This is a genomic window from Pseudomonas sp. MYb541 (assembly GCF_037479595.1).
GTDB lineage: Bacteria > Pseudomonadota > Gammaproteobacteria > Pseudomonadales > Pseudomonadaceae > Aquipseudomonas > Aquipseudomonas canadensis.
Window position 1 is genome coordinate 1 of the sequence record NZ_JBBGYS010000011.1, and the last position, 57,671, is coordinate 57,671.

Here is a 57,671-nt window from a genome sequence, read left to right on the forward strand (position 1 = left end):
GCCCCCCCGCTGCCCGTCATAGCCTACGGATAAACCTGCCGGCCCGCTTCCACCACTCACGGGGGCCCGATTTTGCTCACTTCACATACTCAATGCCGGTGATCCACCAGCACACTTCTCCACCCGGGGTCTGCACGATGGCCTCATCGTCTACTTCCTTGCGCAACAACGCACGGGCCATGGGTGAGTCGATGGAGATGTAGTCCATGCGATCATAAATTTCGTCATATCCGACGATGCGAAATCGTTTGGTCTCACCCTGCTCGTTCTCGATGTCCACCCAGGCGCCGAAGAACACCTTGCCCTCTTGCTCGGGCATGTACTCCACCACCCGCATGTCTTCCAGGCGCTTGCGCAGGTAACGCACGCGACGGTCGATCTCACGCAGCAGTTTCTTGTTGTACTGGTAATCGGCGTTTTCGCTGCGATCTCCCAGCGAGGCCGCCCAGGTCACTTTGCGCGTGGTGTCCGGGCGCTTTTCGCGCCACAGGTAATCCAGCTCCTTCTTCAGCGCTTCATGACCCTCTTTGGTAATCAGCTTGGTACTCAAACGCTTACATCCCCAGGCAGTGTCCACAGGTGCCGATACGCCCGGATTTCAAACCCGGCCTTCGGCTGGCTGGCGTTGATGATAAATGAACCCGTGAAAGTAGCCAGACCAGTCTAGTTATCCAACACCTGGTCCAGCTCAAGCAGCATGCCCCGCAGGTTCTGTCGCAAGCCCGACACGTGCGACGTCATCACCTTCAAAGACTCTGTTCTCTGGCTGACCGCGAGCGACTGTTCTTGCAGTTGAGTGATGCGCTGCTCCAGTGCTCGAACCTTCTCTTCCAACTGGCCTTGCTCCTGCTGCAATCGCGCCTGCCATTGCTCAAGTGCCGCCTCCCGTTCGATTGCCGCGAGTTTTTGCTGGGTCAACTCTTGGGCTACACGGGCAAGGTTGGTCAACGTGCTGTCCACTTCGAACAACGTGCTGTGGTCCGCGGCTGGCGAGTGCTTCGGTGGCGCAGGTACATCGAGTTCAGGCTGGATAGCAGGTGAGGCGTGCGCCCTGACGATGGGCGCTTCGACAGGCCTCTGTCGAATCTCCTCAACGGGATGTTCATCCACAGGCGTATGGGGATTCTCGGATCCTCTGCCCCCTCTAGCAGGAGGGGAGGTCATTTGCGACGAGAAACGAATGGACGGCACGATCACTGAAGCGTTTTCAATCGCCGGCAGTGTCGGCGCAGACATGCCCAGGGTGATCACCTTCATCACCAGCGCCTTCTTGATGATTACCGAATGATGGTCCTCGGGCCTGGCAGGCGGCAGCTTGCAGCCTTTCAAGTCGACAAAATGATAGGGCACCTGGGTTTCCGTCACTCCGCCCGCCTTCATCCCCGAAGCGGCCAACGTCAGAATTTGCTTAAACACATGCAACGCCAACTGCAAATCTTCTCGTGACTCAACTCCACCCAGGAAGTATCGGTCAACTTTCTTACGTAACGAAGCGATATAAACCCTGGAACTTTCCGGTTCTACTTCCTCATCCAGACTATAGACAAGAAAGTTGGAGGCCGTCTGACCTACGGCAAAGCCACAGAGCAATGCACCGTTAACCGGAGCATCTTGGCCATCGCGTTCAAGAACAAGGGTACGTAGCAGCATCATGCTATTAGGCCTCACTGAGCAGGGCAGAAAATTTATCTAAATAACAAATAAACATTCAAAAATTGGACATTCCGCAACCTATCACATTGTTTCAGCGGCCTGCCCAACCGGCGCGTAGGACTTCTCTTATTAAGAGTTATCGGCGTTCCCAAAAACGGCCATTACCCGTACCCTTTTTTAACGCCCCCTACGTCATGCCAAACTTTTTCGGTAAAAAAATGATCGAAATAAGCAATCTGACAAAACACACGGGTAACACAACTATACTCAGCGACCTTTCATTCAGCGCCAATCAACAAGAATGCCTGGGATTGTTCGGGAAGGATCATAGGGCCAAAACAACTCTGCTCGACCTAATGGCAGGTTCAACGCAGCCGTCCAGCGGTTATATAAACATCCAGGGTTTGGATATCCAAACCCGTGCACTTAAAGCAAAGCAACTCGTTGGCTATCAACTGTCCATGGACCTTGGCCACACAACGATGTCCGTCAAAGTGTTCCTTGGATTCATGGCCGCCGTTCGCGGCTTCCACGGCGCCGAAAAACGCGCGCGGCTGGAACAGACTGTGGCGCGACTGGATCTGTTTCCGGTGCTCGATGCCCCCCTCGATGCCCTCTCCATCGGCTGGAAACGCAAAGTCGCCATCGCCCAGGCCGTCCTGCATAGCCCTGCCTTGTTACTGCTGGATGAGCCAACCGAAGGACTCGCACCTGAACAGAAGCATTCCTTCAGGGCACTTATCCAGTCATTGACGCAAGAAATGACAGTGATCATCGCCTCTCGTCACTGCGATGAACTGTCCGAGTTGTGCACACGCGCACTCGTCATCGCGGGCGGTCGCCTGGTCGCCGACACCCCACTGCCCGATCTACAACGCGACTCACGTCATTTCCAGGCAGTGACCCTGGCCGCGGACACTCCACTGGATCTGCTGGCCTTGGCCGTACTGCCCGGCGTGGCAGGCATCGAAGAGCATCGACATGCACCCGGTACAGTGACGGTACTCGCCATGCCGGGGCACACCATCTATCCCCATATCAACACGCTGATTGCCAGTCGCCGCTGGAAAATCAACTCATTGAGCCTGGAACCAGGTCGCCTGAATGATGTGGTCCACCACCTGAGCCAGGAGGCGCCCCTTTGAAACTACTGCCCATCATTTTAAAGCGCCAGCTCGCCAGCTATGCCAGCACACCCAGTACTTACCTGCACATTGCCGTCTTTCTCATCCTGTCAGTGACACTGGCAAGATACATGAGCCAGTGGCCGGAACAGAACAGCAGTGACTTGCAGGTATTCTTCCAATTTCACCCCTGGTTGTACTTATTGCTGATTCCCGCCTTGGCCACGCGACTCTGGGCGGATGAGTGCAGTGCAGGGTTTCTCGGGCTGATGAAAACCATGCCCATCACCAGCTATGAATGGGTGATTGGAAAATTCCTCGCTGCCTGGCTGGTGGTAGGCACAGCCCTATTGCTGATGCTTCCTCTCGTCATCATTGCCAATTACTTGGGCAGGATCGATAACAGCGTTATTGCTTCGCAATTTTTCGCAAGTTGGTTGCTGGCGGGAAGTTATCTGTCGGTCGGTTGTTTTATCTGTACGCTTGTACGCCAGCGCACGGTTATCTTCGCACTGACCCTGGGCTTGCTTCTGACAGCCAGTGGTCTTTCTTCCATCTTGGACTCACTTGAACATCAAGCGCCTATCGGATTAATCGACAGCTTGGCAGCCCTCAGCCCTACTTTGCGATTCAGCAGCATCGATGATGGGAAACTCACACTTCGTGACACGCTTTACTTCATCAGTATGATCCTCGCCTTTCTCACTGCGACGATAGTCAAACTCAACTATAAACACAGCTGAGAAGGGAAATCCTCAATGCGGTCCTCGCTGCGCACCAGCATGACACTCGCCGTCACCTTCCTGCTTTTCCTAGCGTTCAACCTGGTTTGGATAGGCAAACTTCCTGATATACGGTGGGATCTTTCTGAACACAAAATTCATACCTTCGCGCCTGCGGTAAAACAGCTGCTCACTACGCTGGAAGACCCAGTGGACTTGTATTACTTCAACTCCAGCAACGACCCGAAAAGAAGCTACGCGGTGCAACGCTACAGCAAGCGTATTGAAGACCTGCTCAAGGAGTACGAGAAAACGGCCAACGGCATGATTAACCTGCACCTTATTGAGCCGGCCCCTTTTTCGGAGGATGCCTATAAAGCCCGACTGTCCGGGTTAGACGACAATGCTGGGTTTCTCGGCCTTATCGGCACCCGTGTTGGTCACGGTGTACGACGTATTGGCTCCTTCAGCCTCGACCAGGAGCCCTTGCTTGAGTATGAAATCGGTCATCTGCTGTATAAATTGCAGCACCCCGAGCGCCCGGTCATTGCGCTATTGTCGGGAGTGGCGATGGACAAATCCGCAAGCCGGCTGTTGCAGGAACTGCAGCAGGAATTCGACCTGGTCAATCTGGAACCGGCTGCCGCATCCGTCCCCCAGCAGATCAAAACACTGATGGTCGTGCACCCTCAGGCGTTGCCTGAGCGAACTGTGTATGCCATTGAACAATTTGTATTGAAGGGCGGCAGGTTGATGATGTTTATCGACCCTTTGACTGAGCAACGCCCAAACCTCCCTCCAAGCAACACTCGGCTGAGCGAGTTGCTGGCCGCCTGGGGTATCCAGATGCCGGCGGACCAGTTGGTGGTGGACGACGTCTACACGCCAAGGGAGACACAGGGCGCGCCCAATCAGGTCCGATTGAACCTGCCTCGACAGGCAATGAACACCCATGACATCAGCACATGGAACCTCAGCAGGGTGACGGTATTGAGCAGTGGCGCCCTCTCCCCCCTGAGCAAGAGCCGCACGACCTTCACCCCGCTCCTGCAAAGTTCCGAACAGTCTGTCTTGTTGGACGTTAATGGCCTCACAAGCGCGGCTGCGATCGACGCATTGATTGAAGAGGCATCGAAGCAAGAACGACAGCATGTGATTGCTGCGCGTATCGAGGGGCCGAGCTATTCGGTGTTTCCCGATGGCATCAAGGGGCAGCCGCCCGGTTTGCAGAAAGCGGCACACATTCATGTTGTAGTGGTTGCCGATACGGACATGCTCATGGATAAGGTCAACGATTCGGCGCCCGACGGCAACGCGTTGTTTGTCTTGAATACCCTCGACAACCTGTCCGTCCCCGACACACTCGCCGCCATTCGTCCGCGCGCGCCTCGGGAAACGTCGCCAAACAGGTTGGAGAGCATGCGCAACGTCGCGAAACAGGCCTATCGTCTGAAAGCCGGAGAACTGGAGCGGCGCCTGCAACGCACTGAGCAGGAATGGCAGCGGCTTAGTCCGTGGACAACCGCCCTTGGCACCCAGCCAGTGGACACCACCACTCAGCTGCAGGCACTCAACAAGGAGCGTCTGCGCTTGCCCATGGAACTGCATACCCTGGAGCACGAAGCATATGCCCAGGTGCGTCGATTGGAGTGGGTTATAAAACTGACGGTGACCTTTGCGATACCCGTGACCTTATGCCTGATCGCCTGGCTGGTCTTTCTGGGCCAACGCCGTCGCCGGCTTAAAGCCGGCAACCTCATTCACTGAACGCTCAACGACGGGCGATCAGCCCTTGCCGGGCAATGCGGGTCAACTGACGGATGACCTCATCGGCGTCGCCAGCACTGGGCGCCTGGATTACCGCAAGGTCAAAACTGTTGCTGGCAAACCGCGCAAGAGAATCGCCATCTTCGACAAACTGGATCAGGAACGCGGATGGTCGGCCCGTACGACGCGGCCAGCCGTCCAGGTAGCGCAACAGCGTCGGCTGGTGCTTGCCGCCCAAGAGAATTTTAGGATTGCGTTGAGTGAGGTCCGCGGTGATCGGGGCCAGGCGTATCAGTGGGCGTAGTGCATTCATCGTGTCGTGTCTCTGCCTCAAAAGTCTGCGGGCAGGTGAGAGGCAACACCGAACCAGCGCTTTAGCGGAATTTCGAAGCATGGAACATGCTTCTGTCGGGACCGATAACGATCACCCATGGCGCCCCGCAATTAGCTGTTTAAATCGGCGCATGAGCGGCATCCTAGAGAAGCCGGTGGGGCGGTGTCAAGAATCCCGATCAGCAAAAAGCCCGCACAGGGCGGGCCTCTTGAAGGTTCTACGGGGGTCAGTTGGCGATGGCGCGGTCCGCAGACAGCTTGCCAGCACCTTCCAGCAGTACCGCCAGCGAGCCACCGAGCAAGGCCAGGGCGAACTCATAACCGTTGTTGGCCATGAACAGGCCGTTATGGATGTGTACCGAGAAGATCGCCACCAGCGACAGAATGGTCAGGCCCAATGCCGCAGGACGAGCCAGCAGGCCGATGATCAAAGCCAAACCAGCAAAGAATTCGGTGCCACCCGACAGCAATGCCATCAGGGTACCTGGCGCCAGGCCAATGCTTTCCATCCACTGGGCAGTACCCGCCAGGCCGTAGCCGCCAAACCAGCCAAAAAGTTTTTGCGAACCGTGGGCGGCAAAGATTATGCCGACAACGATACGCAGAATGGTCAGGCCGTAACCGGCGCGGGTGGACAGGATGCTTTTGATCAGTGGGCTCATCGTGATAATCCTTTTCTAAGTAGGGGTTGATTGGCCGCTATATTAATCAGTTTAGGTAATGATAAAAGCCGAAAAAATGCCTGATTAACATCGATAAAATCGATTACTTCCGTGAGGCGATTTTCGGCGCTGGCGGCTCCAGAGACTCCCGCTCCCGATCGAACGCCAAATAGTACTTGTTGACGCTATTAACATAGCTGACGCCGCCCATCCCTACCTGCTCCATGGCAATACGCTCAACCTGGAAGAACCACTGATTGGGGTTCAACCCCCGGCGCTTGGCTTCGGTGCGCATGCCCTGCACCCGCTCCGGCCCCATGTTGTAGGCCGCCAGCACAAACGCCATGCGCTCGCGCTCGTTGAGCTTGGGGCTGGCGAAGAACTTGCGGCGGATCATCGCCAAGTAGCGCGCGCCGGCCTGCACGTTACTGTCGAGGCTCTCGATATTGTTGACTCCCACTCGCTGCGCTGCCGAGGGCGTGATCTGCATCAGGCCGGTGGGACCGCCGCTGTTGCGGGCGCCAGGATCAAGCGCCGACTCTTTGAAAGCGAGTGCCGCCAGGTTCAGCCAATCCATGCCCTGCTCGCGTGCGTGCTTTTGCAACACCGGGCGCAGTTTTTCCAGGCGCTGACGGTCGACGCGGGCCAGTGGATTGCGTACTTGATAGAGGCGACGGTAGATACGTTGGAACGCCACATCCTGGTCGGAAGGCGTCCGGTAGGTCTTGAGGAATCGATCAATACTGGCCCGCAGCATTGAGGCATCCTGGCGCACGAACCAGTACTCGTCGCCCGGCTCGCTGATCGCCACCTGCTTATCGAAGCGCAACTTGGGCAAGATTTTCGACCAGCGTTCAGCAATCGGCTTTTCAACAATCGTCAGATGAAAAATGCCGGCCTGGACCATTTCCAGTACATCTTCCACCGCCAGTGTCGGGTCCACCCACTCCACTTTCACCGGCGGTTGCTTGTGCAGGGCCAGTTTCTGGTTGACCTGGCTGATGGCGTCCGACGCTGCGCTGCCGGTGGTCAATGCCAGGGTGCGACCAGACAGTTGTTCCAATTTGGTGAAACGCCGCTCGCCCTTCACACCCACCAGCCAGAGCGGTACATCGCTGACAATCGGGTCGCTGGTGCTGATCTTGTGCGCGGCCTTCACATCGAGCAATTCACCCGGCGCCACCAGGTCGCCTTCGCCACGGGCCAGCGCGCCGAGCAACTGGTCCTTGGCCTTGGGAATGATCTTGAGGTTGATTTCCTGGCCATCGCGGGCATGACCATTGAGGTATTGCTCGAAAGCGCGCAGGCGATGGTATTCGACACCAATAGCCTGGCCCTGGACCTCGCCGGAACTGTTACGGCTCTGGTTGACCAATACGCGCAGGGTGCGGCTGGAGCGAATCTCCGCCAGGTCACGGACCTTGCTGGGCTTGGTGACTTCCAGCGGCCCGTCCAGACGCGCGACCGCCGCCATGGGCAGCAGCAACGTCAGGCACAACATAAGCAACGCCGAGGGTCGGATCATCCGCTCTCCGGAAAAGAATACTGGCCAACGCCTCGCGAAAAACGAGGCGGTGGGAGTCAGAAACAGAGCGCTTTATGCGCTGGCAAGGCGCGCAACGGTGGCAGGGTGAAAGGCGGCTGGCCGACCACAATGTCACTTGCGACGTTCAAAGACAGCTATAACTCTTTGTAGTTCTTCGTTTTTCTTATAAATCTACAGCTCTGATATGCTTTCCGGCCGCAGGCGGAGATAGCACCATGCAACTCATTGATATCGGCGTCAACCTGAACAACCCCAGTTTCGACGAGAAGCACCAGGCGGTACTCGACCGCGCCTATGCCGCCGGCGTACAGCAATTAGTGCTCACCGGCACCAGCATCGAGGGCAGCGAACAGGCCCTGGCGTTGTGCGAAAAACTCGATGACAGCGGCCAACGCCTGTTCAGCACCGCCGGCATCCACCCCCACTCCGCCAGCGATTGGAACGGCGACAGCGCCCAGCGTCTGCGCGCTTTGCTCAGCGAAAGCCGCGTGCGTGCGGTGGGTGAATGCGGGCTGGACTTCAACCGGGACTTTTCCCCGCGCCCGCAGCAAGAAAAAGTCCTGGAAGAACACCTGGCCCTGGCCGTCGAGCTGAAATTGCCGGTGTTTCTCCACGAACGTGACGCCAACCAGCGCCTGCTGGAAATTCTCAAGGACTACCGCGACCACCTCACCGCCGCCGTGGTGCATTGCTTCACCGGTGAACAGGCGGCGTTGTTCAGCTACCTCGACCTCGACTTGCACATCGGCATCACCGGCTGGATTTGCGACGAACGCCGTGGGACACACCTGCATCCACTGGTCAGGGAAATCCCCCGTGACCGTCTGATGCTGGAGAGCGACGCCCCCTATCTGCTGCCACGCACCCTGCGCCCCAAACCGAAAAATGGCCGGAATGAGCCGGCATATCTGCCGGAAGTCCTGCGCGAAGTCGCCCTGCACCGCAACGAAAGCATGGAAGACCTCGCCCGTAACAGCACGGCATGCGCCCGCCGCTTCTTTGGGCTGCCTGAAGTGGATTGATGCGGCGCATTGACCCACGTCAAAACCGTCTCCCTGAATAGCGGCACAATAATGGCACCTTGCCAATGCTGTTTCCGCTATCAGAGAAAACCTTCCATGGGTGCCTGGCTTAGCAATATCTCGCTGAAATACAAATTCTGGGCCGTCAACGCGGTCGCCTTCATTACTACCCTGCTGCTGGTGCTGTATGCCGTGCAGCTTGAACAACAGGCGCGCAGCACAGCCTCCCACGCCTCTGCGCAGGCACAAGCGCGGCTGCTTGACGCCTGGCCGGCTGGGGAAGCACTGCCTAAAGGCGAGCACTGGCTGTCGTTCAAACGCGGCCAAGTCCCACAACTGGCCGACCAGGATCTGTCAGCCCTGGGCAGCGCCACGGGCTGGATCGAGCTCAATCACATGCCTGTGTTCGGCGAGAACCCGCTGATGGGCGCCGAAGTCGTCGCCCGCCCTGATGGTCAATATGCTGCCGTCCTTGCCTACGCGCCCAGCCTGAGCCAGGTGTTCGAAGAGCGCTTCGCCAACTATGCGGTAGCGGTCATGATCCTGATGCTGGCGATGCTCGGTGCCTCGCAACTGCTGATCCGCTTCCTGCTCAGCCAACTCAACACTCTCAAGGACGTGATGCTGCACGTAGAGAAAACCGGCGACCTGTCGGCCCGCGTGCCCTTGGCGTGCAAGGACGAAGTCGGCCAGATGGCCAGCGCGTTCAACGCGATGCAGGCCGGCTACCAGAGAGTGGTCAGCACCGTAGCGCGTACTGCCCAACAGCTGGACGACGGCGCCGCGCGCCTCGCCAGCAGCATGAACGAGGTGCAACACGGCATGCTCGGCCAACAAAGCGAAACCGACCAGGCCGCCACCGCCATCAACGAAATGACTGCAACGGTTTATCACATTGCCCAGCACGCAGGCGCCACAAGGGATCTGTCCCAGACCGCCGACACCCTTGCCGGTAGCGGCCAGGAAGTGGTCACCCGCGTGCAACGTTCGATTGCCGGCCTGTCCACCGGTGTGCAACAAACCGCCGAAATGATTCAGAAGCTCGCCGAGGACAGCCAGAAAATCAACGGCGTGGTCAGCGTGATCCACAGCATCGCCGAGCAAACCAACCTGCTCGCCCTCAACGCCGCCATCGAAGCCGCCCGCGCCGGGGAAATGGGTCGTGGCTTTGCCGTGGTCGCCGACGAAGTGCGCAACCTGGCCAAGCGCGTGCAAAGTTCCACCGACGAAATCACCCGCATGGTCTCGGCCCTGCAAGCCGGCACCCGCGACGCGGTGGACTTCATGCAGGAAAGCTCGTTCAAGGCCGACGACTGCGTGCAGCAGGCCCAGGAAGCGGGCGCCGCCCTCGCCGAAATCACCGGTGCCGTGGCGCAGATGCGCGAAAGCAACACCCAGATCGCTGTCGCCGCCGAACAGCAAAGCCACGTGGCCGAAGAAATGAACCGCGCGGTCGTCAGCATTCGCGACGTAACCGAGAACACCGTGCAGCAGACCGTGAACTCGGCGACCACCAGCAATGAACTGGCCACCCTGGCCGGGGAGTTGAGCAAAGCGATTGGGCAGTTGAAGCTGTAGGACTGTTCACCCTGCAATCCACCGCCTACAACACAGCCTCGGTTTGCCCGAAGTTTTGGCGAAACTTCCTAGCCCTCTCGGCGAATAACGCCGACTTCTTTTCTCAGCCAACCTCTCCAAAGTCTCTCGCCTGACCAATCAGCGCGAGGGACCGCCGATGCACCTTTCTATCAGTGCCCCGCTCAATGGGGCCGTTTCATGATTCCGGTTATTGCGCAGTTCGTCCTGTCGCCCATGAATGCCGAAAAGCCGGACGTGGAAAGCGTCTTTCGTGACTTCAGCGCGTGCCTGAGCTCATTTGACGAATGGGCCGAGAGCTTCTGGAGCGGCTCGGCGCTGGACGTGGAGCAGGTGTTCAAGGTCGGCCAGGAAGTTTCCCTCGTCGCTCCCGCGTCTTCCAAAAAACCCAATCGCACGGTGGCCGTTTGCAAGGCCCAGGGCTCGTTGACCCTGGTGCATATGTTTGAAAGCACGCGGTTTGTGCCCATCGGCAATACGCCGGTGATGCTGCAAGCCATCGGGTCGGATGGCACGCCATTCGGTGACCCTATCCGTCGAACCATCGACGCCAGCGGCATTCTTGAAGTCAACGATTGCGTCCGCGACCAGCGTTACCAGATCACTTTTTATCCCAACGTTTCCAAGGCACACGTCAAAGCGCTGTATGCGTCTTATCAGTCGGTGATCGACGGGCTGGAACAGCGCTTGCGTGATGAATGGACGAAGACCTTCAAACCGCGATGGAAGGACTTCGCCAACGCCACGCCGTTCGAGCGCAGTGCGATGCAAGGCGTGGCGTTGGCGGGTGGGATTGGCAAGGCGCTCTACAACCTCTGGGATAACGTCACACAGCTGTACGACCTGTTGGCGGACCTCAAGGCCAATAGCGAGAAGTTGCTGAAGTACATCACCCAGGTCGAGCTGGACGAGCTACTGAAACTGGGCAAGGACGCCATCGCCCATGGCCTGCTGGTGCTCAGCGATGAGCCGCTGCTGTTCATCTATCTGTCGGCAATGGTCGCCTGGATACGCATGCTACCGCCGCCGGATATGTATGAACTGGTGGGCGAGATTACCGGCGAGATTCTGATCAATCTGTTTTTGATCTGGGCGACGCGGGGCATGGGCGTGCAGGTTCGGCTGGGTATGCAGGTGTTGGGGCATATCAAGTCGGGTCGGGTGCGCAAGTGGCTGGCGATGTTGGCCGATCAGTTGGTTGGGCCTCGGTTGGACGCGCATGTCGAAACGGCCAAGCCGCTGTTGCTGGGTAGCCCGGCGACACCGATTCGGACGGTTCCGGATGTGCCGTTGAAGGCTGGGGATCAGGTGGTTTCCAACGCGGTGCCGGTGGTGCGGGACAAGTCCCAGCGAACGGTGTTGGTGCGCCAGGAACATGTGGATGATGCGCCAGCTTCTGCTCGAAACCCGGCTGGGGATGCGGCTGATTCTTCGGACAAAACGGCCACCAACGGCTGCCCGGTGTCGATGGTCACGGGTGAGGAACTGCTCACCCTCACCGATGGTGCGCTGGACGGGATTTTGCCGTTTGAGTGGACCCGGTTGTATCGCACCAGCGCGGTGGAAGTGGATTGTGGGTTGGGGTTTGGTTGGAGTCACTCGCTGGCGCATCGGCTGAGTGTTTCCGGGGATTCGGTGGTGTGGACCGATCATGAGAATCGGTCGACTACCCTGCCCCTGCCCACGGTTTCTCGGCCCGCGATCACCAATAGCCTGGCTGAAGCGGCGATCTACCTGGGGTCGCTGCCCGATGAGTTGGTGTTGGCTCAGTCGTCACGTTTCTACCACTTCCGCGACGGTGTGCTGACGGCAATCAGCGATGCGTATGACAACCGGTTGCGCATCTCTCGCAATTACCTGGGGCAGATTGAGCGGCTGGATAACGGCGTCGGGCGCTCGTTGTTCTTGCGCTATGCGTTGGGTCGCATTGTGGCGGTGGACTACCAGATTGAGCGGGCCGTCGATGACGGTCCGTTTGTCTGGGTGACGGAGCAGAACGTTGTTTCCTACGCCTATGACGCGGCGGGTCGGTTGGTTTCTGCGACCAATGCGGTAGGCGAAAGCGAGGTTTATCGGTACGACGAGCAACACGTCATTCTTGAGCGTGGACTGGCTGGTGGGGCGAGTTTCTTCTGGGAGTGGGAAAGGTCTGGCAAGGCCGCACGATGTGTCCGGCATTGGGCCAGTTTTTCGCAGATGGACACGCGGTATGCCTGGGATGACAACGGGCAGGTCACGGTGTTCAACGCCGATGGCAGCCAGGAAGTCTACGTGCATGACCAACGGGCGCGGCTGGTGCAGCGGGTGGATCCGGATGGGGCTGAGCACTCCAAATCCTACGATGACAAAGGCCGGCTGACGGTTGAGCAGGGTCCGCTGGGGGCGATCACGGCCTACCAGTACGACGAAGCCGGACGTTTGGTGGCGGTGTTTCCGGGGGATGATGAGCCGACGACCTACGAGCATGACAATGGATTCGTACGGGTTGTAAGGCGGGGTCAGGCGATTTGGAAATATGAGCGTAATGACCAGGGCGACGTTACGCGTAGGACCGATCCTGACGGCCATTCGACTGAGTACAGCTACAACAAACGCGGGCAACTGACGCAGGTTTGGTTGCCGGATCACAGCTGTCATCGGCTGGTTTGGAATGAGCGTGGGCAGTTGCTTGAAGAGCAGTTGCCGAATGGCGGAGTCAAGCGTTATCGCTATGACGATCTGGGGCGACAGGTTGTCCGCGAGGATGAACATGGCGCGCTGACCCAGTATCAATGGGACGCCGCAGGCCGCTTGCTAAAACTGACTCAGCCCGGCGGTGCCAAACGGGAATACAGCTACAACGCATACGGAAAAATCACCTCCGAGCGCGATGAACTCGGCCACGTCACGCGCTACGAATACGCCGACGGCCTGCACCTGATCAGCCGGCGCATCAACGCTGATGGCACTCAGGTCAAATACCGTTACGACAATGTGCGGTTATTGCTCACCGAGATCGAAAACGAGGTGGGCGAAACCTACCGACTCCAGTATCACGCCAATGGCCTGATCCAACAGGAAACCGGCTTTGACGGCCAGCGCACAGCTTACCTCTACGACCTCAACGGCAACCTGCAAGAAAAGACCGAACACGGTGATGACGGTAGTCAGTTGCTTACCCGCTACGAGCGCGACCACGCCGGCCGACTCGTAAGAAAAACTCTGCCCGACGGCAACCTGGTCGATTACGCCTACGACCGTCAGGGCAATCTCTTAAGCGTCGAAGATGGCCACTGGGCGTTGGCTTACGAGTACGACAGCCAAAACCGCCTCACCGCCGAACACCAAGGCTGGGGCACGCTGCGCTATGGCTACGACGCCTGCGGACAACTGAACAACCTACGCCTGCCGGACAACAACCGGGTGGCGTTCAACCACGCCAAAGGCGGCCAACTCGAAAAAGTCGAGGTCAATGGGCAAACGCTCACCACTCATCTATTCGATACAGGTCGAGAACACCAAAGAGGCCAAGGAAAGCTGCTCAGCAGTTATCAGTACGACGACCAGGGACGCCTGTTCAACCACGGCCTGTGCGACATCGAAGGTGCTATTTACCGACGCCAGTACCACTACGACACATCCGGCAACCTCACCCGCCTGCTCGACACCCGTAAAGGTGAACACCACTACCACTACGACCCGCTAAACCGCCTCACCCGCGCCGACCACTCCCAACACGTGCAGGAACGCTTTGGCCACGACCCGGCTGGTAACGTTCTCATGCAAGACCGCCCGGGCCCGGACATCGTGGCCGGCAATCGCCTGATGATCCAAGGCGACCATCATTACGACTATGACGCCTTCGGCAACCTTATCCGCGAACGACGCGGCAAAGGCCATCAACTCGTCACCGAATACCGCTACGACTGCCAACACCGCCTGATCGGCATCAAAAAACCCAACGGCCAGACCGCCAGCTATCGCTACGACCCGTTTGGCCGCCGTATCAGCAAAACTGTTGATGGCATTACCACCGAGTTCTTCTGGCAAGGCGACAAACTCATCGCCGAACACCACGCGGAGCGCCACCGCAGCTACCTTTACGAACCGGACAGCTTCCGTCCGCTAGCCTTGCTGGAAGGTCTTGGTCCAAAGGAAACCAGGCACTACCACTACCAACTTGACCACCTGGGCACCCCACAGGAACTCACCGCTCAGGATGGCGAAATCGTCTGGTCCGCCCATTACCGCGCCTATGGCGAAATCAGCCGTCTAGACATCAACAAAATCGACAACCCACTGCGTTTCCAAGGTCAATACTTCGACTTGGAAAGCGGACTGCACTACAACCGTCATCGCTACTACAATCCGGATATTGGCCGCTACCTGACGCCGGACCCGGTAAAGCTGGCGGGTGGGATCAATGCGTACCAGTACGTGCCCAACCCGATTGGTTGGGTTGACCCTTTGGGCTTAAGTAATTGCCCAGAAGGAGGCATATGCAAATCGCAAGCTCGGATAGAAGAGCCAGCAGACAACATCACCGCAACGAGAGGTGAGCCCAGTAGCCCTGCTGTATCAACACGTCCGACAGAGTTTGCCAACGAGAAAAAACTCAACGAGCATTACGACAAGCACGGAACTGAATTTCGAGTAGAAAATAGTCACGAATATCTACTCGCTGCACGTCATGTCGTAAGCAATGGCACGCCCGTGCAATATTTGTATAGGGACACTCCAACGACCGGATATGTTTTACTTATGGGAACAAATAGGACAGGGCAGGCCAAATTTGCTTTTGCAGGATCGAATACAAATGGCCATATAACTACTCTGCATACCAAAAGCGGAAAAGACTTCTGGAGAATGATAAATGGCAACCCCTCTGACAAAACAATCAGACCTTACAACAAATAACTATAAGAGAGTACGCGTTTTAGCACTCAATGATCAGATACAAGAAGATATTACGCTGCTCATAGAGGGGACGATCATAAATTGCTTTATTAGTTACTGCCCCTATCAAATAGAAGTTGGGAAATTCTATGACGTGGAGCTGACCATAAACATTCCTGACGATTATGTGCTTGAGCGTGCTGAGCCGAGCGGCGTGTTGGCCGAAAAGATAGGGCCTGGCTATTCCTATATCCTTTACGGCGAGCTCTATGACGATAAACTTCTCACCTTCACATCGCTGAGCGACGAAGGCATACATTATGACCATCCAGAACTTAACGAGCATTATGTAAAATTAACGGTCGAAAGAATCGACGCCAGCTTTCACTGAAAAGCTTAAAACCGAGCAGTCGTTTACATGGCAGGAGCTTGCAGTCTATGACCCCCATAGCCAGCCCCAATTCGCCCCCTCCTCCAACCCCACCTAAACTCTCTCCATGCTATTTCAACGGACAGAGGATTCACCATCATGGGCAAACGTCACCCCAATCTCCCCGCCTGGCAATGGCGTAATTACCCGCAGAACCACCAACACCCGACCAACCTGGCGTTGCACCTGATTGCCGTGCCGCTGTTCATCATCGGGTTTCTGTTGATCGTGTCCGGGGTTTTCAGCCTGAGCCTGGCCAGTTTTGCCGTGGGTGTGGTCGGGATTCTGGCCGGCTTGGCGTTGCAGCGTCATGGCCATAGCCTGGAAGCCCAGGCCAGTGAGCCGTTCAGTGACCGTAAAGATGCGGTGCAGCGCCTGGTGGTCGAGCAGTTCGTGACTTTTCCGCGCTTTGTACTAAGCGGCGGCTGGTGGCGCGCCTGGCGGCAGCGCCACCGACATTGAGGTCAGGCGAAGACCACCACGGTCTGGCGGCTGATGGCGATCAACTCGCCGGTCGGGCTCCAGAGGGCGGCAGCGGCATGGCCATAGCCATCGCGGGCGTGTTCGATGTTGACGTAATACTGGCACCAGTCGAGGGTCGTCAGATCCTGCAAGGGTTGGATGAATTCGATAGTCCAAGTCAGGGTGCTGCCAGGAGCCGGCTTTTTCAGGTGCGGCAGCAAGGCTGGGGGCCAGGCGTCGACTAAAGCAAGGATATGCGCCTCAGTCAGGGGCTCTTCTTTGACATCGCCGCGTAAACGAACCCAACCGCCCATGTCCCGGGATTTATTGCCGGTAAAGGGTAAGCCACCGACACTCCAGCGCATCGCCAAATGACGCATGAACTCGGGGGTAACGCCCTTGATATAGGGCAGTTCCTGGCATTCATCCCAATGTTTGAACACCGGCGGCGCTTCGCTTTCAACCGCGATTTCCGACTCACGGGACGCACCGAAACTGGCCTGTACCAGTGTCGCCACTTCACCGTTCTGCACCACACGGCCAAGCAATTGGCTGACGGCCTTGCCTTCGCGCAAGACTTCGACTTGATAACTGGCAGGAACGTCCGGCGCTACAGGGCCGACGAAGGTGATGGCCAGCGACCGTAGCGGACGATCGGCTGGCACCTGGGCGCGCAGGGCTTCGTATTGCAAGGCAGCCACCAGGCCACCAAAGGTCGCGCGGCCCTGGGCCCATTCGGCGGGGACGGTGACATCCAGCGGGTTGCTGCGGGCGGCGTCGAGCAAATCACTAAAGCGCATGGCGGTCTCACATCAAAAGAAACAGGTGAGGGATCTTAACCATCGGGCCAGCCAGGTACAGCGCCTATTCCGGCCAAAAGCCGGACCGGTTTAGAGACAATCGGCGCTGAGTTTATCCAGCACGCGGTCCGCCTGCCCTTCTGCCTTGGCCATGGTGCGATGCCACACCGCAACACAAGGTTGCAGATCCGCCTGAAGCTCAGCTTGGGCCAGCCATTGCCAGCAATCGTGCCAATCGCCTAAAGCACCCTGGGCTTTTTTCAGGCGCGACATCGCGTTGGCCGGCAACTTATCCAATTCGGGATAGGCTTCGGCGGCATAACGCACCCGCTTGATCAACAACCGCAGGCGGTGTCGGTCATGATCTGGGTCTTTCAAGGCCTCACCGAGTTTCTGCCATTGTTTGGCCAGACGTTTTTCAATGCGTGGGCGCAGGCCTTTGAGCAATTTCTGATGCTCAGAAGCACGGATGAAACGCGGAAAGGCATCCAGAATCAGCAGCAAATGCGCAAGCTCCGGGCTTTGCGCTACCTGACGATAGGCCTCAGGTTGCAGACGCAGGCGACGGTTGGCGGCCTCGTGATGACCATGCTGGTGCAAATACGCCGCCAGCACCTCACGGTCACGTAGCGGCGTCGTCAATTGGCCGACGGTGCTGGCGGCCAACTCAAGCTGTTCCACCCCTGGCAATCCCCGCAAGGGGCGCAACAAGCTGCGCAGACGGCGCACGGTGGTGCGCAGGTCATGCAAGGCTTCATCGTCGGTGACGGCGGCGAGGCGAGCCTGGCAGCTCAGTAACCCTACTTCCAGGCCAATGACCTGAGCGACTAACTGATCGACCAAAGCTGACATCCTGCCCTCACTGCCTGATGAAAAATCCTACTCGCTGCTGCAGGTCAACGCCCGGCGCGAGACTCACGAATATAGAACCGCGCTTTCTCGGCTTTGTTGGAGCAGCCTTCAAACGCTTCAAACTGTTGCTGGGTCTTGGCGCCCGTCAGCAGCGACAAGGCTTTAGAGTAGCTCACCGTGCCAGCAAAGCCTTCAGCCTTGGCAAGATCGAGCTCCTTCCAGGCAGCGTCCAATTGGCTGCCGCAGCTGTCGCGGTATGCGGTCTTCCCGGCACAACCGGCCAGGGCCAGCATGATCACAGGTACACACATCCAGGCTTTCATCGATGACACCTCAAAAAGAAAAAACAGTCGTACGTTGTAGACGTTGCCTACATGGAAAAGTGCCTGTCCTTAGCCTGAAATCGATTGTACCTACAGACCAGAGCATACCCGAGCACCGTGGCTATTCTGGAAAAATTTCGCAGGTCGCCCGCGAAGATTGAAGCCGCCCCCTCAATGGGTGCATTGTGAGACCCTGCCTTGGGGAGGACATGGACCATGAAGAAGCGTGTTGCCTTGGTGCTGGGTTCCGGCGGGGCCCGGGGCTACGCCCACATCGGCGTGATCGAAGAAATCGAGCGGCGCGGCTACGACATCGCTTGTATCGCCGGCTGTTCCATGGGGGCCGTCGTCGGCGGGATCTACGCCGCCGGTAAGCTGGATGATTATCGGAACTGGATTGAAAGCCTCGATTACCTCGACGTGCTGCGTCTGGTGGACGTGAGTTTTCGCCTGGGGGCGATTCGCGGTGAGAAAGTCTTCGGGCAGATCCGCAAGATTGTCGGCGAGATCAACATCGAAGAGCTGCGCATTCCCTACACCGCCGTCGCCACAGACCTGACCAACCAGCAGGAAATCTGGTTCCAGGAAGGTTGCCTGCATCAGGCCATGCGCGCCTCCGCGGCGATTCCCAGCCTGTTCACCCCGGTGATGCAAGGCAACCGCATGCTGGTCGACGGCGGCCTGCTCAACCCGCTGCCCATCGTGCCGGTGGTGTCGAGCCATTGCGACTTGATCATCGCGGTCAACCTCAACGCCACCAACCAGAAGCACTACCATCTGCCGGTGATCCAGCGCCCGCCCGCCTTCAAGAGCCGCTTTAACAACCTGGCCAAGTCACTCGGCTCGCACCTGCCATTTCGCCGCAAACAGGCCGAACAATTAATGAAGTTGGAGCAGGAAGCCTTAGAAGCCCAAGCGGCGGAGATCAACCCGTGGTTGGAGTCGGCCGAGCCGGAATCCCAACAACCCGCCGCCGCACCGGAAAAGCCGGGAGCACCAAAATCAGCGACCGGCTCGTTCATCATCGATAACGTCGGCCCGGCGTCACTGCTGGATTTGATCAACCAGAGCTTCGAGGTGATGCAGACGTCGCTGGCGCAGTACAAGATTGCCGGCTACCCACCCGACGTGCTGATCAACGTACCGAAGCGGGTCTGTCGGTTTTTCGAGTTCTACAAAGCGCCGGAGCTGATCGCGCTCGGGCGGGAAATCGCCAGTGATACGTTGGACCGGTACGAAAGTGAGCAGAGCTGAAAGAGTTGGTGTTGCTGATGACCTCTTCGCGGGCAAGCCCGCTCCCACAGTTGACCGCGTACAGCCTGAAGAAACTCGGTCGAATGTGGGAGCGGGCTTGCCCGCGAAGAGGCCCGGCCAGACGCCTACGCTCTAAGCACTCAACAACCGATACCCCACTCCCGCCTCGGTCACGATAAACCGCGGCTGGGTCGGATCATCTGCCAGTTTCTGCCGCAGGTGGCCCACGACAATGCGCAGGTAGTGGCTGTCTTCAGTATGAGTCGGCCCCCAGATGTCCTTGAGCAATTGTTGCTGGGTAATCACCCGCCCCGGATGCCGCGCCAATTGCGCCAGCACCGCATACTCCTTGCGGGTCAGCGCCACTTCGGCACCGTCCAGCAGCACGCGACGATAAGCCAGGTCCACCGTCAGCGGGCCAAAACGCAAGGCCGCTTCCTGGGCTTCGCCCGCTGGCGCCTGGCGTAGCAAGGCGCGCACGCGGGCGAGAAACTCCTGAATGCCGAAGGGTTTGGTGACGTAGTCATTGGCGCCACCGTCGAGGGCTTCCACTTTCTGCACTTCGCTCGCGCGTACTGACAGCACCAGCACCGGCACCGTCGACCACTCTCGAAATTCACGCAGCACTTGCTGGCCATCCATGTCCGGCAGGCCGAGGTCGAGCACCAGCAGGTCCGGTTTGCTCAACGCGGCCTGGGCCAAGCCTTCGTTGCCAGTGCCGGCCTCGATCACTTTGTAACCCTGGGAGGCCAGGCTGATGCGCAGGAATTTGCGGATCTGCGGTTCGTCATCAATGACTAAAATCGTCGCGGTCTGGCTCATGGTGCCCCATCAAAATCCGTGAAGAAAACAGGGTAGCTCATGCCTCGCGCTCCAGGCCAGGCTGTGTCGGCAACGGCAGGAACAAGGTGATGCAGGTGCCACGCCCGTCGATACCGTCGGCCACACTGATATGTCCGCCGTGGGCCCCGACCATGCCCTGGCAGATCGCCAGGCCCAGGCCCGTGCCCTGCCCACCACGATCGCCTCGGGCGGCGGTGTAGAACATGTCGAAGATCTTTGCCCGTTCTTCCTCGGGAATGCCTGGCCCCTCATCGGCCACGGCGAAAAACAGCTGATTTTCCGTAACGCCGGCGCTCAGTTGCAAGCGGCCTTGCGGGGGTGAGAAACGTGCGGCGTTTTCCAGCACATTGACCAACGCTTGCTCGATCAACGCGGCATGCACATACAACAAGGGCAACTCAGGTGGCACATCGGTGTTCACCTGCAACGGCGCCAGCACCGCACGCAGACGGCCGAGGGCGCTGCCGACGATATCCCCCGGTGACACCCAGTCCCGTGCCAGTTTCAACGCGCCATGACCGAGGCGTGTCATGTCGAGCAAGTTCTGGATATAGCGATCCAGGCGCTCAGCTTCATCACGGGTGCCTTCAAGCAACTCGCGGCGATCCTCCAGCGGGATGGCTTCACCGAGCGCCAGCAGGCTGTCGATGCTACCGCGCATGGACGTCAGCGGCGTGCGCAAATCGTGGGACACCGAGGCCAGCAAGGCACTGCGCAGTTGCTCGGTTTCGCCGTGCAATCGAGCGGATTCCAACTCTTGGGCCAGTTGCGCACGCGCCAAAGCCTGGGCCAGCGGTTGGCTCAAGGCCGTGAGCAATCGACGGCGTTGTCCGCTCAACTCCAGGCCGGGTTTTGGACTGACACCCAGCAACCCCAGCGGGCCCTCTTCGCCCGACAACGGCCACCACCACCAACGCCCGAACGGCAAGGTGCCGGTGCCCATACCCGCCGGCTGATCATGCTGCCAAGCCCAATCAGCCGCGGCGCGCTCGGCCTCGGTGAGGGTCAGCGGGCCACCAGTTTCGATCGTCCAACCACCCTGCCCATCACGATTGACCAGGCACAGGTCCAGGTCGCTCCAGCCTTCCAAATGATGCGCAGCCGCGCTGACCACCGCCTGGCGATCGGTGGCAGCGGTGAGTTTGCGCGACAGGTCGAGCAGCTCGCTGGTTTCTTCCTGAGTGTCGCGCAACGCCTGCAATTGGCGGCGTTGGCGCGCGGCCAGGTTGCCGGTCAGCGCCGCCATCAGCAGGAAGAACAACAGCGTCAATACGTCTTCTTCACGCTGGATGGCGAAGGAAAAATTCGGCGGGATAAACAGAAAGTCATAGGTCAGGAACGACAACGCCGCGCACACCAGCGATGGCCCCAAACTACTGCGCACCGCCACCAGCAACACGGCGGCGAGAAACACCAGCGAGATATTCGGCAGTGGCAGGACACTGGACACCGCCCACGCCACCGCAGCCGCCACCACCGTCGCCACCACCGCGAGCGCATAATCGAACCACACCAACCCACGTACATCCGGCAAGCGTGGTGGCGCCGGGATGTCGTCGCTGTCGAGGACGTTGATTTCCAGGCCGCGTGCATTTCGCAACAACCGTGCAGCCAGGCCACCGCCAAACAAGCGACGCCGCCAACGCATCCGCGACTGTCCCACCAGCAACAGGCTGGCGCGACGTTCAGCGGCGTGCTGGATCAGCGTCTTGGCCACCTCCCCCGCCCGCAGCAGCACTACCTCGCCCCCCAGACGCTCGGCCAGTTGCTGAGCATTCTGCAAACGCAAACGGGACTGCTCATCGCGCGCACGGCCGTTATCGATATGCACCAGGCTCCACGGCAAATGCCGACGCTGAGCAACCCGGCTGGCATGCCGCACCAGGCGCTCGGCCTGTGCATCGCCATCCACCCCCACCAACAAGCGACCACGCACCGCCGGAGCGGCCTGGCCGAGTTGGCGATAGCCCTGGGCCAAATCGTCATCGACATGGGCAGCGGCGGTTTGCATCGCCAACTCGCGCAAGGCCATGAGGTTGGTCTGGGTGAAAAACGCATCGATGGCCGCGCGGGCCTGTTCGGGCACATAGACCTTGCCGTCACGCAGGCGCTCCAGCAGCTCGCGGGAAGGCAGGTCGATCAGCAGCAGTTCGTCAGCCTCTTGCAACACCCAGTCCGGCAGGGTTTCACGCACTTGCACGCCGGTAATGCCGCGCACTTGGTCGTTGAGGCTTTCCAGGTGCTGGACGTTGACCGTGGTGAATACGTTGATGCCGGCGGCGAGCAATTCCTGGATATCTTGCCAGCGCTTTTCATGGCGACTGCCGGGCGCGTTACTGTGGGCCAGCTCGTCCACCAGCACCAGCTTGGGCTTGGCGGCGAGCAGGCCGTCGAGGTCCATTTCTTCAAGCATCACGCCACGGTATTCGCTGCGCAGCAAAGGCTGTTGCGGCAGGCCGCTGAGCAAGGCCTCGGTCTCGGCGCGGCCATGGGTCTCGACCACACCGGCAATCAGCCGCACGCCTTGGCGCAACTGAGTGTGCGCTGCCTGGAGCATGGCATAGGTCTTGCCCACCCCCGGCGCGGCGCCGAGGAAGACTTTGAGCCGGCCACGGCCGTCCCGGGGCAGATCGGCTAATAAGGCATCGGCGCGGCCGGAGTCGCTCATGCGGGCAGTGTCCTTCAGGTATTGATCGGGTTACAGCTTTTCCAGGGCCATGTTCAGCGCCAGCACATTCACCACCGGCGGCCCCACCAACGGGCTTTCGATATGCTCATCGAGCAAGCGCTGCAAGGTCGAGACCGGCACATTCCGCGCCGCCGCCACCCGCGCCAGTTGATAGGCAATCGCTGGTGGTGGCAAGTGTGGATCAAGACCGCTGCCAGAGGTAGTCAGCGACGCCAAAGGTACGGGCCCCTGGCCGGGTACCAGTTGTTTGTTTGCGTCATCGAAGATGCGCGTCGCCAGCGCCGGGTTACTGGGACCAAGGTTGCTGGCACTGCTGGAAACCGTCGCGTAAGCGCCCGCCGATGGGCGTGGGTGGAACCAGCTGTCACCGGTAAAATCCTGGGCGATCAGGCTGGAGCCGCGCACCTTGCCACTGTCATCGCGTACCAGGCTGCCATTGGCCTGGTACGGGAAGGCGACTTGGGCGACGCCAGTCACGACCAGTGGGTAAGCGACGCCGGTGATCAGGGTCATGAGTACCAGCAGGCTCAGGGCCGGGCGGATCATGTTGGACATTTCGGATTCCTCAATTCGGTCATTGCAACCTGTGGGCACCCAGCTGGCACCCACAGGATTCGGGTCAAACCAGGTGCAACGCAGTCAGCAGCATGTCGATCGCCTTGATGCCCACGAATGGCACCAGGATCCCGCCCAACCCGTAGATCAGCAGGTTGCGGCGCAGCAACGCCGCCGCACTCGCCGCTTGCACACGCACACCGCGCAGCGCCAACGGAATCAGCACCACGATGATCAATGCGTTGAACACAATGGCCGAGAGAATCGCGCTCTGTGGGCTCTGCAGGTGCATCACGTTGAGCACGCCCAATTGTGGGTAGATCGAGGCGAACAGCGCCGGCAGGATCGCGAAGTATTTGGCCACGTCGTTGGCAATGGAGAAGGTGGTCAGCGCGCCACGGGTCACCAGCAATTCCTTGCCGATCTGCACCACGTCCAGCAGCTTGGTCGGGTCGCTGTCGAGGTCGACCATGTTGGCGGCCTCGCGGGCGGCCTGGGTGCCGTCATTCATTGCCATGCCGACGTCGGCCTGGGCCAGCGCCGGGGCGTCGTTGGCGCCGTCGCCACACATTGCCACCAAGCGGCCGTCGTTCTGTTCATGACGAATGCGCGCGAGTTTTTTCTCCGGGGTGGCTTCGGCCAGCACGTCGTCGACGCCCGCTTCGGCAGCAATCGCTGCGGCGGTCAGCGGGTTGTCGCCAGTGACCATCACGGTGCGAATGCCCAGCTTGCGCAGCTCGGCGAAACGCTCACGGATGCCGGGCTTGACCACGTCTTTCAGGTGAATCGCACCGAGCAACTTGCCATCAGCACACACCAGCAACGGCGTACCGCCGCTTTGGGCGATCTTGTCGATTTCCCGCGACAGTGCTGGCAGCAAGTCGCGCCGTTGCTGACCGATGAACGCCAGCAGCGAATCCACCGCGCCTTTGCGGAACACACGGCCCTGGTAGTCGACACCGGACAAACGGGTTTCCGCACTGAACGGCACAGCGGTCAGCTCATCCGCAGAGGGCTCGGCCTGCGGATGCAAGGCGCGCAGGTATTCGACGATGGATTTACCTTCCGCCGTGTCATCCGCCAGGGAGGCAAACAACGCGCCTTCTGCCACTTCCTTGCCGCTGACGCCAGGCGCTGCGACCACCGCCGCACACCGACGGTTACCGAAGGTGATGGTGCCAGTCTTGTCCAGCAGCAACACATGCACGTCGCCCGCCGCTTCCACGGCGCGGCCGGACTTGGCGATCACATTGAGGCGCACCAGGCGGTCCATGCCGGCGATGCCGATGGCCGACAGCAAACCACCAATGGTTGTAGGAATCAGCGTAACCAGCAGTGCGACCAGGAACACCAGGGGCAAGCTGCCATTGGCGAAGTGGGCGAAGGGTTGCAGGGTCACCACCACCAACAGGAAGATCAGGGTCAGGCCGATCAGCAGGATATCCAGCGCGACTTCGTTGGGGGTTTTCTGGCGTTTGGCCCCTTCCACCAAGGCGATCATGCGGTCCAGGGTCGACTCACCCGGGTTGGCGGTGATGCGGATCAGCAGCCAGTCCGACACCAGGCGGGTGTTGCCGGTGACGGCCGAACGGTCACCACCGGACTCGCGGATCACCGGTGCGGATTCGCCGGTGATCGCCGCTTCGTTGACCGCCGCGATCCCTTCGATGACTTCGCCGTCACCGGGGATCATTTCCCCGGCGGCAACGCGTACCACATCGCCTTTGCGCAGGCTGGTGGCCGGCACGACCTTGAAGCTGCCGTCGGCCTCTTTGCGACGAGCGCTCAGGCCTTCACTGCCAGCCTTGAGGCTGTCGGCACGGGCCTTGCCACGCCCTTCGGCCAAGGCTTCGGCGAAGTTGGCGAACAGCACGGTGAACCACAGCCAGACCGCGATTTGCACCGCGACATAGGTGGGCACGGCGGTGTCAGGCACGAAGCACAGCACGGTGGTGAGGATGGCCGTCAACTCGACCACCAGCATCACCGGCGAGCGTTGCAGTTGACGCGGATCCAGCTTGACGAACGCCTGGACCAACGCCGGGCGCCACAGGGCGGAGATGGCAGTTTTGGCGGGCTCCTGGGTTTGCACCGGAGCCGCTTTTTTTGCAGGCATATTCATTTTCATATCCCTTTACTAGAAGCCCATGCTCAAGTGTTCAGCAATGGGGCCTAACGCCAGCGTTGGCAGGAAAGTCAGGCCGCCCACCAGCAAAATGGTCACGGTCAACAGGGTCACGAACAGCGGGCCGTGGGTTGGGAAGCTGTTCTGGCCAATCGGTGCGGTCTTCTTCATCGCCAGGCTGCCGGCCAGGGCCAGTACCGGGAGGATGTAGCCAAAGCGACCGATCAACATGCCCAGGCCCAGCATCAGGTTATGAAACGGCGTGTTGGCACTGAAGCCGCCGAACGCCGAGCCGTTGTTGGCACTGGCCGAGGTGTAGGCATAAAGCAACTGGCTGAAACCATGAGGGCCAGGGTTACTGATGGCACCGGCCGGACCTGGCAGGCTCGCGGCAATGGCGCCGAGCACCAGCACGCCAACCGGCATGACCAGCAAGGTCACCACCAGCAATTGCACTTCCTTGGCCTGCAGTTTCTTGCCCAGGTATTCCGGCGTGCGACCAATCATCAGGCCGGCGAGGAACACCGCGATCAGCACGTTGAGCAACATGCCGTACATACCTGCGCCGACGCCGCCAAAGATCACTTCGCCGACCATCATGTTGACCAGCGCAACCATTCCGCTAAGGGGGTTGAGGCTGTCCTGCATGCCGTTGACCGAACCGTTGGACGCCGCCGTCGTGGTCACCGACCACAGCACCGTACCGGTGGTGCCAAAGCGTGCTTCCTTGCCTTCCAGCGGCGCGGTTTGCTCCACAGCGGGATTGTTCAGGGTCGGGTTGGGCTGGTATTCGGCCCACAGCGAGGTCGCGCCACCAATCAGGAACAGAGCCAGCATGCAGCCAAGGATCGCGCGGCTTTGGCGCAGGTCCTTCACGTAGTGGCCGAAGGTGAACACCAGCGCCACCGGGATCAGGATGATTGCCGCCAGCTCGAACAGGTTGGCCCAGGCAGTCGGGTCTTCAAACGGATGCGCCGAGTTGACGCCGAAGAAGCCACCGCCGTTGGTGCCCAATTGCTTGATCGCAATCTGGCTGGCCGCCGGGCCCAGGGGAATCACTTGATCCACACCCTGCATCGTCACCGCATCTACATAGTGAGCGAAGGTTTGCGGTACGCCCTGCCACACCAGGAACAACGCCAGCACCAGGCACAACGGCAGCAGGCCATAGAGGGTGGCGCGGGTCATATCAACCCAGAAGTTACCCAAGGTCTTGGTGGATTTACGACCGATCCCACGGCACAAAGCGACCAGCACTGCCAGACCGGTGGCCGGACTGACGAAGTTCTGCACGGTCAGGCCCGCCATCTGGCTGAGATAACTCAGGGACGCCTCACCGCTGTAGGACTGCCAGTTGGTGTTGGTCATGAAACTGACCGCCGTGTTGAAGGCCAAGGTCCATTCCTGACCTGGCAATTTCTGCGGATTCAGTGGGAGATAGTCCTGGAACAACAGGATCGCGAACAACAGCACAAAGCCTGCGAGGTTGAACGCAAGCAAGGCCAGCATGTATTTCTGCCAGCTTTGTTCTTGATGCTCATCCACGCCGGACAAGCGATAACAGGCACGCTCCACCGGGCCAAATACCGGCGTGAGCCAGGTGCGCTGCCCTTCCATCACCTTGTAATAGAACCGCCCCAGGAATGGGGCCGGCACCAGCACCACCGCAAAGAAGGCAATGATCAGCCAATAGTCATAACTGTGCATGGCCCGCTCCTAGTTCCGATCCGCGCGTAACAGCGCAACCAGCAGATAAATGAACAGCGCCACGGCCAATAGCAGTGACACCCCGTCCAGAACGCTCATGGAAGTCTCTCCGTTTAGCGGCGAGTGCCGCGTGTGGGGCAATTGTCGGCAGGAGTGGTGTAAAGGAACGAGAGCGAGGGTACGGGTGGGGCGTAAAGACGGCGTAAAGAGTAGGTTTATGCGGGGTTTACAGGGAAGATTTGTAGTGGATGGGAAGGCCTCACCGCGGCCAAGCCCGGCTCCCACAGGGGAATGCGGTCAAATGTGGGAGCCGGGCTTGCCCGCGATGACGGCAGTTGCAACACCACCGCACTCAACTGGTGCAAGGCTGCAAAGATTCAAACGCGAAACCATCCCCCACACGACAGTTGCTCCGCTTTACGACAATGATTCTCAGGCTGGCATGCACGCTGCAACACCTTGAATCATTCCAAACCGTTCAGGGAGCAGCACAATGAATACACAACTCAAACCCACCTTGGGCACCCTGCATTTATGGGGCATCGCCGTCGGGCTGGTGATTTCCGGTGAATACTTCGGCTGGAGCTATGGCTGGGGCGTCGCAGGGACCCTGGGCTTTCTGGTCACGTCCTTGATGGTCGCTGCGATGTATACCTGCTTTATCTTCAGTTTCACCGAACTGACGACGGCGATTCCTCACGCAGGAGGGCCTTTTGCCTATAGCCGTCGCGCCTTTGGTGAAAAAGGCGGACTGATCGCGGGACTCGCAACCTTGATCGAATTTGTCTTCGCACCACCTGCGATCGCCTTGGCCATCGGCGCCTATCTTAATGTGCAATTTCCGGCGCTGGACCCGAAACATGCGGCCGTCGGTGCTTATATTGTGTTCATGGGCCTGAACATCCTCGGCGTCAAACTCGCCGCCACCTTTGAACTGGTGGTGTGTGTGCTCGCCGTCGCCGAGTTGCTGGTGTTCATGGGCGTCGTCGCACCTGCGTTCAGCTTCAGCAACTTCGCCCTGAACGGCTGGGCCGGCTCAGACACCTTTGGCGCACCCGCGATTGCCGGAATGTTTGCCGCGATTCCGTTCGCTATCTGGTTCTTCCTCGCCATTGAAGGCGCGGCCATGGCGGCTGAAGAAGCGAAAGATCCGAAGCGCACCATTCCAAAAGCCTACATCAGCGGCATCCTGACCCTGGTGATCCTGGCCATGGGCGTGATGTTCTTCGCGGGCGGCGTGGGCGACTGGCGCACCCTGTCCAACATCAACGATCCCTTGCCACAAGCCATGAAAACCGTGGTGGGTGACAGCTCCGGCTGGCTGCACATGCTGGTGTGGATCGGCCTGTTTGGCCTGGTAGCCAGTTTCCACGGCATCATTCTCGGCTACTCGCGGCAGTTCTTCGCTCTCGCCCGCGCTGGCTACCTGCCGTCTTTCCTCGCCAAACTGTCGCGTTTTCAGACACCGCACCGGGCAATTATCGCCGGGGGCGTGGTCGGCATCGCAGCGATCTATAGCGACGGCCTGATCAACCTGGGCGGCATGACGTTGACCGCAGCGATGATCACCATGGCGGTGTTCGGCGCCATCGTGATGTACATCATGAGCATGCTCAGCCTGTTCAAACTGCGTAAGAGCGAACCGCTGCTGGAGCGTACCTTCCGCGCACCGGGTTACCCCATCGTGCCGGGCATTGCATTGGTACTGGCGGTGGTGTGCCTGGTAGCCATGGCCTGGTTCAACGCGCTGATCGGGCTGATCTTCCTGGGCTTTATGGTGGTGGGGTTTGCCTACTTCCAGATGACTGCGCAAGACCGTGCCGATGCACCGGCAGATGCGATGTTGACCGGGCTCTGATCTACTGAGAGGCAGAACGGGCCTACACTGAACTAGTAAGAAAGCCCGTCACTCAAAGCAGTTATTCCCGTGGGAAAGTTCTCCCACGGCAATCTGCCTCAAGGAGAGCCTTATGCCGTGGTATGCGTGGTTGATTATGGTAGTTGCGATCGGATCGATCGTCGGTGGGTTGATGATGCTGCGAGACAGCGCCAACAAAGTCGAACTCACCGACGAACAGCGCAAGCGCGTGGCCGAGCGCAACGCCCAGGCGGATGCCAAGGACGCGCAGGACCGCTGAACCTTGGGTTACTCCCAAGCCGCCCTGGCAATATGCAACCCGTGCTGCCCCTTATAGGCAGCACGTTCCGGCTGGCTCCAGTCGTTTAGCAACTCATCCTCCAGCTTGTAGATCTCAACCCCCAGCGGACGGCACACCGTCAGCGGATCCTGTGCCTGCGGCCCCCACATCGGCAGCGACAGGTCCCCGCCGGGGCACGTCGACAACGCACACAGCAAATCAATCTCGGCAAAGAATTCCAGGTAATCGCCCTTCTGTGCCGGGCAAGCCTTCATGAAATACATGTCGTCATGATTGAGGCCGGTGCACTGGAAAATATTCAATACGTCATGCACGTCGAACTCGGTCAGACCGTGGGGCAAAACCGCGCGGGTCAGGTTCGAATGGCAGTGGTGGTGGAAGTCTTCGCCGGTCAGCATGCGGTTCACATAGGGATCGCAACGCGTACCTAGCAAGTCGTGCAAGCGCCCGCCATGTTCGTCTATACCGTAGCTGGCCAGGCTATCGTCGGTGATTGTCACCAAAGGCCGCAGAAATGGCAGGTTCGACCATAGCCGGTCATGGGTGCTGACATGGGCGCCCTGCAATTGGCGTGTACGTGCAGCCCACAATCGCTCGCGAGGGTCGTTGGCGTTCCACACATTGAAATCACCTACCTGCGGGCCGACCGGCGTGGTCACACGGAACACGTGCCCGGCCGGCACTTTCCACGCCCTGCCTGTACGGATCGGCACTTCGAACTGCTCGATCAATGTGCGTTGCTGTTTTCGATCACGAATACGCTCGTAAAACGCCGTGTCGACCTGCAGCGCCGAACCTTTACTGACTTGGTACGCGGCCGGATAGTCTTTGTACATGGTGCAGATCCTCAATCAGGGGCGGTTAAACAAGGCCAATGACAGGCGTTCCGAATCATCCAGGTACAGGCTCATCGCCTCCCCTGCCGCCGGTTTATCCTGCTGGACCAATAAGGTGAAAATCTCACGATCGCGCTCTAACCACGGTGATTGAAAACGCTGTTCATCAGGCGCGGCGCAAAACACCAGACGCAGTTGAGCGATGACTTGGGCAAAAAACTCATCGAACAAAGGGCTGCGCATCAACCCGACAATCTGCTGGTGAAACACCAGGCTGTGAGTGGCGACCGCACGCCAGTCCTCGCGCTCACGGGCCAGGGCGGTTGCGTCGATGGCGTTTTGCATGTGTTCGGATTGGGCCGCTGTCAAAGGACCGCTTTGGGCGATGGACTGCAGTTCCAAGGTGCGACGGACTACGAACAAATCACGCACTTCCTCTCGCTCCAGTCGTCGGACCATGACCCCTTTGTTGCGCACATAGCGGGTCAACCCTTCTTGCCCCAAACGGTGCAACGCCTCACGAATGGTGTTGCGTGAAGCGTTATAGGCCTTCACCAGTTCCACTTCGACCAACGGCATGCCGGGCAGTAACCGCCCACCGATGATGTCAGCACGCAACTCCAGGGCGATCTGGTCCGCTAAAGACAAGCTGAGTGTCATGACCACCTCACGATTGTTGAACAATCTTCTGCGTTAGAGGCAATCACGTTTCATGCCAATGTGCATGGATGAAAAAAGGTCCAAGTTGGTTAAGATGCCAGCCTGTAGCCGAGGCCACCCCATGCGTTATTCATCCGACCACAAAGCCCAGACTCACCAACGCATCATCAAAGAAGCCTCCGTCCGCTTTCGTCGCGACGGCATCGGGGCTACTGGTTTACAGCCGCTGATGAAAGCACTGAACCTGACCCATGGTGGGTTCTACGCGCACTTCAAATCCAAGGGTGAGTTGGTGGAGAAGGCGCTGCAATCGGCTGCGGCAGAGCTGGATGCCCATTGCGAAATGCTGTTCAGCCAGGAAAGGCCGCTGGAAGCATTTATTGACAGTTACCTCTCGGAATGGCACCTGACGTCTCCGGACCAAGGCTGCCCGCTGCCGACCATGTCGTCCGAAATGGGCCTGAGGGGCCAGCACAGTCCGACGACGGATGCGGTGCTTAAGGCTCGACTGAATCAGATTGAAGCCGCGCTGGAAAACCCGAATGCCGATCGGCAGAGCCTGGTAATGATGTCGACGCTGGTGGGTGCATTGGTACTGGCTAGAAGTGTCAAAAGCACAGAGTTGGCGACGCGCATCATGGACGTGGTGCGGGAAAACTTGAAGACGCAAGTGCACAATGATGAAAAGGCCGATCAATGACCGGCCTCCTTCCTTGCCTTAATTGATCACGATCCTTTCGCGGTTCTTCTCCAGCAAAGCCTTGCCGATACCTTTTACTTCCAGTAATTCGTCCACCGCGGTGAACGGACCGTTGCTTTCGCGATAAGCGATGATCGCCTTGGCCTTGGCAGCCCCGATGCCGAAGAGATCACGGCGCAGGGTTTCCGCATCGGCGGCGTTCAGGTTGACCTTGGCGGATTGTTCGACCTGACGCGTTTGCGCGGAGAGGGGGGCTGGCGCTTCAGGCTTGATGGACGGCGCTGCGGTAGTGGCTACGGAGATGCTGGTGAGAAAAGCAAAGATAAGGGAGGAAATATAGATGTTTTGCATTGGTGACGCTCCATGACATCGTTAAGAGAAAAGCAGCTTTTCCGAAGCTGCCTTTCTACGTTAGGTCATGTTTGGGGCGAGTCAAAAATGGGAAGATTACTGGGTATTACTCTGCCGACCCTGCAGTCAGTAGAGCCTGCATTTCCAGTTAAGGCCCCAAGCAGGTAGAATCGCGATTACTTACGGAAAAATCAGCTCGAACGCACATGAAGATTGCCCCCTTGTGCGATCGTGGTGATCTTGAAACCTATTACTTCTTGCAGCCGGGCGTGTGAATATCCGGCGCTAGGCACATTAAAAACACCGTCCGTCGGACAGTACACTGACGGCCAAATGCCGCCATGGAACAACCGTTCCCGGGCAGCCTGGTTATCTGCCTTAATCTATATCAAAAATGCCCCAGGCCTGGGTATGTAGTCTGCGCGCTGAATGCCTTATGCCTTCGCACTTTCAGCGCAACGACGAGAGGAGATGTAAACGTACATGGGTATCAAAAGTATGTCGCAGGTGTGTGCAAGAGCCTACGTCCAATGGGATGGACGGATCTTTTATGACGCCCTCCCCGAGCGTGGTGTCTGACACATGTCGATTGTCACGCTCTCGAACCACAAGACATTTACGGCGGAATCCGGAAAAAGCCTTCTGGATTGTGCGAAGTCCCAAGGGACTGTACTCGAGTATAGCTGCCGTAACGGTCGATGCGGCGTATGCAAGGCTAACGTTATCCAGGGCGAAACTGAGCTGGTGCAGCCCGAACTGGCACTGACGGAAGAAGAGCGTTCTTCGGGAACCATCCTGACATGCTGCCGAGCCGCGATCACCGACGTTGAACTGGATATCGAAGACCTTGGGTTATTGGCTGATATTCAGATCAAAACCATGCCTTGTCGCCTCGACACCTTGGAACGCCTTGCAGACGATGTCATACGGGTAGTGCTTAGAACACCGCCCAGAAGTGCGTTGTTCTACCTTCCCGGGCAATACATCGATGTCATTGGAAAGGACGGCGTGCGTCGTAGTTACTCCATCGCCAACGCCATCCGTGAGGATGCCAAGCTCGAACTGCATATTCGCCAGGTCGCCAATGGGGTCATGAGTCAATATTGGTTTGACGAAGCCCAAGCCAACGATCTACTGCGGCTGGAAGGCCCTCTGGGAACGTTCTGCCTGCGCGATGCCCGGACTACGAACCTGGTGTTCATGGCTACCGGAACGGGGATTGCACCTGTCAAGGCCATGCTCGAAGCATTGGCGGCCGCGCCTGAATCAATTAGCAACAAGCGTATCTATGTCTATTGGGGCGGTCGCACGGAGGCAGACCTGTATTGGCACCTCGACTTCCCGACACTGGACCTGATCTACCGGCCCACTCTTTCTCGTGCGAATGCACAGTGGTCAGGTGCAACGGGTTACATCCAACAAGCAGTACTTGCAGAAAACCTTGACCTCGCGGATACCTCGGTCTACGCGTGTGGCTCTGAAGCCATGATTCATACGGCGCGCGCAGTGCTGACACAGGCTGGCCTGCCCCTCAAACATTTCCATTCTGATGCCTTTGTAAGCTCGAATTGAACCGGAGACAGCATGAAAGCAGTTATTTTGGCCGGTGGCCTGGGAACACGGCTCAGCGAAGAAACCAGTTTGCGCCCAAAACCAATGGTGGAAATCGGCGGCAAGCCTATCCTCTGGCACATCATGAAGATGTACTCAGCACACGGCATCAATGACTTCATTATCTGCTGTGGCTACAAGGGATATGTGATCAAGGAGTACTTTGCCAACTACTTCCTCCACATGTCCGACGTCACTTTCAACATGCGCGACAACACCATGAAGGTGCACGACCAACGTGCTGAAGACTGGAACATCACTCTGGTCGATACCGGCGACGAGTCCATGACCGGTGGTCGCCTGCGTCGTGTCGCCGACTACGTCAAGGACGAAGAAGCTTTTTGCTTCACGTATGGTGACGGAGTCAGCGACATCGATATCAGCGCCACCCTGGACTTCCACAAGTCACATGGCAAGGCCGCGACACTTACCGCAACTTATCCGCCTGGTCGTTTCGGTGCCTTGGATATCCAGCAGGGCCAAGTGATGAATTTCAAGGAAAAACCCAAAGGTGATGGCGCACTGATCAACGGCGGTTTTTTCGTGTTGAAGCCTGAAGTACTCCGGTACCTGAAGGACGACAGTACGACTTGGGAACAGGAACCACTGATGAACCTGGCAGCAGAGGGCCAACTGATGGCCTTTGAACACCCGGGGTTCTGGCAACCGATGGACACGCTGCGCGACAAACACTACTTGGAAGAGCTTTGGCAGTCCGGCAAAGCCCCTTGGAAAACCTGGGCTTGAACATGACGTCGACCGTTTCCCCAGCCTTTTGGCGAGGCAAAAAAGTCTTCCTGACCGGCCACACTGGATTCAAGGGCAGTTGGCTGTCTTTATGGCTGACCAGCATGGGCGCACAGGTGAAAGGTTTTTCCCTGGCACCACCGACCCACCCTGCCCTGTTCGTCGAGGCCAAGGTCGCCCAAGGCATGGAGTCGGAGCAAGGCGATATTCGTGATCGCGCGGTAATCGCCCAAAGCATGGTGAGCTTCAACCCCGACGTGCTGATCCATATGGCGGCGCAACCGTTGGTCCGTTTGTCCTACCGCGAACCGGTCGAGACCTACGCTACCAACGTGATGGGCACCCTGCATGTGCTGGAAGCCGCACGCCAATGCCCGAACCTGCGGGCTATCGTCAACGTCACCACCGACAAATGCTACGAAAACCGTGAATGGGAATGGGGCTATCGTGAAGACGAACCCATGGGCGGCCATGACCCGTACAGCAACAGCAAGGGGTGCGTGGAACTGATCACCAGCGCCTACCGCAAATCGTTTTTCAACAACCCGCAAGGTGCCGCGCTGGCGTCCGGCAGGGCCGGCAACGTGATTGGCGGCGGCGATTGGGCAGAGGACCGGCTGATACCTGATATCCTCAGTGCCTTCGAGAAGGGTCAACCCGTCACAATACGCAATCCAAAGTCGACCCGGCCGTGGCAACACGTGCTGGAACCGCTGAGTGGGTACCTTGTGTTGGCTGAACATCTCTGGACCCATGGGCATCGTTTTGCCCAGGGCTGGAACTTCGGCCCCAAGGATGAAGACGCACGCCCAGTGGAGTGGATCCTTGACCACATGGTGCAGGCTTGGGGTACAGACGCCCATTGGCAACTGGATCAGGACGCGCAACCGCATGAGGCCAACTACCTCAAGCTGGATATTTCCAAAGCGCGCGCCCACTTGCACTGGGCACCCAGCTGGAACCTCGAGACCACGCTCGCCCGAATTGTTAACTGGCATCGTGCCTGGTTGAGCGGCAACGACATGCAGGCCCATTGCCTGGAAGAAATCAATGCCTACATGCTCGCCATGCAGGCCGGCAGCAACTAACTCTATTTTTTAGCAGGATTTTTCATGACCCCCGATATGCTCCGCCAGGAAATCAGCAAGCTCGTCGAGCAGTACGCCAACGTTGCATTGGCGAGCAAGCCGTTCGTGGCTGGCGAAACCATTATCCCGCCGTCCGGCAAAGTGATCGGTGCGCGTGAGTTGCAGTTGATGGTCGAAGCCTCCCTGGATGGCTGGCTGACCACTGGCCGTTTCAATGCCGAATTTGAGAAAAAGCTGGCAGAATTCCTCGGTGTCAAATTCCTGCTCTCGGTCAACTCCGGCTCTTCCGCCAACCTGGTTGCTTTCAGCACCCTGACCTCACCCAAACTCGGTGAGCGCGCAATCAAGAAAGGCGATGAAGTGATTGGCGTGGCTGCGGGCTTCCCAACCACGGTCAACCCAATCGTTCAATTTGGCGCGATCCCGGTGTTCGTTGACGTTGACATGGCTACCCACAACATCAACGCTGACCTGATCGAAGCGGCCATCACACCAAAAACCAAGGCAATCATGCTGGCCCACACCCTGGGCAACCCGTTCAACCTGGGCAAGGTCAAGGCGCTGTGCGAAAAGTACAACCTGTGGCTGGTGGAGGACTGCTGTGACGCCCTCGGTGCGACGTATGACGGCAAGCTGGTAGGTACTTTCGGCGACATCGCTACCCTCAGTTTCTACCCTGCACACCACATCACCATGGGTGAAGGTGGCGCAGTGTTTACCAACAACCCGATGCTCAAGGTGATTGCCGAGTCGTTCCGCGACTGGGGTCGCGATTGCTACTGTGCACCCGGTTGCGACAACACCTGCGGCGACCGTTTCGGCCAGCAATATGGCAGCCTGCCTCAAGGTTATGACCACAAGTACGTATACGCGCATTTGGGCTACAACCTGAAAATCACCGACATGCAAGCCGCCTGCGGCCTGGCTCAACTCGAACGTGCCCAAGACTTCATCGATACTCGCAAGCGCAACTTCAAACTGCTCAAGGACCGACTGTCCAGCCTGTCCGAGTTCCTCGAAATCGCCGAAGCAACTCCCAACAGTGACCCATCGTGGTTCGGCTTCCCGGTGACACTCAAGGAAAGCAGTGGCGTCAACCGTGTTGATTTGTTGAAGTACCTTGACCAGCACAAAATCGGTACACGCCTGCTATTTGCAGGCAATTTGACTCGCCAACCGTACTTCCAGAACCTGGAGTACCGTGTAGTGGGTGAACTGACGAATACCGACCGCACCATGAACCAGACTTTCTGGCTCGGCGTACAGCCATCGCTAGGCCAGGAGCATTTTGAGTTTGTCGGTGAGAAGCTGGAAGAATTCTTTGGGATTGGTTTCTAAACAATGAAAGCATCGGATGCGGTTGCGTTGGTTCTTGCTCAGAACAAGGTGTTGTATGGCTACGAGTTGATCGGAGGGATGATCACCCACCTGGTTGACAGCATCAATCAGTTGGGTGAGACCAAGCTAGTCTCGGTCCACCATGAGCAAGGGGCAGCGTTTGCTGCATCCGCGGTTTCTCGCGCGACACACCATGAAGTACTTGGTGTCGCCTTGGGCACAAGCGGCCCTGGCGCAACCAACCTGATTACGGGTATTGCTGACTGCTGGCTTGATAGCCATCCCTGCCTTTTCCTGACGGGCCAGGTGAATACCTACGAACTCAAGGGCGACAGGAATATCCGCCAACAGGGTTTCCAAGAGCTTGATAGCGTGGCGCTGGTCAGCAGCATTACCAAATATGCCTACCAGATCAGGCACGTGGACGAGTTGCTCCCGTGCCTGCAAAAGGCGATCGACACCGCCAGAGAGGGACGCCCTGGCCCGGTGCTGCTGGACATCCCTATGGATATCCAGCGAAGCGAAATTGATGACGCCGTCGTACATGCGCTTTTGGTACCACAGCCGGAGCGGGTCGAGGCTTCCTTACAGGAGCCCGATCTGGAAGTGATCAAAAACGCGCTGGCATCTGCCCAAAATCCGTTGATTCTGTTGGGTGGAGGGGCTGTCAACGCACGCAACTTCACACCGTGGCTCGATCAACTGGAAGCGTCGGGCATACCTTACGTCGCCAGTCTGAAGGGAGCAGAAAAGGTCCCGGCGAGCGCGAACTACCTGGGCATGCTCGGCGCCTACGGAACGCGTACCGCCAACCATGCCGTGCAGAATTGCGATTTCCTGCTGGTGCTGGGTAGCCGCCTGGATGTTCGACAAACCGGTGCCAAACCCGAAGACTTTGCCCGCAAAGCCCAGGTTTTCCAGATCGACCTGATGGAAGGGCAACTGAACAACCGCGTTAAGGCGAATGCCTCCTACGTGATGGAACTGAACACGTTTTTCGCACGATTCCCTCTTTCCAAAGTGCCAGAAAATACGGCATGGGCTACCTGGGCTGCTGATTTGCGAGCTGATTTCGATCAGAGCTTCGTCGATGAGTACACTGATTGGTCGGTAAGCCCTTTCGTCATCTGCTCAACCCTGAGTGCTTTGACCAAAGGGCGTGCTGTCGATTTCGTTGCCGACGTCGGCAACAATCAGATGTGGGCGGCGCATACGTTGCGATTGAGCCAGGGCCAATCCATGCACCATTCCGGCGGTCTCGGCACCATGGGGTTCGCGATCCCGGCGGCCATTGGCGCCTGCAACGCGGGCAACAAGCCTGTCATTGTCATTACGGGGGACGGCGGGGCCCAGCTCAATATCCAGGAACTGGATATCATCGCCCGCGACCAACTGCCCGTCTTGATCATTGTGCTTAACAACCACTCCCTGGGAATGGTCCGCGGGTTCCAGGAAATGTACTTCGAAGGACGCAACTCTTCGACCTACTGGAATGGCTACACCTCACAGTTCAAAGCCATTGGTGAGGCCTACGGCATCAACTCCGCGGTCGTGAGCACCCATGATGAATTTGCGACGCAGGTCAGAATGTTCATTGAATCACCCCGTCCCGCGCTGATCGAACTGATGATGCCTGACGCCCGAGAATGCCGTCCACGGCTAGAATTTGGTCGCTCGATTGATCAGCAGTTGCCTGAAAAAACGCGGACATCACGCTGATGCACATCGCAATATTCGGCGCGAACAGCCAAATTGCCCAAGACCTGACACGTTCACTCGCCGCAGCTCGAACATTCGAGCTGAGCCTGTTTGTGCGGGACAAAAACAAACTCGACATATCGGCATTGATATCCGCAGAACAGCGAAGTATCAAAATCTTTGAGTACGCCGAGTTCGATCGAAACACTCCGTTCGATGCAATCATCAACTTTGTAGGGGTCGGCGACCCCGCAATGGCATCGAGAATGGGATCTGCCATTTTCGACATCACCTATGAGTATGACAAGCTCGCACTCGACTACCTTAAAGCCAATACCAAGTGCCGCTATATATTCCTGAGCAGTGGTGCTGCCTATGGCGGTGATTTCGAAACCCCCGCACAGGCTCAGACCCTCGCCACGTTTGACATAAACAACTTGAAATCAACGGATTGGTACGCTGCCGCAAAGTTTTATGCAGAGGCGAGGCACCGAGCACATCAGGGCCTTAGCATTGTGGATATCCGGGTGTTCAACTACTTCAGTCACACACAAGATTTGAGCGCACGTTATTTTATAACCGACGCGGTCCGCGCCATCAAGGATAACACCGTACTGACGACGTCTCCCGCGAACATGTTTCGTGACTACATAACCCCCCTGGACTTTTACACGCTTATATCAAAAGCATTGACGTTCAACGGCGACCTCAACATAGCTGTCGATTGCTATACCAAAGCCCCAACCGACAAGTTTTCAATACTCGATCATCTTCAGAACAATTTCGGCCTACAATTCACCGTTGAAAAAACCACTCAACACATCAATGCCACCGGTGCCAAACAGCACTATTACTCCGAAAACAGAATGGCATCGACATTGGGCTACGTACCACACTTCAACTCCATTGAAGGATTGACTCATGAAATCGAAAGATGTCAATTCATTAAATGAATTATAGAAAAATATTCAATCATGACTTTCGCAACACTGCAATAAATCAGTTATGGCGATTACTCTCGGGACCTGCCCTGCTCATCCTGGTCCCTCTTTACCTGTCATCCGAAGCCCAAGGATACTGGTACACCTTCATCAGCATGGCCGCACTCGCGGTGTTTGCAGACATGGGGTTTTCTGCCGTGCTGCTATTGTTCGCCTCGCATGAGTTTGCACACCTCAAGTTCAATAATCAGAAAGAACTTTGCGGCGCACCTGAGCACATCAGTCGACTGGCGACATTATTGTCTTTCGCCATGCGCTGGGCCAGCGGTATGGCGCTCGTTGTTTTCCCGGCCGTGCTCTTGATCGGGTATTTCATACTGAATGGCAAGACGTCCGAGATAAACTGGCAACTTCCGTGGCTGGTATACGGTGTGGCATCCGTCATTGTATTCATCAATAGCATTGCACTGTCCTTCATAGAAGGATGCGACAGCGTGGGTGACATTCAGAAAATTCGTTTCCACGTCAGCGTGATCAGTGTATGCGTGACCGTTATCCTGCTGATCAGCGGCGCAGATCTGTATGCTCTGGCCTTTTCATTATTAGCCGGCGCACTGGCAGGCACCTCAATAATCCTTCATCGCTACAAAGCCATGCTGGGACAGCTTTATAAACTGACAAAACTCAACAGCCACCCTTGGTTCAAGGAAATAATGCCGCTCCTGTGGCGTTTCGCATTGAGCTGGATCAGCGGCTATTTTGTACTGTCTATATTCACCCCCCTCTCTTTCAGCTATCACGGGGCCGTACAAGCAGGCCAAGTTGGCTTCTCAATGGCCATTTGCATGGCCATGTTCAGCATCGCCAACATTTGGATAACCATTATCACCCCAAAAATAAATATGTATGCGGCCCATCGTAATACCACTGCGCTCGATCAAGCCTTCAGAAAAGGCGTAGCGCTGGCAATAGCCACTTATGCCGCAGGCATGGTAGCGCTCTTCACCGGCCTCTGGCTGATGGAGGGCCAACCCTTGATAGAGAACCGCCTGCTGCCGACCCTCCCTCTGTTGATGGTCAGCACAGGATGGCTGATGCAGTTGATCGTCAATGCAATGGCGATCTACATGAGGGCTTATAAAAAAGAGCCACTGGTCGTGGTATCGGTCGTCAATGGGCTGTATGTCGCGATCACGACTTTGCTGGCCGCGAAGTACCTTCCGTTCGAATACCTTTTTTCTGGTTTTACAAGTGCGTACGTCTTGGTCTTACCATGGGTTTATTGGATTTTTAGGTCTTTCAAAAGGCGTTCATCATGAGTTTTCAGCCTAATCCTGTATTGTCCATTGCACTGCCTACCTACAATCGAGCGGACTTCCTTGACAGCTCGCTGGCGGCGCACCTGCCGATACTAAGGCGCCATAACATTCAAATTTTCATTTCCGACAATGCCTCGACAGATGAAACCTTCAAGATTGTCGAAAAATGGAAAGCGGAATACCCGCTGCTGCACTACTCGCGCAACCACGAAAATCTGGGCGCGGATTTAAACTTTGAAAAAGCGCTGTCTTTATCAGACACCGCATACACATGGCTACTGGGCGACACCTCACAATTCTGTGCCGACGATCTCGACAAGGTATTGAATCTTTTAAAAACAAACATCCCTTATGACGCCGTATTGGTAAACCTCGTAAACAAGATTGAAACGCCGGAAGCCACCTATCAAGACGCCAATGCATTACTGGAAGATCTCGCAGGGCTCATGAGCTGCATGAGCTGCTTGATCTATAGCAAAGCGCTGATAAATGATGCAGACTTTTCCCGCTATCACAATTCTAACTTCATACAAACAGGCATCCTCTTCGAGTCTATTGCGAACCGCCCCTTTCAAATTCATTGGCTACCCCAGGCATCCGTCACATCCCTTGAAAGCCCACACCTCACGAAAACCAGCTGGGCCCACACAGACAAAATATTCAAGATCGGCCTGACCTGCTGGGTTAACTTTATATTTTCGTTACCCGTCAGCTATTCGCTGAAAGGAAAACTTAAAGCCTGCACCCGTTTTGGCGAAGTATCCGGCGCGTTCACGATCAAAGGCATGCTGTCTCTGAGGGCCAGAGGGTTGTTAAACTACGGCGTCTATAAAGCGTACCGAACGGATCTCAGGCTGTCCGTGGGCTACCCTAGCTGGATCGTCATGGTGATATCAGTCATTCCAAGATCGATGCTCAATAAGGCAGTCAACCTGTACCTCAAACGCGCACGCACTCTACCGGTGGCAGACCACTAGTTTGCTTCCACCTGTTTACACACGCCAACACGAGTAGACCGCGGTGTCCTATTTTTTTAAAAAACTTAAGCAACATCACGTCTTCATCGTCCCCATGGTGATCGGGCAATTTCTGTTTGTATGGCGAGCCTTTATTCACCTCAGAGCGCTCCCCGCACCCGGGAAACGTGCCTATCTGGGTCGTGCGCCCAAGGTCTTTGGCCTGGAACACATCACGCTGGGTAATAATTTCAGAGTAGGTGAAGGGCTCTGGCTGCACGCGGTCTCTCAATATCTCAAGTTCATGTATCAGCCGCAGGTCGACATTGGTGAGAACTTTTCCGCCAGCGACCATTTGCATATAGCGTGCTGCAACAAAATAACGATTGGCCGCAATGTCTTGATGGGCAGCAAGATTCACATCACCGACCACTCCCACGGCGACTATTCGGGGGAAAACCAATCCAGCCCCTACGAAACACCTTTCGAAAGAAAACTGGCCAGCAGCGGCCCCGTGACCATTGGCGATAATGTATGGATCGGGGACAATGTCGTCGTACTGCCGAACACCTCTATCGGCGATGGGGCGATCATCGGCGCCAACAGCGTTGTCGCCAAAGATATCCCCAGCAACGTCATTGCTGTGGGCTGCCCTGCCAGGGTCGTGAAAGTCTGGAGCGATAAAGAGAGCAAATGGTTAAATGTTTAAACGTGACTCAGCATGGGCGGCTCCACACATCAAAGGCATGGCATGACGCGTAAGATTGCAGTAGGTATTGTTGTCTATCACGCAGGTGCTGAGTTATTGCGTAGGCTCGAATTGACGTCGTCGGATGGATTTGAAGTCTACGTATTCGACAACTCACCTGACGTTACCAACGTGCGAGAACTCGCGGAGCTTGACCCGCGCATCCACTATTTTACCTGTGGCAAAAATCTGGGATTGGGCATCGGCATCTCAACAGTGTGTGCCAATGCCTATCAACAGGGCCACTCAGCACTTCTGTTTTTTGATCAGGACACCGGATTCAGCAGCGAAACACTGTCTTACATAGAGAATAACTATGCCGACAACAGCGACGCTTACAGCGAGTTCAGCGCGATCGCCTTCAAAGCCGACGGAAATGCTCGGGTACAGGATGTGCCTTTACTGATCAACAGTGGCAGCCTTTATTTCCTGGACAAACTCAAAGCCCTTGACTGGATGGACTGCAGCTATTTCGTTGACAGTGTGGATTATAAGCTGTGTCTGGACTCGTTAAATAAGGGCTATCGCATTGGCGCCTGTGGTGCCACACCGGGGTTCGACCATGTCACCGAGCAGGCTGATAGTCGCTATCGCATCGCGGGTCGTACGTATTCAATGCGGGCCTATTCAGGTTCCAGAATAAAAGACACTGTTTCGTCGAATCTCAAACTTATTTTTTCTGCGCTCAAGAGCCGCCAGGTTGGCTTCGCGCTCAGAATAACAAGATTACTGACGCTCTATTGCGCCTCTCAGATCCTCGTCAGGGTAATCAATACATTAGGAATTTTTAAACGTGACTGATGAAAAAGGCATGACCGGCGAGCGCTCAGCCATTTTTACCGTGTGCAACCTGGCTTACTTATCAAAGGCGCTGGTGCTGGCCGAGTCATTGGTAAAATTCGACCAGCCGAAACTGAAGATCTATATTTTTGATCGTAAGGTCGAAATGGACCTCCCGACCGACCTGGCAGAGTTCTATTGGGTTGAAGAGATCGGATTGGCTGACGTCCGGCACTACGCCTTCAAATACGACATCGTCGAGTTCAGTACCAGCCTCAAGCCCTGGATCACCTTAAAGCTCCTTGAGCAGCACGATAAGGTGGTGTTCCTGGACCCGGATACCTGTGTGTTCAGCCGCCTCGATGGTTTATGGGGCGAGCTCGACACGCGCGACATCATTCTAACGCCCCACTACGTCACGCCTCATGTTGAAGGTGATATCGGGATGCTGCGCTTTGGCTCCTTCAACCTGGGCTTCTACGCAGTTTCCAATACCTCAGAAGGCATACGGTTTCTTCAGTGGTGGAATGAGCGCTGCCTGGAGCACTGCTATTTCGAAACGCAATTCGGACTTTCGACTGACCAGAAATGGGTCAGTATTGCTCCCTGCTTCTTCCCGACCCTGCACGTATCGTTCAATCTTGGCTACAACGTAGCTTTTTGGAATAGCCATGAGCGAACCCTCTCGCCTGACGGCCAGGGTGGCTATACGGTAAACGGGGAGTTCCCATTGGTTTTCTTCCACTTCAGTTCGTTTGATGAGAAGAACCCGGCACTGTTGAGCAAGCGTGCATTTGCGGGAAGAGAGAAACAACGTGAGGACCTTCAGGAAGTCAGTTTCTACTACAAGGAACGACTCTCCAACTTCTCATCCTTCCCTTCCAGCGCCGCCTATGCATTTGATTACATGAGCGATGGAAAATACATATCGCCTACGCTGAGAAGGGCCTACGCCAGCGTGCTGGATGAGTTACCTGCCGGCCATGACCCTTTTGATGCCAGCGGCCCCGTTTATACTTTTGCCAGGAAGAACTTCTTGTTCGAGGCGGGCGGACAATACAAACCGGCCGGGTTTGGTGATGCGCAAACTCACTCTGGAAAGCTCCAGATCATCAACTCAGTGCTAAAGGGGATTCTTTACGTTGTAGGCCCCAACCGGTTCATGAACATATCGAGACTTTTCGTCTACCTCTCGAGCTTCAGGCTGAACAAGAAGCTCTGGAAGCTCTAATACAAGGCCCCTATTGCGAGCTCTGATGAACGGCAAACAGGTCCATCAGAGCGGCAATGCGCTGATCAGACTTCGCGGTGTCGCTGAATATGCACCCAGTCAACGATCTCACCCTCTGGGGCGTAGCCGCTGACGGTGTCTTTCAACAGCTGCCTGACGAGCGAAAAGTCCCCCTCTTCAACAGCCGCCAACAAGCCTTGCAACCGCCCCTTGAGCACTTCCCAGTCCAAGAGTTCCTCATTGGCTCGCATGATCATCGGATGGCTAGTGGCAGCGACATTGTCGCCAATCAACAACTCTTCATAGAGTTTTTCACCCGGACGCAGCCCACTGAAATTGATCAGGATATCTCCGTGCGGGTTTTTCTCGGAGCGGATACTCAGGCCTGATAGGTGAATCATCTTTTCGGCAAGCTCTACGATTTTCACAGGCTCGCCCATGTCGAGCACGAAGACATCTCCCCCCTGCCCCATCGAACCTGCCTGGATAACCAACTGCGCCGCTTCAGGTATCGTCATGAAATAGCGAGTTATTTTCGGATGGGTCACCGTCAGCGGCCCACCCGCCTGGATCTGCTTATGGAACAACGGGATAACCGAACCTGACGAGCCCAGCACGTTACCAAATCGAACCATGGTGAAACGAGTTTTGTTGACCCGCGAGATATTTGACGCATCACCAAACAATCTCGGTGCCAACTCCTTGCTCAAGGCTTGCAATACAAGCTCCGCCAACCGCTTGGTGCTGCCCATCACGTTGGTTGGCCGCACAGCCTTGTCGGTCGAAATGAGCACAAAGTTCTCGACACCTGCCTGCAGTGCAGCCTGCGCGGTATTAAGGGTGCCGATCACATTATTAAGAATACCCTCGGCAATATTGTGCTCCACCATGGGTACGTGCTTGTAGGCTGCTGCATGGTAGACCGTATCGACTGACCAGGTATTCATAACCTCCAACAGTTTGCCTGGATGCCGCACCGAACCCAGGATCGGCAGCAGCGTTACCTTCAACGACTCTGATTCAACACGCTGTTCAAGTTCGGACAGGATGCAATAAAGGTTGTACTCACTATGATCGAACAACAATAGGCTGGTGGGTTCCAGCGAGAGGATCTGACGACAAAGTTCCGATCCAATCGAACCGCCCGCACCGGAAACCAGCACCACACGGTGCTTGATGCATCGCTCCAGCAACTCAGGCTGCGCAGGTACGGGATCTCTACCGAGCAGGTCGGCAATGTCCACTTCCTGGATATCATCGACTTTGACTCGACCACTGGCCAGGTCCATGAATCCGGGAACACTGCGCACATGCAACGGGTATCCTTCCAGATAACCCAGTATTTCTCTACGTCGAGATCGTGTGGATGACGGTATTGCCAGCAGCAGCTCTTCAGCACCGGTCTCATCGATCATCTGCTGGATGCGCTTGGGCTTGTAGACCTTCAGCCCTGAGATGATGCGATCCGAGATGCCGCTGTCGTCATCGATAAAAGCTACCGGACGCATCACCCGGCCCATGCGCAAGGCCGCTACCAATTGATTGCCCGCCGCCCCGGCCCCGTAGATAGCCACTTTGATAAGGCCATCATCACGACTGGTGAAAGGCACATGCTGCGCAGCGGTAAACCAGTCCCCCTGAAAGTATTGACGCATCGCCAAGCGCAAGCCGCCAATGATGACCATGCTCAGCCACCAATAGTTGAATACGATTGAACGGGGCACCACCGTCTGATGATTGCTGTACAAATACACCACCAGAGCCAGTAACAATGCGGAGAGGCTGACGGCCTTGATGATTGCAATCAGCGCATCATTGCCGAAATAACGCATCACTGCCCGGTACATGCCAAAGTGGATAAAAAGCGGGATGGCAATCACTGGCGCACTGAGAAACAGCCACAAATGAACTACGAAGGGGTTGTTGAGGTCATCAAACCCCAGGCGCACAACAAATGCCAACCACAACGCCGTCCATACCAGAACGATGTCGGTCGCCACTTGCAAGAAACGTTTATGCCTGCGCGGCAAGCCCACCAATCGGGTACGTAAACTATCCATAAACCCTTTTATACCTCAGTCCCTAGCACTGCCAGCAAAAAAATGGCAGCCCTGTGAGTGTGCAACAAACCCTTGAAGCTCCAGCGCCCATCAATTATCACGCCTTTTCAAGCTCACCCGCATGAAACTTAATAGCGAGCAATACCAATGGAATATAGGCCACCAGCAAGCCCAGAACGCCGTCAAACCCTAGGCCGACAAAGAGCGCGATGGGCAACAACCACAACAGATTGATAGCCATCACCGTCAGCGTAACCGGCAAATGGCGCCCCGCCAGGCGTGATGCATATTGATAGGCATGACTGCGATGCGCTTCATACACCTTGTCTCCGCGCAACAGGCGTCGCCCCAGGGTGAAGGTCGCATCAACGATGAATACACCCAGCAAAATCAACCAGACCCAAAGCATCTCAGGTGCCGCCCACGCAGCCTGAAGCGACAGGATGCCGATCACTACCCCCAGGAAGCCACTCCCGGCATCGCCCATGAAAATGCGGGCAGGAGGGAAGTTCCAGTATAAAAACCCAAGTACCGCGACCGCTAACAGCATCGGTGCAATCATGAGGTTTTCATGACCCGTCAGCCAGTACACCAGGCACGCGCCAGCACAAGCGCAGACGGCCTCAATGCTGGCAATGCCATCAATACCGTCCATGAAGTTGTACAAATTCAGCATCCAGACCAGATAAAAGGCTGCCAGTACGTGACCCAACCAGCCAAGGTCCAACTCAACGCCGACGAGGCTGATCGTGGGTAACCCTCCCACCCAGAACAACGCCCAGATAGCTGCGCCAAAGTGGGCCAATAGACGCCAGCGTGCTGCGATATGGCCATGATCGTCGAGAAAACCAACGATCGCGATCAACGCCCCAGCCCCCAATAATGGCAATGCGGCACTCCAACTGACCCAACCAGCAAACGCCACCAGCACCAACGTCACCAGGTACGTCAGTACGATTGCGACACCACCACCTCGTGGCGTCGGTACAGAGTGCGAACTGCGGCCATTGGGAATGTCCATCAAACTACGCGACAAGGCATAACGGCGTAGGACCCAAGTCAATAGAAGCGATGCTGAAAGCACCGCGGAAAACACCAACCAAATGGTCATGTAGGAAACAGTTCCTGAAACAGATGCGGGCAAAAGGGTTCAGCGTTCATCACTGGTCGGCACTGCCTGGTACTCGACATCGTTCAGGCAGCACAGCCAGGAACGGCATCGATGAATGAAGGCTTGCGGTCATTTTTCGTTGCGCCTCAGGGTAGCCTTCCGGAAAAGCGCCTCAAGACGATCGAACAAGGTCTCCTTGGAAAAATGCTCAAGGTAGTAACGCCTGCCCAACGAGCCCATACTCTCGAGCTCGGGCTTGGGCAACGCACCCATGGTGCGCACAATATTCGCGAGTCCCAGGGCATCGCCAGAACCACACACCATGCCAGCACCCGACCCGGCAACAACGTTGGCCGCCTCGCCGTCAATCATGGCAATGACGGGTTTTCCCGATGCCAGATAAGCCTGGACCTTACCCGGGATGGTTTTCTCGAAAACGTCATTAGTCCTCAACGACACCAACAAAGCGTCCGCAGCGGCGAACAGTGCCGGCATTTTTTCCAGCGGATGCCTTCCGAGCAGCAGGACGTTATCCATTCGGTTCTCCGCCACATGCTTGGTCAGCCATTGACTGGCCCGGCCATCCCCCACAATCACCCAGCGCACAGGCAGGTCCGTCTTGACCGCCTTGACTGCCGCCATGATCGCTGGAAAATCCTGTGCGTCACCAATGTTGCCGGCAAAGAGGATCGTAAACACCGTATCGTCGCGCTGCAGCAGTTCAGAAGGCGCTTGCACCTCCCCCGAAAAATCATCCTCGGCCCAGCTGGGGAAATACACCAACCGATCTGCGCCCATTGCACGCGTGCAGTATTGCTTGACGTTCTCATCGAACGAACGTGACTGCAACAGCAAGTAATCGGTACGGTTGTAGATCCAGGACACCACCTTGCCAACCAGTCTAAGCAGCCGAGGGCTTTCGATAACCCCCACCGCCCTGAGACTTTCCGGCCACAGGTCCAGTACCCAGATGAACACCGGGGCCTTTTTCAAGCGCCCCAGCACCAGGGCTGGGATTGCTCCCATGATTGGCGACACACCATATACAAAGATCGAATCGAACGACTGGCCGCGCAGTTTGTAACTGCCAACGATAGAGGCACTGCTGAAAAACGAGAGGTAATTCATGGCCAGCGTGAAGTTGCCCTTGCCTCGCGCCAGCATCGGCACACGGATAACGCGAGCCCCCCGATAACTGGAGAACTGCGCGGGATCACGCCGAAAATCAGCAAAGACCTGCCCTTCCGGATAATTAGGCAAGCCGGTGAGCACCGTCACCTCATGGCCTTTGGCGACAAAGCCTTCGACCATGTTGTTGATGCGCATGTTTTCGGGCCAGAAGTACTGGGTCACCACCAATATCTTGAGTGGCTTTTCCTGGGAGAGCCTGTCCAATCAATATTGCTTCCATACGGTGCGCATGACGTAGTCACGGTAGCTATGGATAATCCGCACGACCTTTTCAGCGACATTGGGCATGCTGTAATCGGCGACAAGCCGTAGCGTCCGTTCTTGCCCCGATGCCTGGCTTTCCAGAAGCTGCAAGCCTTGCATGGCACGCTCGACCTCCAGGCCGACCATCATGACAGCCGCCTCTTCCATCCCTTCCGGCCGCTCATGGGCTTCTCGCAGATTCAGCGCGGGGAAATTGAGGATCGATGACTCTTCGTTGATGGTGCCGCTGTCCGACAGCACCGCTTTGGCTGTCAGTTGCAACTTGTTGTAATCCTTGAACCCCAACGGCTTGAGCAATTGCACATTCTTGTGGAACTTCACACCCATGGCATCGACGCGCTTTTGCGTACGAGGGTGAGTGGTCACGATCACCGGCAAGTCGTAATTGGCAGCGACGGTGTTCAACACTTCGACCAATTTGAGGAAGTTCTTGTCGGAATCGATATTCTCTTCGCGATGCGCACTCACGACGAAAAACTTGCCGGCCTCCAGGCCGAGCCGCTCCAGTACATCCGAGGCCTCGATGCCATCGCGGTAGTAATTGAGCACTTCAAACATAGGACTGCCCGTCTTGATCACCCTGTCCGGCGGCAGCCCTTCGCTCAACAGGTAATCACGCGCAATGCTGCTGTAGGTCAGGTTGATGTCAGCGGTGTGATCAACGATGCGGCGATTGATTTCTTCAGGCACGCGCATGTCAAAACAGCGATTGCCGGCTTCCATGTGAAATGTCGGGATCTTGCGGCGCTTGGCCGGAATCACAGCCATGCAGCTGTTGGTATCACCGAGGATCAGGAGGGCTTCGGGCTTCACGTCCTCCAGCACCTGATCCACCGCAATGATCACGTTGCCGATCGTTTGCGCACCACTTGCGCCGGCAGCGTTGAGAAAATGGTCAGGCTTGCGAATGCCAAGATCCTGGAAAAAAATCTCGTTCAATTCGTAATCGTAGTTCTGCCCGGTATGCACCAGGATATGTTCACAGTGCTCGTCAAGCTTGGCCATCACCCGCGACAGGCGAATGATTTCAGGGCGCGTCCCCACAACCGTGACAACTTTCATTTTTTTCATTTCAACACTCTTCCAGAATCATTGGCATCGGAGCCGTCCGCCCCATGCATTGCCTGACGCGCCCATGCTCAGGCTTGAGTACCCACCGGCATTGCAAAGGTGTCCGGGCGCTCACGATCAAAGATCTCATTGGCCCAGAGCATGACAATCATCTCTTCCTCCCCGACATTGGTAATGTCGTGAGTCCAGCCAGGCACCGTTTCCACTATCCGCGGTTGCTCACCCTCAGTAAGCAGCTCATAAAACTCCCCAGATACTATATGGCGAAAGCGAAAGCAGGCCTTGCCTTTGATTACCAGGAATTTCTCGGTCTTGGAGTGGTGATAATGACCGCCCCGTGTCACGCCAGGGTGGGCGGTGAAATAGGAAAACTGCCCACTGTCCCGGGTCTTCAGCATTTCAACAAAAACGCCGCGTGGATCACCGTACTTCGGAACGTCGTAGGTAAATTGCTCGACCGGCAGGTAACTGACGTAGGTGGAATAAAGTGCTCGCACCAGGCCTGTGCCAACGGCCTCGCTGATCAGCGTGTCGCGACTGTCGCGAAACGCATGCAGCTGATCCGCTAACTCCCCCACAGAAATGCTATACACCGGGGCAACCTGATCAACTGAATCGTGAGGCGAGCCCGTGTCCATTAGCTGGGTGAAACAGTCGACCACATCGTCGATGTAAACCAGGCTGACCATCGCGTGTCGATCATTGACCTGGATCGGCAGGCCTCGGGTGATGTTGTGGCAGAAAGTCGCCACGGCCGAGTTGTAATCAGGCCGCGCCCATTTTCCGAACACGTTGGGCAGGCGCAGAACATGAACCCTGGAACCGTGGCTCGCCTGTAGATCATGCAATGCATGCTCAGCAGCCAGTTTGCTGATGCCGTAGGGATTATCGCGATCAGCCTGGGTCGAGGAGGTATAAAGCACTGGAGTGGGCTTGCCACTCATCTTGATTGCGTCGCACAGAGCCTGGGTCAAATCAGCGTTGCCAACCTTGAACTCCTCGGACGATTGCGGACGATTGACCCCCGCAAGGTGGAAGACAAAATCAACCTCGGCAACCAGCGCGGGCAATTGAGCGATGTTGTTATCACGGGTAAAGGCAACCACGTCGGTATCACTGCGCTCACTTAAATGCGCTATCAGGTTCTTACCGACAAACCCGTTGGCGCCGGTGATCAGTACCTTCATCACTCACTCCTCCGGCGTAGCGAGTTCGCCACGCTGGATTGCCTTCATGAACTCGAGTTTGAGCAGCAGCCGTTGCATGCCGGCCACATCCAACCGCTCAGTGTTATGAGAGTTGTAGTCTTCTGTGCGAGAGATTTTTTCTTCGCCCTGCTCTACAAATTTTGAGTAGTTCAAGTCACGTAGGTCGGGCGGAATGCGGTAGTAATCGCCCCTGTCTTCAGCGCAAGCCATTTCTTCACGGCTCAGCAGCGCTTCAAACAGCTTTTCGCCATGACGAGTACCGATGACCTGGATAGGATGCTCAGGCTTACCGACCATTGCGGTCAAAGCCTTGGCCAGGGTTTCAACTGTCGCCGCTGGTGCCTTCTGAACAAAAAGATCACCGTTGCAGCCGTGCTCGAAAGCATACAACACCAAGTCCACGGCGTCCGACAGCGTCATCATGAAGCGCGTCATGCTCGGATCAGTCAACGTCAATGCCTGACCTGCACGAATCTGTTCGATGAACAGAGGAATCACAGAACCTCGTGAAGCCATGACGTTACCGTAGCGAGTACCGCAGATAACCGTCTTTGCATCATCCACGTTACGGGATTTGGCAACCATGACTTTTTCCATCATTGCCTTGGAGATACCCATGGCATTGATCGGGTAGACAGCCTTGTCGGTGCTCAGGCAAACCACTCGCTTGACCGAATTCTGGATCGCGGCTTCCAGGACATTCTCAGTGCCAATAACGTTGGTCTTGACCGCCTCCATGGGATGAAACTCACAGGAAGGCACCTGCTTCAGAGCAGCAGCGTGAAAAATGTAATCCACGCCGCGAGTGGCATTGAGAACGCTCTGGTAGTCGCGCACATCACCTATGTAAAACTTCAGCTTGGTGTCGGCATAACGCTTACGCATGTCGTCCTGCTTCTTCTCGTCGCGACTGAAGATGCGGATTTCTGCGATACCACTGTCGAGGAAACGCTTGAGGACGGCGTTGCCGAATGAACCGGTGCCACCGGTGATTAGAAGCGTTTTTCCGCTGAACATAGTAAGTCCTAAAGCAACGCGCACATCACGACAAGCTTCTAGTCGGCCACTCACCTCAATGCCTGCAGAACAACAAAGCCAATCTGCCGCCCCGGAATGCTCAACGGTGAAGAGGTTCAAGGAAAACGTCGAAGCTCGTTAGCAAACAGCCCGAAAAATAAGCTTGGTGTGGTGCAGTTAAAGATGAAGGGTATGGAAATTGGTGGCTATTTTAAGGCCTGCATCCTTAAAGTCAAAAGCGAACACGGATGCGTGAGAACATGCCCAAACGGCAATGAGAGGATGGGCACCAGACTCGACACCCTAGGGAGATTAACGCTGACTGGTTATTGATGTGACATGACGGAAGATTTCATACGGATAAACGCTAAACGACTTCATCAGAGCAGTAACCCCCCCCCACCTTAAAATAGGAGGACTAGCTCGCCCTTATGTCAGGCTGCGCTTGCCGAGAGGATAAAATGCCGCATGGTTCAAGCATAAGACTACGGCAACCCCCAAGCACATATCGATCAGGCCTTCTGACGTATTCTCTTACGGCCAAGCACCACACCTAGTGCAGGCCCAACAATCATTCCCACGAGTAACGCCAGTAAGGTGAAAACTGAAACAGGTAGCTCAACCGTGGACCAGCCGAAAAACGACAGTGTCGCACCTTGCTGATTCTCGAGCACAAAAAAAACGACAACGAGCGCGAAGAACAAAACAGATACAATCGATGCAAAGCGCGCAAGTCTAGACATAACATTCTCCTGAAAGTCGATCAGACGCCTTCTTCCTCGTCTTCGTTCACACGATCACGCAATTCCTTACCCGGCTTGAAGTGAGGTACGAACTTGCCGTCAAGACTGACGGACTGGCCGGTTTTCGGATTACGGCCCACACGCGGCGCGCGATAGTGAAGGGAAAAGCTCCCAAACCCACGGATCTCAATGCGATCCCCGGTCGCCAGGCATTGGGACATTTGCTCAAGCATGGTCTTGATAGCCAGCTCGACATCCTTGGATGAGAGCAGCCCTTGATGGGTGACAATTCGTTCGATCAACTCCGACTTCGTCATATTTTTCCCTTCTTTTTCAAGCAGCTAGGAAAAGCGCTCCGAAGGTTTTAGCATGACTTGATGAATTTGAACAGCCCATGCATAAACTTATCTGCTGGTTGAATACCCCCCCGCATTGAAGGTGCTATTCGTTCAATTGCAGATCACCAGCATCGTCCGCGTCACTGCGCCGGCAGGGTTCCAGCCAAAGAGAGAGTCACCCTCTTCATCCTGGGCATCACTGGACCTGGTGATGACCTTGTAGCCTTGCATCTTGCACTCTCGAGTGGCGCGCTTCTCGCACTTCTGCCAGTTGTTGCCAAGCCCTGAGCAGTCGATCTCGATGCCACTGACGCCGCGCTTGGCATGGGTCTTGGCGCTGGTAGCGGAGCAGCCTGCGAGCATTACCACGGCGAGTACTACGATAAGCCTGATCATTCAAATCCTTACTGAAGCTACAACACGGGAACCGCTTTTTTCTTAAGACTATAGCTAGTTCTGACACTGAGCTGAACGCCTTGGTTCTAGGTTGTTGATTCAACGAATTTCAAGCACAAAAAAGGGCGACCGAAGTCGCCCTTTCTACAGCTTTACAGAACTTAGCTCTGTTTAGCCATTGCTTCGCGCAGCAGGGAGGCCATGGTGGTCTCGCCTTGTGCAGCTTCCGGAGCAGATTTCAGGCTCTGAATAGCTTCTTTCTCTTCAACTTCGTCTTTCGACTTGATGGAGAGTTGGATTACGCGGCTCTTGCGATCAACGCTGATGATCTTGGCTTCTACTTCCTGGCCTTCTTTCAGAACGTTACGCGCATCTTCAACGCGGTCACGGCTGATTTCGGAGGCTTTCAGAGTCGCTTCGATATCGTCGGCCAGAACGATGATGGCGCCTTTGGCGTCAACTTCTTTCACAGTGCCTTTAACGATTGCGCCTTTGTCGTTCTCTTGAACGTACTCGGAGAACGGATCGCTTTCCAGTTGCTTGATACCCAGGGAGATACGCTCGCGCTCTGGGTCAACCGACAGGATAACGGTGTCCAGCTCGTCGCCCTTCTTGAAACGACGAACAGCTTCTTCGCCCACTTCGTTCCAGGAGATGTCGGACAGGTGAACCAGGCCGTCGATGCCGCCGTCCAGACCAATGAAGATACCGAAATCGGTGATCGACTTGATGGTGCCGGAGATTTTATCGCCCTTGTTGAACTGGCCAGAGAAATCTTCCCATGGGTTAGATTTGCACTGCTTGATGCCCAGGGAGATACGACGACGCTCTTCGTCGATGTCCAGAACCATAACTTCCACTTCGTCGCCGACTTGTACGACTTTCGAAGGGTGGATGTTTTTGTTGGTCCAGTCCATTTCGGAAACGTGCACCAGGCCTTCCACGCCTTCTTCCAGCTCAGCGAAGCAGCCGTAGTCGGTCAGGTTGGTAACACGCGCGGTAACGCGAGTGCTTTCTGGGTAACGGGCTTTGATAGCAACCCATGGATCTTCACCCAGTTGCTTCAGGCCCAGGGAAACACGGTTGCGCTCGCGATCGTATTTCAGAACCTTGACATCGATCTCGTCGCCAACGTTGACGATTTCGGAAGGATGCTTGATACGCTTCCAAGCCATGTCGGTAATGTGCAGCAGGCCATCCACGCCACCCAGGTCGACGAATGCGCCGTAGTCGGTGAGGTTTTTGACGATACCTTTGACTTGTTGGCCTTCCTGCAGGGATTCCAGCAGAGCTTCACGCTCGGCGGAGTTCTCTGCTTCCAGGACGCTGCGACGGGAAACGACAACGTTGTTGCGCTTCTGGTCGAGCTTGATGACCTTGAATTCGAGTTCTTTGCCTTCCAGGTGCGTGGTGTCGCGCACAGGACGAACGTCGACCAAAGAACCTGGCAGGAACGCACGGATGCCGTTAACGTCGACAGTGAAGCCGCCTTTAACCTTACCGTTGATAACGCCCTTGACCACTTCTTCAGCTGCGAAGGCTGCTTCGAGAACAATCCAGCATTCAGCGCGCTTGGCTTTTTCACGGGACAGCTTGGTTTCACCGAAACCGTCTTCAACCGAGTCCAGAGCAACGTGAACTTCGTCACCGACATTGATTGTCAGATCACCAGCATCGTTGTAGAACTGTTCCAGCGGGATCAGAGCTTCAGACTTCAGACCAGCGTGAACGGTTACCCAGCGAGCTTGGTAATCGATATCAACGATAACACCGGTGATGATGGAGCCTGCCTGAAGGTTCAGGGTTTTTAGGCTTTCTTCAAAGAGTTCCGCAAAGCTTTCGCTCATTTTAATTCCTGTTGATAAGGGCGAAGAATACGCCCATCTCCACACCCCAGACGGTGTGGGTCAGTTTCAGTTAAAAGAAGCCACCGCAGGACTATGACTGGTCCCCTGCGGCCTTCTTGATCACCCGGTGATATCGCGAATGGCGATTTCACTCAAGATGCGTTCCAGCACCTGCTCGATGGACAACTCCGTGGAATCCAGCTGTATGGCATCAGCCGCCGGTTTGAGCGGGGCTACTGCGCGCTGGGTATCACGCTCATCGCGTGCACGGATCTCATCTAGCAGACTCGACAGACTAACACCATCGACTTTGCCCTTCAACTGCAAGTAGCGGCGGCGAGCCCGCTCCTCGGCGCTGGCGGTCAGGAAAATCTTCAACGGCGCCTCGGGAAACACCACGGTTCCCATATCACGGCCATCGGCCACCAGGCCCGGCGGCTCTTGAAAAGCCCGCTGACGCTGCAGCAGCGCATCACGTACGGCCGGCAGCGCGGCAACCTGGGACGCCCAGGAGCCGACCTGCTCGTTGCGCAGGTCATCTGTCACATCGTCCCCTTCAAGGATGATGCGCTGGGGATGACCTTCCGTCGCGCCGACGAACTGCACATCAAGGTGCGCCGCCAGCAGCTTCAGGGATTCTTCGTTGGTCAGGTCGACGCCATGGTTGCGTGCGGCGAACGCCAGCAGGCGGTACAGCGCGCCAGAATCCAGCAGGCACCAGCCCAGGCGCTTGGCCAGGATGCCGGCGATCGTGCCTTTGCCCGAGCCGCTTGGCCCGTCGATGGTAATCACCGGTGCTTTGATATTCACAATTGAGCCTCTTGGGCAACACGGATGCCGACGTGGGCACACAGTGTAAGAAAATTCGGAAAAGACGTAGCAACATTGGCGCAGTCACGGATACGAATCGGCGCCGCCGCCCGTAGGGAAGCCACGCTGAATGCCATGGCAATCCGGTGATCGCCATGGGCATGCACTTCACCACCGCCCATCAGGCCACCCTCAATGATAATCCCATCAGGGGTCGGTTCACACTTAACGCCCAGCGCCAACAGACCGTCGGCCATGACCTGGATACGGTCGGACTCCTTCACCCGTAGCTCTGAAGCGCCACGCAACACCGTTCGTCCCTCGGCACAGGCCGCGGCGACGAACAACACTGGAAACTCATCGATCGCCAACGGCACCAACGCTTCAGGAATCTCGATTCCCTTCAACGCTGCCGCTCTTACGCGCAGATCCGCGACAGGCTCTCCACCCACCTCACGCTGGTTTTCCAGGGTGATATCCGCGCCCATCAGCCGCAGGATATCGATCACGCCGGTACGCGTCGGATTGACACCCACATGCTCCAGCAGCAACTCAGAACCCTCGGCAATCGAAGCCGCCACCAGAAAGAACGCTGAAGAAGAAATATCCCCCGGCACTTCTATATGGGCAGCCGTCAGCGCATGACCGGACTCCAGCGATGCCGTCGCGCCCTCCACCGCCACCGGATAGCCAAAGCCGCGCAACATGCGCTCGGTATGGTCGCGGGTCGGCGCAGGCTCGGTCACCGCGGTTTTGCCTTCAGCGTACAACCCGGCCAGCAATAGGCAGGATTTGACCTGGGCACTGGCCATCGGCATCGCGTAAGCCAGGCCTTTCAACGACTGGCCACCACGAATGGTCAGCGGCGGACGCCCTTCTGGCCCGGTCTCGATCACTGCACCCATTTCCCGTAGGGGCTTGGCTACGCGATTCATCGGGCGCTTGGACAGGGACGCATCGCCAGTCAGCACACTGTCGAAACTCTGCGCTGCCAGCAAACCCGACAGCAGCCGCATGGAAGTGCCGGAGTTACCCAGGTAAATCGGCCCCGGCGCCGGTCTCAGGCCATGCAGCCCTACGCCATGAATGGTCACGCGCCCATGGTGCGGGCC

General features: G+C 56.8%; 52 protein-coding genes (1 of these 52 running past the window's edge). 23 read left to right on the top strand and 29 right to left on the bottom strand.

Features of this window, described 5'->3' with window-relative positions:
- Positions 1-76: 76 nt before the first annotated feature.
- Positions 77-550, bottom strand: coding sequence for a transcription elongation factor GreB (gene greB / locus WH299_RS08865; protein ID WP_016972352.1), 474 nt, complete (start codon positions 548-550; stop codon positions 77-79).
- 113 nt (positions 551-663) lie between these two features.
- Positions 664-1,653: a hypothetical protein gene (locus WH299_RS08870; protein ID WP_339550078.1), complete on the bottom strand. Its 990-nt coding sequence runs from the start codon at positions 1,651-1,653 to the stop codon at positions 664-666.
- A gap of 218 nt (positions 1,654-1,871) precedes the next feature.
- On the opposite strand from WH299_RS08870, the gene WH299_RS08875 reads away from it, so the two are divergent.
- Genes WH299_RS08875 through WH299_RS08885 form a run of 3 tightly spaced genes read left to right on the top strand, consistent with a single transcriptional unit; the run spans position 1,872 to position 5,266 of the window.
- Positions 1,872-2,798, top strand: a complete 927-nt coding sequence (locus tag WH299_RS08875) for an ABC transporter ATP-binding protein (RefSeq protein ID WP_339550135.1) — start codon at positions 1,872-1,874, stop codon at positions 2,796-2,798.
- Positions 2,795-3,520, top strand: a complete 726-nt coding sequence (locus tag WH299_RS08880; RefSeq protein WP_123476920.1) for an ABC transporter permease — start codon at positions 2,795-2,797, stop codon at positions 3,518-3,520. Before WH299_RS08875 ends, WH299_RS08880 begins: the two co-directional genes overlap by 4 nt.
- A 15-nt stretch (positions 3,521-3,535) precedes the next feature.
- A complete protein-coding gene (locus WH299_RS08885) occupies positions 3,536-5,266 on the top strand; it encodes a Gldg family protein (protein ID WP_339550079.1) in 1,731 nt (576 codons plus the stop codon).
- Positions 5,267-5,270: 4 nt separating this feature from the next.
- Here WH299_RS08885 and WH299_RS08890 read toward each other — a convergent pair whose 3' ends face one another.
- The 3 genes from WH299_RS08890 to WH299_RS08900 all read right to left on the bottom strand — a co-directional run bounded on the left by WH299_RS08890 (position 5,271) and on the right by WH299_RS08900 (position 7,786).
- Positions 5,271-5,579, bottom strand: coding sequence for a hypothetical protein (locus tag WH299_RS08890; RefSeq protein WP_016975361.1), 309 nt, complete (start codon positions 5,577-5,579; stop codon positions 5,271-5,273).
- Positions 5,580-5,826: 247 nt separating this feature from the next.
- Positions 5,827-6,261: a DoxX family protein gene (locus WH299_RS08895; RefSeq protein ID WP_028615629.1), complete on the bottom strand. Its 435-nt coding sequence runs from the start codon at positions 6,259-6,261 to the stop codon at positions 5,827-5,829.
- Between the two features lie 103 nt (positions 6,262-6,364).
- Complete coding sequence (locus WH299_RS08900) at positions 6,365-7,786, bottom strand: transglycosylase SLT domain-containing protein (RefSeq protein WP_122725134.1); 1,422 nt, start codon at positions 7,784-7,786, stop codon at positions 6,365-6,367.
- A gap of 236 nt (positions 7,787-8,022) precedes the next feature.
- Here WH299_RS08900 and WH299_RS08905 point away from each other — a divergent pair, with 236 nt between their 5' ends.
- The 5 genes from WH299_RS08905 to WH299_RS08925 all read left to right on the top strand — a co-directional run bounded on the left by WH299_RS08905 (position 8,023) and on the right by WH299_RS08925 (position 16,192).
- Positions 8,023-8,829 carry a TatD family hydrolase gene (locus WH299_RS08905; protein ID WP_339550080.1) on the top strand — a complete coding sequence of 269 codons (807 nt, stop codon included), beginning with the start codon at positions 8,023-8,025 and terminating at the stop codon, positions 8,827-8,829.
- A gap of 96 nt (positions 8,830-8,925) precedes the next feature.
- On the top strand, positions 8,926-10,407 hold the full coding sequence (locus WH299_RS08910) for a methyl-accepting chemotaxis protein (protein ID WP_126571120.1): 1,482 nt from the start codon (positions 8,926-8,928) through the stop codon (positions 10,405-10,407).
- 198 nt (positions 10,408-10,605) lie between these two features.
- Entirely contained in the window at positions 10,606-15,321 is a 4,716-nt protein-coding gene (locus tag WH299_RS08915) for an RHS repeat-associated core domain-containing protein (RefSeq protein ID WP_339550081.1), read from the top strand.
- Positions 15,278-15,691, top strand: a complete 414-nt coding sequence (locus WH299_RS08920) for a hypothetical protein (RefSeq protein WP_339550082.1) — start codon at positions 15,278-15,280, stop codon at positions 15,689-15,691. Before WH299_RS08915 ends, WH299_RS08920 begins: the two co-directional genes overlap by 44 nt.
- A 138-nt stretch (positions 15,692-15,829) precedes the next feature.
- Entirely contained in the window at positions 15,830-16,192 is a 363-nt protein-coding gene (locus WH299_RS08925; protein WP_010566540.1) for an Mpo1-like protein, read from the top strand.
- 2 nt (positions 16,193-16,194) lie between these two features.
- Here WH299_RS08925 and WH299_RS08930 read toward each other — a convergent pair whose 3' ends face one another.
- From WH299_RS08930 to WH299_RS08940, 3 genes are all read right to left on the bottom strand, one after another.
- Complete coding sequence (locus WH299_RS08930) at positions 16,195-16,992, bottom strand: acyl-CoA thioesterase (protein ID WP_339550083.1); 798 nt, start codon at positions 16,990-16,992, stop codon at positions 16,195-16,197.
- A gap of 90 nt (positions 16,993-17,082) precedes the next feature.
- Positions 17,083-17,844, bottom strand: a complete 762-nt coding sequence (locus WH299_RS08935) for a CHAD domain-containing protein (RefSeq protein WP_339550084.1) — start codon at positions 17,842-17,844, stop codon at positions 17,083-17,085.
- Positions 17,845-17,888: 44 nt separating this feature from the next.
- A complete protein-coding gene (locus WH299_RS08940; RefSeq protein WP_003172685.1) occupies positions 17,889-18,167 on the bottom strand; it encodes a hypothetical protein in 279 nt (92 codons plus the stop codon).
- Between the two features lie 216 nt (positions 18,168-18,383).
- On the opposite strand from WH299_RS08940, the gene WH299_RS08945 reads away from it, so the two are divergent.
- On the top strand, positions 18,384-19,421 hold the full coding sequence (locus WH299_RS08945; RefSeq protein WP_028619502.1) for a patatin-like phospholipase family protein: 1,038 nt from the start codon (positions 18,384-18,386) through the stop codon (positions 19,419-19,421).
- 132 nt (positions 19,422-19,553) lie between these two features.
- Here the strand turns inward: WH299_RS08945 and WH299_RS08950 are convergent, their stop codons facing one another.
- From WH299_RS08950 to kdpF, 6 genes are all read right to left on the bottom strand, one after another.
- Positions 19,554-20,243, bottom strand: a complete 690-nt coding sequence (locus tag WH299_RS08950; RefSeq protein WP_028619501.1) for a response regulator — start codon at positions 20,241-20,243, stop codon at positions 19,554-19,556.
- Between the two features lie 37 nt (positions 20,244-20,280).
- Positions 20,281-22,932, bottom strand: coding sequence for a sensor histidine kinase (locus WH299_RS08955; RefSeq protein WP_126571462.1), 2,652 nt, complete (start codon positions 22,930-22,932; stop codon positions 20,281-20,283).
- 30 nt (positions 22,933-22,962) lie between these two features.
- Positions 22,963-23,508: a potassium-transporting ATPase subunit KdpC gene (gene kdpC / locus WH299_RS08960; protein ID WP_339550085.1), complete on the bottom strand. Its 546-nt coding sequence runs from the start codon at positions 23,506-23,508 to the stop codon at positions 22,963-22,965.
- Between the two features lie 64 nt (positions 23,509-23,572).
- Positions 23,573-25,630 (bottom strand): potassium-transporting ATPase subunit KdpB, encoded by a 2,058-nt coding sequence (kdpB, locus tag WH299_RS08965; protein WP_204937089.1) that lies wholly within the window; start codon positions 25,628-25,630, stop codon positions 23,573-23,575.
- Between the two features lie 15 nt (positions 25,631-25,645).
- Positions 25,646-27,340, bottom strand: coding sequence for a potassium-transporting ATPase subunit KdpA (gene kdpA, locus WH299_RS08970; protein ID WP_122725114.1), 1,695 nt, complete (start codon positions 27,338-27,340; stop codon positions 25,646-25,648).
- A 9-nt stretch (positions 27,341-27,349) separates the two neighbouring features.
- A complete protein-coding gene (gene kdpF / locus WH299_RS08975) occupies positions 27,350-27,439 on the bottom strand; it encodes a K(+)-transporting ATPase subunit F (RefSeq protein WP_003218754.1) in 90 nt (29 codons plus the stop codon).
- Between the two features lie 394 nt (positions 27,440-27,833).
- On the opposite strand from kdpF, the gene eat reads away from it, so the two are divergent.
- On the top strand, positions 27,834-29,198 hold the full coding sequence (eat, locus tag WH299_RS08980) for an ethanolamine permease (RefSeq protein WP_016975347.1): 1,365 nt from the start codon (positions 27,834-27,836) through the stop codon (positions 29,196-29,198).
- A gap of 112 nt (positions 29,199-29,310) precedes the next feature.
- On the top strand, positions 29,311-29,478 hold the full coding sequence (locus tag WH299_RS08985; protein ID WP_003172675.1) for a DUF2897 family protein: 168 nt from the start codon (positions 29,311-29,313) through the stop codon (positions 29,476-29,478).
- Between the two features lie 8 nt (positions 29,479-29,486).
- Here the strand turns inward: WH299_RS08985 and WH299_RS08990 are convergent, their stop codons facing one another.
- Positions 29,487-30,335 (bottom strand): urea carboxylase-associated family protein, encoded by an 849-nt coding sequence (locus WH299_RS08990; RefSeq protein ID WP_339550086.1) that lies wholly within the window; start codon positions 30,333-30,335, stop codon positions 29,487-29,489.
- A gap of 15 nt (positions 30,336-30,350) precedes the next feature.
- Positions 30,351-30,995, bottom strand: coding sequence for a GntR family transcriptional regulator (locus WH299_RS08995; RefSeq protein WP_339550087.1), 645 nt, complete (start codon positions 30,993-30,995; stop codon positions 30,351-30,353).
- 121 nt (positions 30,996-31,116) lie between these two features.
- Here WH299_RS08995 and WH299_RS09000 point away from each other — a divergent pair, with 121 nt between their 5' ends.
- Entirely contained in the window at positions 31,117-31,695 is a 579-nt protein-coding gene (locus WH299_RS09000) for a TetR/AcrR family transcriptional regulator (protein ID WP_339550088.1), read from the top strand.
- 18 nt (positions 31,696-31,713) lie between these two features.
- Here WH299_RS09000 and WH299_RS09005 read toward each other — a convergent pair whose 3' ends face one another.
- Complete coding sequence (locus WH299_RS09005) at positions 31,714-32,046, bottom strand: ComEA family DNA-binding protein (protein WP_122725108.1); 333 nt, start codon at positions 32,044-32,046, stop codon at positions 31,714-31,716.
- Between the two features lie 582 nt (positions 32,047-32,628).
- On the opposite strand from WH299_RS09005, the gene WH299_RS09010 reads away from it, so the two are divergent.
- Genes WH299_RS09010 through WH299_RS09060 form a run of 11 tightly spaced genes read left to right on the top strand, consistent with a single transcriptional unit; the run spans position 32,629 to position 44,503 of the window.
- Positions 32,629-33,618 carry an FAD-binding oxidoreductase gene (locus WH299_RS09010; RefSeq protein WP_339550090.1) on the top strand — a complete coding sequence of 330 codons (990 nt, stop codon included), beginning with the start codon at positions 32,629-32,631 and terminating at the stop codon, positions 33,616-33,618.
- Between the two features lie 12 nt (positions 33,619-33,630).
- A complete protein-coding gene (rfbF, locus tag WH299_RS09015; RefSeq protein WP_122725103.1) occupies positions 33,631-34,404 on the top strand; it encodes a glucose-1-phosphate cytidylyltransferase in 774 nt (257 codons plus the stop codon).
- Between the two features lie 2 nt (positions 34,405-34,406).
- On the top strand, positions 34,407-35,492 hold the full coding sequence (gene rfbG, locus WH299_RS09020) for a CDP-glucose 4,6-dehydratase (protein ID WP_122725493.1): 1,086 nt from the start codon (positions 34,407-34,409) through the stop codon (positions 35,490-35,492).
- Between the two features lie 24 nt (positions 35,493-35,516).
- A complete protein-coding gene (gene rfbH, locus WH299_RS09025; RefSeq protein WP_028619489.1) occupies positions 35,517-36,830 on the top strand; it encodes a lipopolysaccharide biosynthesis protein RfbH in 1,314 nt (437 codons plus the stop codon).
- Between the two features lie 3 nt (positions 36,831-36,833).
- Positions 36,834-38,549 carry a thiamine pyrophosphate-binding protein gene (locus WH299_RS09030; RefSeq protein WP_339550091.1) on the top strand — a complete coding sequence of 572 codons (1,716 nt, stop codon included), beginning with the start codon at positions 36,834-36,836 and terminating at the stop codon, positions 38,547-38,549.
- Positions 38,549-39,481, top strand: coding sequence for an NAD-dependent epimerase/dehydratase family protein (locus tag WH299_RS09035; RefSeq protein WP_122725099.1), 933 nt, complete (start codon positions 38,549-38,551; stop codon positions 39,479-39,481). Before WH299_RS09030 ends, WH299_RS09035 begins: the two co-directional genes overlap by 1 nt.
- A complete protein-coding gene (locus tag WH299_RS09040; RefSeq protein ID WP_123476249.1) occupies positions 39,478-40,788 on the top strand; it encodes a hypothetical protein in 1,311 nt (436 codons plus the stop codon). Before WH299_RS09035 ends, WH299_RS09040 begins: the two co-directional genes overlap by 4 nt.
- Complete coding sequence (locus WH299_RS09045) at positions 40,785-41,765, top strand: glycosyltransferase family 2 protein (protein ID WP_339550092.1); 981 nt, start codon at positions 40,785-40,787, stop codon at positions 41,763-41,765. The genes WH299_RS09040 and WH299_RS09045 overlap by 4 nt, the downstream gene beginning before the upstream one ends.
- A gap of 43 nt (positions 41,766-41,808) precedes the next feature.
- Positions 41,809-42,453, top strand: a complete 645-nt coding sequence (locus WH299_RS09050; protein ID WP_122725093.1) for a DapH/DapD/GlmU-related protein — start codon at positions 41,809-41,811, stop codon at positions 42,451-42,453.
- Positions 42,454-42,495: 42 nt separating this feature from the next.
- Positions 42,496-43,293, top strand: coding sequence for a glycosyltransferase (locus WH299_RS09055; RefSeq protein ID WP_122725091.1), 798 nt, complete (start codon positions 42,496-42,498; stop codon positions 43,291-43,293).
- On the top strand, positions 43,286-44,503 hold the full coding sequence (locus tag WH299_RS09060) for a hypothetical protein (protein ID WP_123476250.1): 1,218 nt from the start codon (positions 43,286-43,288) through the stop codon (positions 44,501-44,503). The genes WH299_RS09055 and WH299_RS09060 overlap by 8 nt, the downstream gene beginning before the upstream one ends.
- A gap of 65 nt (positions 44,504-44,568) precedes the next feature.
- On the opposite strand, the gene WH299_RS09065 is transcribed toward WH299_RS09060, so the two are convergent.
- From WH299_RS09065 to WH299_RS09120, 12 genes are all read right to left on the bottom strand, one after another.
- Positions 44,569-46,563 carry a polysaccharide biosynthesis protein gene (locus WH299_RS09065; RefSeq protein WP_123476252.1) on the bottom strand — a complete coding sequence of 665 codons (1,995 nt, stop codon included), beginning with the start codon at positions 46,561-46,563 and terminating at the stop codon, positions 44,569-44,571.
- A gap of 97 nt (positions 46,564-46,660) precedes the next feature.
- The gene (locus tag WH299_RS09070; RefSeq protein ID WP_339550093.1) at positions 46,661-47,674 is read right to left on the bottom strand and encodes an MraY family glycosyltransferase; all 1,014 of its coding nucleotides are present in this window, start codon (positions 47,672-47,674) and stop codon (positions 46,661-46,663) included.
- A 129-nt stretch (positions 47,675-47,803) separates the two neighbouring features.
- Entirely contained in the window at positions 47,804-49,069 is a 1,266-nt protein-coding gene (locus WH299_RS09075) for a glycosyltransferase family 4 protein (protein ID WP_339550095.1), read from the bottom strand.
- On the bottom strand, positions 49,070-50,200 hold the full coding sequence (gene wecB / locus WH299_RS09080; protein WP_339550096.1) for a non-hydrolyzing UDP-N-acetylglucosamine 2-epimerase: 1,131 nt from the start codon (positions 50,198-50,200) through the stop codon (positions 49,070-49,072). It lies immediately after the preceding gene.
- A 68-nt stretch (positions 50,201-50,268) separates the two neighbouring features.
- Positions 50,269-51,387: a UDP-2-acetamido-2,6-beta-L-arabino-hexul-4-ose reductase gene (wbjC, locus tag WH299_RS09085; protein ID WP_339550097.1), complete on the bottom strand. Its 1,119-nt coding sequence runs from the start codon at positions 51,385-51,387 to the stop codon at positions 50,269-50,271.
- A 3-nt stretch (positions 51,388-51,390) separates the two neighbouring features.
- Positions 51,391-52,425 carry a polysaccharide biosynthesis protein gene (locus WH299_RS09090; RefSeq protein ID WP_016975325.1) on the bottom strand — a complete coding sequence of 345 codons (1,035 nt, stop codon included), beginning with the start codon at positions 52,423-52,425 and terminating at the stop codon, positions 51,391-51,393.
- Positions 52,426-52,937: 512 nt separating this feature from the next.
- Positions 52,938-53,168 (bottom strand): lipopolysaccharide assembly protein LapA domain-containing protein, encoded by a 231-nt coding sequence (locus WH299_RS09095; RefSeq protein ID WP_122725079.1) that lies wholly within the window; start codon positions 53,166-53,168, stop codon positions 52,938-52,940.
- A 20-nt stretch (positions 53,169-53,188) separates the two neighbouring features.
- A complete protein-coding gene (gene ihfB / locus WH299_RS09100; protein ID WP_003218804.1) occupies positions 53,189-53,485 on the bottom strand; it encodes an integration host factor subunit beta in 297 nt (98 codons plus the stop codon).
- A 132-nt stretch (positions 53,486-53,617) separates the two neighbouring features.
- The gene (locus WH299_RS09105; protein ID WP_122725077.1) at positions 53,618-53,902 is read right to left on the bottom strand and encodes a hypothetical protein; all 285 of its coding nucleotides are present in this window, start codon (positions 53,900-53,902) and stop codon (positions 53,618-53,620) included.
- Between the two features lie 161 nt (positions 53,903-54,063).
- Positions 54,064-55,749, bottom strand: a complete 1,686-nt coding sequence (gene rpsA, locus WH299_RS09110; protein ID WP_339550098.1) for a 30S ribosomal protein S1 — start codon at positions 55,747-55,749, stop codon at positions 54,064-54,066.
- A gap of 120 nt (positions 55,750-55,869) precedes the next feature.
- Positions 55,870-56,559, bottom strand: a complete 690-nt coding sequence (gene cmk, locus WH299_RS09115) for a (d)CMP kinase (protein WP_028619473.1) — start codon at positions 56,557-56,559, stop codon at positions 55,870-55,872.
- Positions 56,556-57,671 carry the 3' portion of a bifunctional prephenate dehydrogenase/3-phosphoshikimate 1-carboxyvinyltransferase gene (locus WH299_RS09120; protein ID WP_256656649.1) on the bottom strand. The gene runs 1,095 nt beyond the window's last position, so the window shows 1,116 of its 2,211 coding nt (coding positions 1,096-2,211); its start codon lies beyond the right edge, outside the window; it ends in the stop codon at positions 56,556-56,558. Before WH299_RS09120 ends, cmk begins: the two co-directional genes overlap by 4 nt.

Coding starts and splice junctions, on each gene's coding strand:
- WH299_RS08925 (WP_010566540.1), top strand. CDS start 15,830: ATGGGCAAACGTCACCCCAATCTCCCCGCCTGGCAATGGCGTAATTAC.
- WH299_RS09030 (WP_339550091.1), top strand. CDS start 36,834: ATGAAAGCATCGGATGCGGTTGCGTTGGTTCTTGCTCAGAACAAGGTG.
- kdpB (WP_204937089.1), bottom strand. CDS start 25,630: ATGAATATGCCTGCAAAAAAAGCGGCTCCGGTGCAAACCCAGGAGCCC.
- WH299_RS09055 (WP_122725091.1), top strand. CDS start 42,496: ATGACGCGTAAGATTGCAGTAGGTATTGTTGTCTATCACGCAGGTGCT.
- WH299_RS08995 (WP_339550087.1), bottom strand. CDS start 30,995: ATGACACTCAGCTTGTCTTTAGCGGACCAGATCGCCCTGGAGTTGCGT.
- WH299_RS09090 (WP_016975325.1), bottom strand. CDS start 52,425: ATGTTCAGCGGAAAAACGCTTCTAATCACCGGTGGCACCGGTTCATTC.
- WH299_RS09095 (WP_122725079.1), bottom strand. CDS start 53,168: ATGTCTAGACTTGCGCGCTTTGCATCGATTGTATCTGTTTTGTTCTTC.
- WH299_RS08935 (WP_339550084.1), bottom strand. CDS start 17,844: ATGTCAGCTTTGGTCGATCAGTTAGTCGCTCAGGTCATTGGCCTGGAA.
- kdpF (WP_003218754.1), bottom strand. CDS start 27,439: ATGAGCGTTCTGGACGGGGTGTCACTGCTATTGGCCGTGGCGCTGTTC.
- ihfB (WP_003218804.1), bottom strand. CDS start 53,485: ATGACGAAGTCGGAGTTGATCGAACGAATTGTCACCCATCAAGGGCTG.
- WH299_RS09005 (WP_122725108.1), bottom strand. CDS start 32,046: ATGCAAAACATCTATATTTCCTCCCTTATCTTTGCTTTTCTCACCAGC.
- WH299_RS08945 (WP_028619502.1), top strand. CDS start 18,384: ATGAAGAAGCGTGTTGCCTTGGTGCTGGGTTCCGGCGGGGCCCGGGGC.
- wecB (WP_339550096.1), bottom strand. CDS start 50,200: ATGAAAAAAATGAAAGTTGTCACGGTTGTGGGGACGCGCCCTGAAATC.
- WH299_RS09010 (WP_339550090.1), top strand. CDS start 32,629: ATGTCGATTGTCACGCTCTCGAACCACAAGACATTTACGGCGGAATCC.
- rfbG (WP_122725493.1), top strand. CDS start 34,407: ATGACGTCGACCGTTTCCCCAGCCTTTTGGCGAGGCAAAAAAGTCTTC.
- WH299_RS09070 (WP_339550093.1), bottom strand. CDS start 47,674: ATGACCATTTGGTTGGTGTTTTCCGCGGTGCTTTCAGCATCGCTTCTA.
- WH299_RS08905 (WP_339550080.1), top strand. CDS start 8,023: ATGCAACTCATTGATATCGGCGTCAACCTGAACAACCCCAGTTTCGAC.
- WH299_RS08930 (WP_339550083.1), bottom strand. CDS start 16,992: ATGCGCTTTAGTGATTTGCTCGACGCCGCCCGCAGCAACCCGCTGGAT.
- WH299_RS08985 (WP_003172675.1), top strand. CDS start 29,311: ATGCCGTGGTATGCGTGGTTGATTATGGTAGTTGCGATCGGATCGATC.
- WH299_RS09065 (WP_123476252.1), bottom strand. CDS start 46,563: ATGGATAGTTTACGTACCCGATTGGTGGGCTTGCCGCGCAGGCATAAA.
- WH299_RS09035 (WP_122725099.1), top strand. CDS start 38,549: ATGCACATCGCAATATTCGGCGCGAACAGCCAAATTGCCCAAGACCTG.
- kdpA (WP_122725114.1), bottom strand. CDS start 27,340: ATGCACAGTTATGACTATTGGCTGATCATTGCCTTCTTTGCGGTGGTG.
- wbjC (WP_339550097.1), bottom strand. CDS start 51,387: ATGAAGGTACTGATCACCGGCGCCAACGGGTTTGTCGGTAAGAACCTG.
- WH299_RS08955 (WP_126571462.1), bottom strand. CDS start 22,932: ATGAGCGACTCCGGCCGCGCCGATGCCTTATTAGCCGATCTGCCCCGG.
- WH299_RS08890 (WP_016975361.1), bottom strand. CDS start 5,579: ATGAATGCACTACGCCCACTGATACGCCTGGCCCCGATCACCGCGGAC.
- WH299_RS08910 (WP_126571120.1), top strand. CDS start 8,926: ATGGGTGCCTGGCTTAGCAATATCTCGCTGAAATACAAATTCTGGGCC.
- eat (WP_016975347.1), top strand. CDS start 27,834: ATGAATACACAACTCAAACCCACCTTGGGCACCCTGCATTTATGGGGC.
- WH299_RS08885 (WP_339550079.1), top strand. CDS start 3,536: ATGCGGTCCTCGCTGCGCACCAGCATGACACTCGCCGTCACCTTCCTG.
- WH299_RS08870 (WP_339550078.1), bottom strand. CDS start 1,653: ATGATGCTGCTACGTACCCTTGTTCTTGAACGCGATGGCCAAGATGCT.
- WH299_RS08900 (WP_122725134.1), bottom strand. CDS start 7,786: ATGATCCGACCCTCGGCGTTGCTTATGTTGTGCCTGACGTTGCTGCTG.
- WH299_RS08915 (WP_339550081.1), top strand. CDS start 10,606: ATGATTCCGGTTATTGCGCAGTTCGTCCTGTCGCCCATGAATGCCGAA.
- WH299_RS08990 (WP_339550086.1), bottom strand. CDS start 30,335: ATGTACAAAGACTATCCGGCCGCGTACCAAGTCAGTAAAGGTTCGGCG.
- WH299_RS08940 (WP_003172685.1), bottom strand. CDS start 18,167: ATGAAAGCCTGGATGTGTGTACCTGTGATCATGCTGGCCCTGGCCGGT.
- WH299_RS09000 (WP_339550088.1), top strand. CDS start 31,117: ATGCGTTATTCATCCGACCACAAAGCCCAGACTCACCAACGCATCATC.
- rpsA (WP_339550098.1), bottom strand. CDS start 55,749: ATGAGCGAAAGCTTTGCGGAACTCTTTGAAGAAAGCCTAAAAACCCTG.
- WH299_RS08875 (WP_339550135.1), top strand. CDS start 1,872: ATGATCGAAATAAGCAATCTGACAAAACACACGGGTAACACAACTATA.
- WH299_RS09045 (WP_339550092.1), top strand. CDS start 40,785: ATGAGTTTTCAGCCTAATCCTGTATTGTCCATTGCACTGCCTACCTAC.
- WH299_RS09040 (WP_123476249.1), top strand. CDS start 39,478: ATGAATTATAGAAAAATATTCAATCATGACTTTCGCAACACTGCAATA.
- rfbF (WP_122725103.1), top strand. CDS start 33,631: ATGAAAGCAGTTATTTTGGCCGGTGGCCTGGGAACACGGCTCAGCGAA.
- WH299_RS09105 (WP_122725077.1), bottom strand. CDS start 53,902: ATGATCAGGCTTATCGTAGTACTCGCCGTGGTAATGCTCGCAGGCTGC.
- rfbH (WP_028619489.1), top strand. CDS start 35,517: ATGACCCCCGATATGCTCCGCCAGGAAATCAGCAAGCTCGTCGAGCAG.
- WH299_RS08950 (WP_028619501.1), bottom strand. CDS start 20,243: ATGAGCCAGACCGCGACGATTTTAGTCATTGATGACGAACCGCAGATC.
- WH299_RS08895 (WP_028615629.1), bottom strand. CDS start 6,261: ATGAGCCCACTGATCAAAAGCATCCTGTCCACCCGCGCCGGTTACGGC.
- WH299_RS08920 (WP_339550082.1), top strand. CDS start 15,278: ATGGCAACCCCTCTGACAAAACAATCAGACCTTACAACAAATAACTAT.
- kdpC (WP_339550085.1), bottom strand. CDS start 23,508: ATGTCCAACATGATCCGCCCGGCCCTGAGCCTGCTGGTACTCATGACC.